At 61.1% G+C, this 57,671-nt stretch carries 46 protein-coding genes and 1 pseudogene (2 of these 47 only partly in view); 14 read left to right on the plus strand and 33 right to left on the minus strand.

The features are described from left to right. A protein-coding gene (locus ACNFBR_RS10085; protein ID WP_416734792.1) for a peroxidase family protein crosses the window boundary here: on the minus strand, positions 1–6,893 show its 5' portion. Its footprint begins 3,934 nt before the window's first position; 6,893 of the gene's 10,827 nt are visible here — the first part of the coding sequence; it begins with the start codon at positions 6,891–6,893; its stop codon lies beyond the left edge, outside the window. A 546-nt stretch (positions 6,894–7,439) separates the two neighbouring features. On the opposite strand from ACNFBR_RS10085, the gene ACNFBR_RS10090 reads away from it, so the two are divergent. The 5 genes and pseudogenes from ACNFBR_RS10090 to ACNFBR_RS10110 all read left to right on the plus strand — a co-directional run. Next, positions 7,440–9,176 carry a type I secretion system permease/ATPase gene (locus ACNFBR_RS10090; protein WP_416734793.1) on the plus strand — a complete coding sequence of 579 codons (1,737 nt, stop codon included), beginning with the start codon at positions 7,440–7,442 and terminating at the stop codon, positions 9,174–9,176. Positions 9,177–9,182: 6 nt separating this feature from the next. After that, positions 9,183–10,523 (plus strand): HlyD family type I secretion periplasmic adaptor subunit, encoded by a 1,341-nt coding sequence (locus tag ACNFBR_RS10095; protein WP_416734794.1) that lies wholly within the window; start codon positions 9,183–9,185, stop codon positions 10,521–10,523. 1 nt (position 10,524) lies between these two features. Next, the gene (locus tag ACNFBR_RS10100) at positions 10,525–11,853 is read left to right on the plus strand and encodes a TolC family outer membrane protein (protein WP_416734795.1); all 1,329 of its coding nucleotides are present in this window, start codon (positions 10,525–10,527) and stop codon (positions 11,851–11,853) included. A 72-nt stretch (positions 11,854–11,925) separates the two neighbouring features. Next, a complete protein-coding gene (locus tag ACNFBR_RS10105) occupies positions 11,926–12,789 on the plus strand; it encodes a diguanylate cyclase domain-containing protein (protein WP_416734796.1) in 864 nt (287 codons plus the stop codon). 19 nt (positions 12,790–12,808) lie between these two features. Then, a pseudogene (locus ACNFBR_RS10110) lies at positions 12,809–13,465 on the plus strand (class I SAM-dependent methyltransferase); the annotation flags it as partial. Between the two features lie 23 nt (positions 13,466–13,488). Here the strand turns inward: ACNFBR_RS10110 and quiC are convergent. Then, entirely contained in the window at positions 13,489–15,396 is a 1,908-nt protein-coding gene (gene quiC / locus ACNFBR_RS10115) for a 3-dehydroshikimate dehydratase QuiC (RefSeq protein ID WP_416734797.1), read from the minus strand. A gap of 287 nt (positions 15,397–15,683) precedes the next feature. Here quiC and ACNFBR_RS10120 point away from each other — a divergent pair, with 287 nt between their 5' ends. Next, complete coding sequence (locus ACNFBR_RS10120; protein WP_416734798.1) at positions 15,684–17,057, plus strand: MFS transporter; 1,374 nt, start codon at positions 15,684–15,686, stop codon at positions 17,055–17,057. Between the two features lie 135 nt (positions 17,058–17,192). Here ACNFBR_RS10120 and ACNFBR_RS10125 read toward each other — a convergent pair whose 3' ends face one another. The 5 genes from ACNFBR_RS10125 to ACNFBR_RS10145 form a co-directional block, all read right to left on the minus strand. Further along, positions 17,193–18,605, minus strand: a complete 1,413-nt coding sequence (locus ACNFBR_RS10125; protein ID WP_416734799.1) for a DOPA decarboxylase — start codon at positions 18,603–18,605, stop codon at positions 17,193–17,195. A 101-nt stretch (positions 18,606–18,706) separates the two neighbouring features. Beyond that, the gene (locus ACNFBR_RS10130; protein WP_416734800.1) at positions 18,707–19,651 is read right to left on the minus strand and encodes a LysR family transcriptional regulator; all 945 of its coding nucleotides are present in this window, start codon (positions 19,649–19,651) and stop codon (positions 18,707–18,709) included. A gap of 133 nt (positions 19,652–19,784) precedes the next feature. Further along, entirely contained in the window at positions 19,785–20,498 is a 714-nt protein-coding gene (locus tag ACNFBR_RS10135; protein WP_416734801.1) for a YebC/PmpR family DNA-binding transcriptional regulator, read from the minus strand. Between the two features lie 97 nt (positions 20,499–20,595). Beyond that, on the minus strand, positions 20,596–21,987 hold the full coding sequence (locus ACNFBR_RS10140; RefSeq protein WP_416734802.1) for an FAD-dependent oxidoreductase: 1,392 nt from the start codon (positions 21,985–21,987) through the stop codon (positions 20,596–20,598). Positions 21,988–22,001: 14 nt separating this feature from the next. Then, complete coding sequence (locus ACNFBR_RS10145) at positions 22,002–23,318, minus strand: MFS transporter (RefSeq protein WP_416734803.1); 1,317 nt, start codon at positions 23,316–23,318, stop codon at positions 22,002–22,004. Between the two features lie 243 nt (positions 23,319–23,561). On the opposite strand from ACNFBR_RS10145, the gene ACNFBR_RS10150 reads away from it, so the two are divergent. Next, positions 23,562–24,431 (plus strand): LysR substrate-binding domain-containing protein, encoded by an 870-nt coding sequence (locus ACNFBR_RS10150; RefSeq protein WP_416734804.1) that lies wholly within the window; start codon positions 23,562–23,564, stop codon positions 24,429–24,431. Positions 24,432–24,571: 140 nt separating this feature from the next. Further along, positions 24,572–24,943, plus strand: a complete 372-nt coding sequence (locus ACNFBR_RS10155) for a DUF2784 domain-containing protein (RefSeq protein WP_416734805.1) — start codon at positions 24,572–24,574, stop codon at positions 24,941–24,943. Here ACNFBR_RS10155 and tam read toward each other — a convergent pair. The 3 genes from tam to ACNFBR_RS10170 all read right to left on the minus strand — a co-directional run bounded on the left by tam (position 24,933) and on the right by ACNFBR_RS10170 (position 28,143). Further along, positions 24,933–25,709: a trans-aconitate 2-methyltransferase gene (tam, locus tag ACNFBR_RS10160; protein WP_416734806.1), complete on the minus strand. Its 777-nt coding sequence runs from the start codon at positions 25,707–25,709 to the stop codon at positions 24,933–24,935. The genes ACNFBR_RS10155 and tam overlap by 11 nt on opposite strands. A gap of 137 nt (positions 25,710–25,846) precedes the next feature. Further along, positions 25,847–27,238 carry an amino acid permease gene (locus ACNFBR_RS10165; protein ID WP_416734807.1) on the minus strand — a complete coding sequence of 464 codons (1,392 nt, stop codon included), beginning with the start codon at positions 27,236–27,238 and terminating at the stop codon, positions 25,847–25,849. Between the two features lie 80 nt (positions 27,239–27,318). Next, positions 27,319–28,143 carry a phytanoyl-CoA dioxygenase family protein gene (locus ACNFBR_RS10170; RefSeq protein WP_416734808.1) on the minus strand — a complete coding sequence of 275 codons (825 nt, stop codon included), beginning with the start codon at positions 28,141–28,143 and terminating at the stop codon, positions 27,319–27,321. A 135-nt stretch (positions 28,144–28,278) separates the two neighbouring features. Between ACNFBR_RS10170 and ACNFBR_RS10175 the strand changes: the two genes are divergently transcribed. Beyond that, positions 28,279–29,196 (plus strand): LysR substrate-binding domain-containing protein, encoded by a 918-nt coding sequence (locus ACNFBR_RS10175; RefSeq protein WP_416734809.1) that lies wholly within the window; start codon positions 28,279–28,281, stop codon positions 29,194–29,196. Between the two features lie 620 nt (positions 29,197–29,816). Here ACNFBR_RS10175 and ACNFBR_RS10180 read toward each other — a convergent pair. The 3 genes from ACNFBR_RS10180 to ACNFBR_RS10190 all read right to left on the minus strand — a co-directional run bounded on the left by ACNFBR_RS10180 (position 29,817) and on the right by ACNFBR_RS10190 (position 31,406). Beyond that, entirely contained in the window at positions 29,817–30,377 is a 561-nt protein-coding gene (locus ACNFBR_RS10180) for a TetR/AcrR family transcriptional regulator (protein ID WP_416734810.1), read from the minus strand. Further along, positions 30,374–30,910: a dihydrofolate reductase family protein gene (locus tag ACNFBR_RS10185; RefSeq protein ID WP_416734811.1), complete on the minus strand. Its 537-nt coding sequence runs from the start codon at positions 30,908–30,910 to the stop codon at positions 30,374–30,376. The genes ACNFBR_RS10180 and ACNFBR_RS10185 overlap by 4 nt, the downstream gene beginning before the upstream one ends. A gap of 202 nt (positions 30,911–31,112) precedes the next feature. Beyond that, the gene (locus tag ACNFBR_RS10190) at positions 31,113–31,406 is read right to left on the minus strand and encodes a hypothetical protein (RefSeq protein WP_416734812.1); all 294 of its coding nucleotides are present in this window, start codon (positions 31,404–31,406) and stop codon (positions 31,113–31,115) included. Positions 31,407–31,513: 107 nt separating this feature from the next. Here ACNFBR_RS10190 and ACNFBR_RS10195 point away from each other — a divergent pair, with 107 nt between their 5' ends. From ACNFBR_RS10195 to ACNFBR_RS10205, 3 genes are all read left to right on the plus strand, one after another. Then, positions 31,514–32,179, plus strand: a complete 666-nt coding sequence (locus tag ACNFBR_RS10195; protein WP_416734813.1) for an SOS response-associated peptidase — start codon at positions 31,514–31,516, stop codon at positions 32,177–32,179. Positions 32,180–33,670: 1,491 nt separating this feature from the next. Next, positions 33,671–34,288 carry a hypothetical protein gene (locus ACNFBR_RS10200; RefSeq protein WP_416734814.1) on the plus strand — a complete coding sequence of 206 codons (618 nt, stop codon included), beginning with the start codon at positions 33,671–33,673 and terminating at the stop codon, positions 34,286–34,288. 357 nt (positions 34,289–34,645) lie between these two features. Next, on the plus strand, positions 34,646–34,945 hold the full coding sequence (locus ACNFBR_RS10205; protein WP_416734815.1) for a hypothetical protein: 300 nt from the start codon (positions 34,646–34,648) through the stop codon (positions 34,943–34,945). 313 nt (positions 34,946–35,258) lie between these two features. On the opposite strand, the gene ACNFBR_RS10210 is transcribed toward ACNFBR_RS10205, so the two are convergent. The 5 genes from ACNFBR_RS10210 to ACNFBR_RS10230 form a co-directional block, all read right to left on the minus strand. Next, positions 35,259–36,113 (minus strand): class I SAM-dependent methyltransferase, encoded by an 855-nt coding sequence (locus ACNFBR_RS10210; RefSeq protein WP_416734816.1) that lies wholly within the window; start codon positions 36,111–36,113, stop codon positions 35,259–35,261. A gap of 58 nt (positions 36,114–36,171) precedes the next feature. Further along, complete coding sequence (locus ACNFBR_RS10215; protein WP_416734817.1) at positions 36,172–37,185, minus strand: MerR family transcriptional regulator; 1,014 nt, start codon at positions 37,183–37,185, stop codon at positions 36,172–36,174. Positions 37,186–37,558: 373 nt separating this feature from the next. Continuing rightward, positions 37,559–37,768 carry a hypothetical protein gene (locus tag ACNFBR_RS10220; protein ID WP_416734818.1) on the minus strand — a complete coding sequence of 70 codons (210 nt, stop codon included), beginning with the start codon at positions 37,766–37,768 and terminating at the stop codon, positions 37,559–37,561. Next, positions 37,762–39,036, minus strand: coding sequence for a Y-family DNA polymerase (locus tag ACNFBR_RS10225; protein ID WP_416734819.1), 1,275 nt, complete (start codon positions 39,034–39,036; stop codon positions 37,762–37,764). Before ACNFBR_RS10225 ends, ACNFBR_RS10220 begins: the two co-directional genes overlap by 7 nt. After that, positions 39,026–39,454, minus strand: a complete 429-nt coding sequence (locus tag ACNFBR_RS10230; RefSeq protein WP_416734820.1) for a LexA family protein — start codon at positions 39,452–39,454, stop codon at positions 39,026–39,028. Before ACNFBR_RS10230 ends, ACNFBR_RS10225 begins: the two co-directional genes overlap by 11 nt. A 102-nt stretch (positions 39,455–39,556) precedes the next feature. Here ACNFBR_RS10230 and ACNFBR_RS10235 point away from each other — a divergent pair, with 102 nt between their 5' ends. Next, on the plus strand, positions 39,557–40,276 hold the full coding sequence (locus ACNFBR_RS10235) for an SOS response-associated peptidase family protein (RefSeq protein WP_416734927.1): 720 nt from the start codon (positions 39,557–39,559) through the stop codon (positions 40,274–40,276). A gap of 28 nt (positions 40,277–40,304) precedes the next feature. Beyond that, positions 40,305–40,625, plus strand: coding sequence for a hypothetical protein (locus ACNFBR_RS10240; protein WP_069942556.1), 321 nt, complete (start codon positions 40,305–40,307; stop codon positions 40,623–40,625). Between the two features lie 62 nt (positions 40,626–40,687). Here the strand turns inward: ACNFBR_RS10240 and ACNFBR_RS10245 are convergent, their stop codons facing one another. The 15 genes from ACNFBR_RS10245 to ACNFBR_RS10315 form a co-directional block, all read right to left on the minus strand. Then, complete coding sequence (locus tag ACNFBR_RS10245) at positions 40,688–40,912, minus strand: hypothetical protein (RefSeq protein ID WP_069942555.1); 225 nt, start codon at positions 40,910–40,912, stop codon at positions 40,688–40,690. A gap of 729 nt (positions 40,913–41,641) precedes the next feature. After that, positions 41,642–42,025 (minus strand): hypothetical protein, encoded by a 384-nt coding sequence (locus ACNFBR_RS10250; RefSeq protein WP_416734821.1) that lies wholly within the window; start codon positions 42,023–42,025, stop codon positions 41,642–41,644. Next, complete coding sequence (locus ACNFBR_RS10255; RefSeq protein ID WP_416734822.1) at positions 42,022–42,468, minus strand: structural protein P5; 447 nt, start codon at positions 42,466–42,468, stop codon at positions 42,022–42,024. The genes ACNFBR_RS10250 and ACNFBR_RS10255 overlap by 4 nt, the downstream gene beginning before the upstream one ends. A 59-nt stretch (positions 42,469–42,527) precedes the next feature. Next, entirely contained in the window at positions 42,528–42,758 is a 231-nt protein-coding gene (locus ACNFBR_RS10260; protein ID WP_416734823.1) for a hypothetical protein, read from the minus strand. A gap of 60 nt (positions 42,759–42,818) precedes the next feature. Next, positions 42,819–43,424: a tail fiber assembly protein gene (locus tag ACNFBR_RS10265; RefSeq protein WP_416734824.1), complete on the minus strand. Its 606-nt coding sequence runs from the start codon at positions 43,422–43,424 to the stop codon at positions 42,819–42,821. Then, positions 43,424–43,948: a hypothetical protein gene (locus ACNFBR_RS10270; protein WP_416734825.1), complete on the minus strand. Its 525-nt coding sequence runs from the start codon at positions 43,946–43,948 to the stop codon at positions 43,424–43,426. The genes ACNFBR_RS10265 and ACNFBR_RS10270 overlap by 1 nt, the downstream gene beginning before the upstream one ends. A 9-nt stretch (positions 43,949–43,957) precedes the next feature. Continuing rightward, positions 43,958–45,019, minus strand: a complete 1,062-nt coding sequence (locus ACNFBR_RS10275; RefSeq protein WP_416734826.1) for a hypothetical protein — start codon at positions 45,017–45,019, stop codon at positions 43,958–43,960. Beyond that, on the minus strand, positions 45,019–51,102 hold the full coding sequence (locus ACNFBR_RS10280) for a phage tail tip fiber protein (protein ID WP_416734827.1): 6,084 nt from the start codon (positions 51,100–51,102) through the stop codon (positions 45,019–45,021). The genes ACNFBR_RS10275 and ACNFBR_RS10280 overlap by 1 nt, the downstream gene beginning before the upstream one ends. Continuing rightward, entirely contained in the window at positions 51,099–51,497 is a 399-nt protein-coding gene (locus tag ACNFBR_RS10285) for a DUF6950 family protein (RefSeq protein WP_416734828.1), read from the minus strand. Before ACNFBR_RS10285 ends, ACNFBR_RS10280 begins: the two co-directional genes overlap by 4 nt. 2 nt (positions 51,498–51,499) lie before the next feature. After that, entirely contained in the window at positions 51,500–52,105 is a 606-nt protein-coding gene (locus ACNFBR_RS10290) for a hypothetical protein (protein ID WP_416734829.1), read from the minus strand. Beyond that, positions 52,105–52,689: a hypothetical protein gene (locus ACNFBR_RS10295; protein WP_416734830.1), complete on the minus strand. Its 585-nt coding sequence runs from the start codon at positions 52,687–52,689 to the stop codon at positions 52,105–52,107. The genes ACNFBR_RS10290 and ACNFBR_RS10295 overlap by 1 nt, the downstream gene beginning before the upstream one ends. A gap of 45 nt (positions 52,690–52,734) precedes the next feature. After that, positions 52,735–55,983: a phage tail tape measure protein gene (locus tag ACNFBR_RS10300; RefSeq protein WP_416734831.1), complete on the minus strand. Its 3,249-nt coding sequence runs from the start codon at positions 55,981–55,983 to the stop codon at positions 52,735–52,737. 620 nt (positions 55,984–56,603) lie between these two features. Beyond that, positions 56,604–56,933: a hypothetical protein gene (locus ACNFBR_RS10305; RefSeq protein WP_416734832.1), complete on the minus strand. Its 330-nt coding sequence runs from the start codon at positions 56,931–56,933 to the stop codon at positions 56,604–56,606. A 40-nt stretch (positions 56,934–56,973) separates the two neighbouring features. Continuing rightward, positions 56,974–57,474: a hypothetical protein gene (locus ACNFBR_RS10310; protein ID WP_416734833.1), complete on the minus strand. Its 501-nt coding sequence runs from the start codon at positions 57,472–57,474 to the stop codon at positions 56,974–56,976. Between the two features lie 56 nt (positions 57,475–57,530). After that, on the minus strand, positions 57,531–57,671 hold the final stretch of the coding sequence (locus ACNFBR_RS10315) for a DUF3168 domain-containing protein (RefSeq protein WP_416734834.1). 246 nt of this gene lie beyond the right edge of the window; 141 of the gene's 387 nt are visible here — the last part of the coding sequence; its start codon lies beyond the right edge, outside the window; its stop codon occupies positions 57,531–57,533.

Genomic DNA, 57,671 nt, shown 5'->3' on the forward strand with positions numbered 1-57,671 from the left:
TCGACGCCGGTGATGGTGACGGCCTTCAGGTCGTCGGCGGTCCCCAGCAGGCCGTCCTCGCCGGGCAGGGTCACATTGGCCCAGGCGCCACTGCTGTTGAGGAAGTCCAGGCGGTCGGCCGGCGCACCCTCGCCGCCGAACACCAGGGCCATGGCCGCGGCGCGTTTTTCCAGCAGCGTGGTGGCCCCGGTGATGCTGCTATGGGTGCCATAGGCCGCGATGAAGTTGATCAACGACTCGGGATGCTTCAGGTGCTGCACCAGGTCGACCCAACTGGTGTACGGCTTGAGTTGGGTATCACCGGTTTGCCCGTAGATGTCGCGGCGCACGGCGTTCAGCGAAGGAATGCCCACGTCACGGCCACGGGCGATGTTGATCGCCGGCAGGTCCAACGGCAGGCCGAGCAGGTTGTTGCGCAGCGCCTCGGTGACGAACTCGTCAATCTCGTTGCCGCCCTGGCGGGTGACGCCGCGCACGATGGCGCTGGTGGCATCCTCGGGGGTAACGCCACTGGCGGCATAAGCCAGCGGGTTGAGGAACGCTGCGATCAGGCCCAGTTGCTGATCAGGGTTGGCGCTGGCCGGGTCCTTGATGACGTTGAAGTCGATGTCGAAGCGGTCGACGGTCTCGGTCAGCATCGAGTGGCCGAAGCGGTACACGGTGTGGGCGAACTCGGCCACGATCGAGGCATCGAGGTCCACGTCGTACACCTGGGTCGGGGCAAAGAACAGGTCGACCCGAGGTTGCACGGTACGGGCGAATTCCTCGAACACCAGGTGCTGGTACTGCATCTCGGTACCGAACTTGGCCGCCTGGAACAGCCGCTCGCCATTCCACACCAGTGCGTCGATCTCGGCCGGTGTGACCGGCAATGCACTCACCGGGTTGAGCAGCCATTCGTTGAGGAAGGCCAGGTCGTGCGAGTCGAGCACGGTGTCCATGGTCTGCGCCACCAGCCGGTTGTGCTCGGAGTGGAAGATCGCATGCACGGCGGTGAGGCCGATGTTTTCGTTGACCCGGCCGTCGCCAGCGATGTAGTGCGCATCCAGCAGTTCGTTGTCGTAGGCCAGGTTGGCACCGGTCTGCGGGTTGACCGGCACGGCGTTGCCGGCAACGCTGTCGGCATCCGGCGCCAGCACCCCGCCGCTGAACACCGGCACGGCATTGTGGGCAATGTCGGCGAGGAACTGGTGCCCGGTGCGCACGGCGTTGGTCAGGTCGAGCGGTGCCAGCGGGTTGCCTTCGACCTGCTGGTCATCGGCAGTGCCGGCAATGCCGTCGAGGCCCTTCATCACCACCATCGGGTAGCCGTTGGGCCCCTTGATGAAGTTGCCGTAGGCGTCGGTGGCCAGCAGCGGCACATTGTCGACGTCGGCATCGGTCAGGTTGATGCCCAGCAGGTCACGGGCTTGGGCCTTGACCACCTTCCAGGTCGCCATGCCGCCGATTTCGCTGTCGTCGGCGGTGCCGAACTTGCCATCGGCGCCCAGGTCGCGGTTGGTGATCAGCCGGCCAGTGGCAATGGGGCCGTCGTCGGTCATCACATAGGCACGCAGGAACACCTGGTGCGAAGGGTGCGAGCTGTAGGTCTGGTTCTGGTCCACGAACGGCGTGGTGGTGTTGGTGTGCTCATGGATGTCGTCGGCGTTGCCGAGGATGCCATCCGGCCCTGGCAGGTTGGTGGCCCGGGTCACCACCATGAAGTTGGTGAAACCGCCTTCCACGTACAGCGGATCATCCGGTTGCAGCGGGATGTAGATGGTACCCGAACCGCCCTTGGTGACCAGGTCCAGGCCATGGTCGAAGAACTGCCCGAAGAACGTCATCCAGGCGTTGAACGGCGCGGACAAGCCGGCATCGGCAGCGGTGTTTTCGAACAGGTACACATCGTGGTCGTCCGTGGTGCCGAACTGGCCATCCAGCCCTGGGCTGGCGACGATGCGCACGCCATCCTTGAGCACGTCGTCGTTGCCAGGGGCGCCGAAGTTGAGCACGCCATCGGCACCAGGGTCATAGGCGGTGGCATAGGCCGCCGGGTTGTTGGAGGTTTGATCGACGATCAGGTTACTGATGGTGCGCGGCTGCGAGTCGAATACCGGGCCGCTGGTCTGCTGGTACGACGAACCGGGAATGGCGGGCGAGCCTGGGCCGAAGAAGCCGGCCGGGGCACCTTCCGCAGGGTTGAACACCGGGTCGGTCAAGCGCGGGAAGACATTGTCGGCGGCACCGAACTGGGTGTTGTTATTGCCGTTGAGGTTCATCAGGTTGTTGTTCGAACCGTCGACCGCCCGCAGGCCCAGGGGCGCGCGGATGTTGGGGATCAGCGAGAGGATGTCCTGCCCGGCGGCATCGGCCTCGGCGATCTTGATCTGGGCCAGGATGAAGTTGAGGTCGGAGCGCACCATGTGCAGCCCCTCGCCCCCGGCTGTGGCATCCACGACCGGGGTGGCCGGCGTCGGCACCACGGGCGCGCCCGGCTCGACAACGGCCGTTGGCGCGGAGAACAGCACTTCGGTAGTGCCATGGGCGTCCTGGTAGATCGCCTTGACCCGCAGGCTCAGCCCGGCCAGGTCTGGCGACACCTTGAACGAGGTGCCATCGGCGCTCTGGAATGCCAGGTCGCCGGCCGGCAGCAGGATGATGTCCTGGAACACACCGCTGCCTGGGTCGGCCTCGAATTGCCAGTAGTACGACACCGAGCGGTCGGCAAGCGTACCCAGCGGGTTGCCCGCGCTGATGTTGTCGGCGTCACGCACGCCGGCCACGCTCACCGTAAGCAGGTCACCCACCGTAATTGCGCCGCCGTTGCCATCGGTGATGGTTGGGCTGCCAGTGGGCTGCGCGTTCACGCCGGTCACCAGCACGCGCTGGCTGTCGGCGAACTGCAGGCGCTCGATGTGCAGCAGGGTGTCGACGCCGTCGCGGCCGGCCACGGTATCGGTCACCGTCCACACATCATCGGCAACATCGGCCGTGCCTTTGGTGTTCTGGGTTACCACATATTCGCTCTGCACCCCCGAGAACACGGCCGTGTCGAAGGCCGCGCCGCCCGTCGAGGTGCCGGGCAAAATTTCCCGCACGGCCTTGAGCTGGCCTGGGTTGTAGGTGCGATCGAGCATGAACGGGATCATGTCGACCATGCTGTCGAAGCTGGCGATCTCGGGGCCTGTGTGGTTGACGTCACCCGGTGCGTACACGGCGATGCGCACATTGAGCCACTTGTCACCGTCGATCAGGTCATCGCCGCCACGGCCTTCGATCAGGTCGCTGCCATTGCCGCCGAGCATGATGTTGCCAGTGGCGAAGCCTGTGGTCGGCAAGCCTGCATCGGCCAGGAACTGCTGCAGGCCACGAATCAGCGCCACGTTGGTCAGCGCACTGCCGGTGGCGCCGCCATGGTTGAGGATGGTCACGGCATCGACGTCATCGCCCTTGAGCACGTCGGCGTAGTTCGAACCGGACACCCCTTCGACCTCGGCGAAGCGGTCGAGGATACTGGCCGGCGAGGCGCCGACCGGGTTGAACACGCCAGCGTTCTGGTTCGGTGCATTGCCATGGGGCTGGGCCAATGCGGCCAGACTCAGGTCCACGGTGACACCAACCTTGTCATTCTTGTTGGTGATCCAGTCGAAACCGGACATGCCATCCATTTTGTCCTGGGCATCGCTGCCGACGAAGATATCGTCGCCGCCCTCGCCGATCATTTCGTCGAAGCCACCGCCACCGACGAAGATGTCGTTGCCGACCACTTCGTCACCCAGCAGCGGTGCGAAGTTGTCGCCTGGCGCACCGTCCTGGGTGCCCTTCTCGATCCAGTCGTCACCCTCGTTGCCGGTGGGTGGCAGGTTGGTCTTGGCACCGAGGATGAAGTCGTCGCCCTGGCCGCCGAAGGTGGTGGAAATGTCCTCGGTGGTGATGATGAAGTCCTGGCCGTCGCCGCCCAAGATCAGGTTGCCGGCTGCCAACATGCTGCCAGCGACGATCACGTCGTTACCGGCGTTGCCCTCAAGACGGTTGTCGCCGAACGAGTCGGTGATGATGTCGTCGCCAGCGCCGCCCAACACGGCATCGTTGCCCGCGCCGCCCTCAAGGACATCGTCACCGGCATCGCCGTAAACGGTATCGTCGCCGTCGCCAGAGATGATGATGTCATTGCCAGAGGTGCCGCCCAGCACCACATGATCTTCACCGGTGTAGTGCAGGAAGTTGCTGTCTGGCCCGACCGTGTCGGGGTTGTCGCGAATCACCAGCGGTACGATTTCCACACCGTTGATCTCGATGCCGCCGGTGGGGTCAGCCTTGCCGTCGGCGCCAAGCCCAGTGAACTGGTTGGCCTGGTTGACTTCGAGGGTGAAGGTTGGCGTGAGGAACACGGTATTGGACAGGTGGGTCACGTCGGAGTTGAGCATGATCAGCTTGGCAAAGGAGTTGTTCTCCAGTTCCGTCCCGAAGTTCATGCCCGCCGTGCGCGACAGGTAGTAGAAGCGGTCGCCGTTCTGCAGCGCTTCGAGCTGGGTCTCGAAGACGAAGTTGAAGCTGGAGCCGAGCATGCCGCCAAAGGGCATTTTCTTCTCCGCCAGGCCGCCGACCCAGAAGTCGATGGCATCGACCCCGCTGACCGTCACCCCGGCAATATCGTCCGCCGTGCCAGCGATGCCGTCTTTGCCGGCCAGCGTCACGTTGGCCCAGGCACCGGTGCTGTTGAGGAAGTCCAGGCGGTCGGCCGGCGCACCCTCGCCGCCAAGCACCAGCGCCACGGCGGCAGCCCGCTTGGCCGCTTCGGTGGTGGCCCCGGTGATGGTGGCGTGGGTGCCATAGGCGGCGATGAAGTTGATCAGCGACGCCGGGTGCTTGAGGTGGTCGGCAAAGTCGGCCCAGCTGATGTAGGCCTTGAGCTGGCTGTCGCCAGTTGCGGCATAGAACTCGCGGCGCGCCTCGTTCAGGCTGGGGATACCGGTGTCGCGGCCACGGGCGATGTTGAGCGCCGGCAGGTCCAGCGGCAGGCCGAGCAAGTTGTTGCGCAGGGCTTCGGTGACGAACTCGTCGATTTCGTTGCCCAACTGGCGGGTAACGCCGCGGATGATCGCGCCGGCTGCTTCGTCGGCGGTGGCACCGCTGCCGGCGAACGCCAGCGGGTTGAGGAACGCGGCGATCAGGCCCAGTTGCTGGTCAGGATTGTCCGGGTCGCCGGACACCGGGTTGAACGCCGGGTCGAAGCGGTCGACGGTTTCGGTGAGCATCGAGTGGCCAAAACGGTACACCACATGCGCGAACTCGGCGAGGATGGCCGGGTTGATCGAGGTGTCGTAGCCATTGGGGGCGAGGAACTCGTCGATCTGTGGCTGGATGGTGCGGGCGAACTCTTCGAACACCAGGTGCTGGTACTGCATTTCGGTGCCGAACTTGGCGGCCTGGAACAGCCGCTCGCCGTCCCATACCAGTGCGGCGATGCCGGCGGGCGTGGTGGGGATGGCGGTGACGTCATCGATCAGCCATTCGTTGAGGAACGCCAGGTCGCCTGCGGCCAGCAGGGTGTCCTTGGTCTGCTGCACCAGGCGGTTGTGCTCGGAGTGGAAGACGTGGTGCACAGCAGTCAGGCCGATGTTTTCGTTAACCCGGCCATCACCGGCGATGTAGTGGGCGTCGAGCAGTTCGTTGTCGTAGGTCAGGTTGTTGCCGCCTGGGCCCACGGGCTGCGCGTTGCCGACGGCGCTGTCGGCGTCGGCTTGCAGCACCCCGCCAACCTTCACCGGCTCGGCGTTGTGGGCGATGTCGTCGAGGAAACCATGCCCGGTACTCACGGCATTGGCCAGGCTGATGGGCGCTGCGCGGTTGCCTTCGACCAGCGTGGTCACGTCGTCGGCGGTACCGGCGATGCCGTCGGCACCGTTGTTCACGCGCATGACCACCTGCGGCATGCCGTTGGGCCCGCGCAGGAAGTTGCCGTACGCGTCGGTGGCCAGCAGCGGCACGCTGTGCACATCGGCGTCGGTAAGGTTGATGCCCAACAGGTCGCGCGCCTGGGCCTTGACCACCGCCCAGGTGGCCATGCCGCCATTTTCGCCGTTGCCATCGTCTGCCGTGCCGAACTTGCCGTCCGCGCCAAGGTCGCGATTGGTGATCAGCCGGCCGGTTGCCACCGGGTCGCCTGCGGCGTTGAGCGTGTACTCACGCAGGAACACCTGGTGCGAGGGGTGCGAGCTGTAGGTCTGGCTCTGGTCGACGAACGGCGAGGTGGTGTTGGTCTGGCTGTCGTCGGCCGTGCCCACCACGCCATCGGCGCCGGCGGTGCGTACGGCGCGTGACAGCACCATGAAGTTGGTCGGGCTGTTGGCGTTGTACAGCGGGTCGTCCGGGCGCAGCGGGATGAACACGATGTCGGTGCTGCTCTTGGTGACCAGGTCCAGGCCATGGTCGAAGAACTGGCCGAAGAAGGTCATCCAGGCGTTGAAACCAGCGGTGAGGCCGACGTCCGGCGACACGTTGGGGATGAAGAACACCGGCTTGTCGTCGGCAGTGCCGAACACCCCATCGATGCCGGGGCTCATTACCGGGGCGGCGCCACCGTTGGCCTCGACTGCAGCCGGGTTGTTCGCCGTCTGGTCGACGATCAAGTTGCTGATGGTACGGGGTTGCGAATCGACGACATTGCCGGTGCCTACGTAGTTGGCACGGTACGAGGCATCGAGCAGACGCAGGAATGAGTTGTCGGAGGCGCCGAACTCGCTTTGCCCGGCCACCAGGTTGTTGTAGCTGCCGTCCACGGTACGCAGGCCGAATGGCACCTGGCTGTTGGGCAACAGGTCGATCAGGCTGGCGCCATCTGCATGGGCTTCGGCGATAAAGATCTGTTTGAGAATGAATTCCAGGTCGGACTTGCTGAAATTGGCCATTGCAATTGCCCTCGATCTTTCGGGAGAAATCACAGGGCAACAGGGTCCTTCCCGCGCCCAGTCAGTGTTGACGTGCGCAGTATCTGGTCATGGGTTCTGGGGACCGGTGGGCGGTGCAGTACTGGCACCACTGGCCTCATCGCCGACAAGCCGGCCGCCGCTGACACAGCGGAGGCCTTGTTAATTGTGCGAAACAGCGGTGTAACGCACATGTATCGACCCCAGCTCGCACAGGGCCCGAATACATCAGACTAAAGTCGTAGGCGAAAAGCTTGTCAATATCCCGTCAAAAATATCGTCTGCCGATGATAATGCGATGCAACTAACTGTTTTCATGGCACTTATGAAAAGTTCAAAGTATTTATAGAGCAAAAAGATATTACCGAATGTTTCGTTGCAACCTACGCTCCAGCATGTGGGAGCAACGCAGCGTTTTGGACTATTCGCCCTGAGAGCGACCCGCCTGCGCGCCGACCAAGAAGCCACAACTACCGTTGTACGGGGCGCCGCAAGGGCTTCCCGCTTTGTGATAAAGGGAGGCCCCCGATGCCTAAGCCACCGCGCACCCGCTCCGAGCTGGCCGACGTGTTGTTTCGCTTGCGCCGCAGCTTCTACGCCTTGGCCGCCTTCAGCGGCGTGATCAACGTCATGATGTTGACGCCAGCCATTTATATGCTGCAGGTGTATGACCGTGCCCTGGTCAGCCGTAACGTCACGACCTTGACCATGCTCACCCTGCTGGTGGTCGGGCTGTTCCTGCTGATGTCGGCGCTGGAGATGGTTCGCACCCGGGTGCTGATCCGGGTCGGCAACTGCCTGGATATGAACCTCAACCGGCGCCTGTTCAGCGCCGCCTTCGAGCGCAACCTCAGCCGCGCCGGCGGCAACCCGGCCCAGGCCCTGCAGGACCTGGCACAGGTGCGCCAGTTTGTGACCGGCAACGGCCTGTTCGCCTTCTTCGATGCGCCCTGGACGCCGATCTACCTGTTGGTCTGCTACCTGATCCACCCGTGGCTCGGGCTGGTCACGACACTCGGTTCGCTGATCCTGGTGGGCCTGGCCTACCTCACGGAAAAGGCCACGCAAAAGCCCTTGGCCGAAGCCAACCAGGCGGCCATGTCGTCGGCCAGCTACGCCAACAACAACTTGCGCAACGCCGAAGTGATCGAGGCCATGGGCATGCTGCCGTCAATCGGCAAGCGCTGGTACCAGGGGCACTTGCGCATCCTGCAAATGCAGACCTTGGCCTCCGACCGCGCCGCGCTGATCAGCAGCACCGGGCGCTTCGTGCGTATCACCTTGCAGTCGCTGATTCTTGGGACCGGGGCACTGCTGGCGATCGAGGGCAAGATCACCCCCGGCATGATGATCGCCTGCTCGATCCTGACCGGCCGCGCATTGGGCCCGGTGGAACAGGTGATCGCTGCCTGGAAGCAGTTGCTCGGCTGCCGCTTGGCCTGGGGCCGGCTCAACGACCTGCTGCAGGACTATCCGCAGCGGCCACCGAGCATGTCCCTGCAGCGTCCGATGGGCATGCTGGCCGTGGAAAACGTGATCGCTGGCGCCCCCGGCAGCAACACCAGCATCGTGCGCGGAGTGAGCTTCAGCCTGGCCCCGGGCGACAGCCTTGGCATCATCGGCCCGTCCGCTTCGGGCAAGTCCACCCTTGCCCGCCTGCTGGTGGGGGTGTGGCCGGCCCAGGCCGGCAAGGTGCGCCTGGACGGCGCCGATATCTTCACCTGGAACAAGGCCGAACTGGGCCCTTGGCTGGGCTACTTGCCACAAGACGTGGAGCTGTTCGAAGGCACCATCGCCGAAAACATCGCACGCTTTGCCGAGGTGGACAGCGACGCGGTGATCCGCGCCGCTCGCAGCAGTGGCGTACACGACATGATCCTGCGCTTCGCGCAGGGCTACGACACCCGCCTGGCCGCCGATGGCAGCCCGTTGTCCGGCGGCCAGAAGCAACGCATCGCCCTGGCCCGTGCGTTGTATGGCGAGCCCAACCTGGTGGTGCTGGACGAGCCTAACGCCAACCTCGATGACGTCGGCGAAAAGGCCCTGGTCGATGCCCTGGCCGAGCTCAAGGCACGCGGGGCCACGGTAATCCTGATTTCCCACCGGCCCAATGTGCTGTGCGCGGTCGACCAGATACTGATGCTGCGCGACGGTGCCGTGCACATGCTCGGCAGCCGTGACGAAGTCTTCGCTGCGTTGCGCAAGGCTGCGGTGATTCCGGCGGCCGCTGCCGCCCCACTGGCTTCGGTAAAAGTACGGGAGTAGCCGATCATGCAGATGACGCAACACGCCGAACTGATCCCTGCCGAAGCCAATCACCTGATCGACCTGGATGCAGGCCGCCCGGCACGCTGGGGCGTATGGATGGTCATTGCCGGCTTTGGCGGTTTCCTGCTGTGGTCGTGCCTGGCGCCACTGGACGCCGGGGTGGTCGCCACCGGCACGGTCAAGGTCACCAGCAACCGCAAGGCGGTACAACACCTGAGCGGTGGCACGGTCGAGGCGATCCTGGTGCGCGAAGGCGATGTGGTGAAAAAAGGCCAGGAAGTGGTGCGCCTCGATGCCCTGCGCGCGGTGGCCGAACAAGGCGCGCTCAGCGCCCAGTACATTGTCAGCAAAACCGTGGAAAACCGCCTGGAAGCCGAACGTGACGGCCGCGACAGCGTCACGTTCGACCCTGCCCTGCTCGAACACTATGGCAACGACCCACGCCTGCTGGCAGCCATGGACCTGCAGCAACGGCTGCTCGACACCCGTCGCGCGGGGCTTGCCGGTGAGCTGAGCATCCTCGAAGAAAACCTCACGGCCTCGGCGGTGCAACTCAAGGGCCTGCAGCAGGTATATGGCGCCCGCGCCTCGCAGATCGGCTTCCTCAACCAGGAGCTGCAAGGCACCCGGGTGCTCGCCGCCGAAGGCTATGTACCGCGCAACCGCCTGCTGGAACTGGAGCGCAGCAATGCCGACCTGGCCGCAGGCCAGGCCGAAAACCTCAACAACATTGCCCGGGCGCGCAGCCAGGCTACCGAAATCAAGCTGCGCATATTGCAGCGCCAGCACGACTACCTGAAGGAAGTGGAGTCGCAGCTGACCGACACCGCCAAGGAAAACACCACCCTGGCCGACCGCTTGCGCGCGCTGGACTACGAAGTGACCCACACGGTGATCCGCTCGCCGATCGACGGCATGGTCCAGGGCCTGAGCATCGCCACGGTCGGCGGCATCATCCAGCCGGGCGCCAAGATCATGGAAGTGGTGCCGCTGGACCAGCCGCTGCAGGTCGATGCCATGATCCCGGTACAGGCCATCGACAAGATGGTGCCAGGCCTGGCCGTGGACATCGCCTTCCCGGCGTTCAACCACGCGCAGACGCCGAACATTCCCGGGCGGGTGAAGACCATTTCCGCCGACCGCCTGCTCGACGAAGAAAGCAAGCAGCCGTTCTACCTGGCCCAGGTGGAAGTGACGCCGGCCGGTATGGGGCTGCTGGGCAGCAACCATATCCGTCCTGGCATGCCAGCCACCGTCACCATCAAGACCGGCGAACGCAACCTGCTCAGCTACCTGCTCAAACCCATGCTCGAACGCGTGGACGCCGCGTTCAAGGAGCAATGAGATGAAACGCCCATGCCTGCTGTTGTGCCTGCTGGGGGTGGCCGTTCCGGCCAGTGCCATGGACCTGAAGGAAGCCTGGGACCTGCTGCAGTACCAAGGCCCGATCTACCGCGCCGCGGTGCATGAAAAACAAGCCGGCGGCGAAAACCGCGCCATCGGCGAAGCGGGCCTGCTGCCGCAGATCAACGCGGCGGCCTACTTCAACAAGGTCAATGGCAGCCAGCGCCAGAATGGCCAGGACAACGACCTGGACTATGACTCAAAGGGTGCCAATGTGCGCCTGCGCCAACCGCTGTTCAACAAGCAGAAGATGGCCGAGTACCGCCAGGGCCAGCAACGGGCCGACTACAGCGTGGCGGTGTTCGATGCCAAGAGCCAGGACGCCGCCGTGCGCCTGGCCGACGCCTACTTCGATGTGCTGCTGGCCAGCGAAACCATCACCCTGGCCAAGGCCAAGCTGAACGCCTTCGAAGAGCAACTGGCGTCGGCGAAGCGGCGCAAGGAGCTGGGGGCCGGCACCATCACCGATGTCGACGAATCGGTGGCCCGCCGCGACCTGGCCGAAGCCGACCTGATCGAGGCCCAGGACAACCTGGTCAACGCCCGACGCAAACTGGAGGAATACATAGGCGAAACCCCGCAGTCGCTGACCACCTTGCAGCCTGGCTTCGCCACGCCGCCGCTGATGCCGGGCAACTTGCAGGACTGGCTGGTGAAAGCCCAGGCCGACAGCCCGCTGATTCATGCGCGCCGGCACAACTACGAGCTGGCCGAAGAAGAAGTCAACCGCGCCCGCGCCGGGCACTACCCTACCCTGGATTTCGTGGCGGGCTATACCGCTGGCAGCAGCCAGTCGATTTCCGAGTTGAACCAGCGCAACCACTACAGCTCGATCGGGCTGGAGCTGAACATTCCGCTGTACAGTGGCGGCAGCACCAGCGCCCTGACTCGCCAGGCCAGCGCCAACAGCTCCAAGGCCCTGGACGAACTCGATGCCACCCGCCAGGAAGTGATTTCCGATACCACCCGCGAGTACCGTGGCGTGCAGAGTGGCGCCCTGCGCGTTCATGCGCTGGAAAAGGCCGTGGCCTCCAACGAACGCTCGCTGACCTCGACCCGCAAGGGCTTCAAGGAGGGCGGCACCAGCACCAACTCGGATGTGCTCAACGCCGAGGAGCTGCTGTATGACGCCCGCCATGATCTGTTCGAGGCCAAGTTGAACTACCTGATGTCACGGCTGCGTCTGGCCTCCTCGGTGGGGAGCCTTGGGGATGACGATATCGAGCAGGTCAACAACTACCTGGGGCCAGAACTGATGGTGAGCAACTGACGCCGACTTTCCATAGCTGCGACGTATTCCTTCGCGCTATGATCGGTCACCCTGCCGCGGACGTCCTGAACCATGCCCGTAGACTTGCAAGCCTTGTACCCCAGGCTGATCCACCTGATGCTGGACACGGTGTTCGTGGTCGACAGGGACAACCAGATCGTCTTCGTCAGTGATGCCTGCGAAGTGCTGTTAGGTTACAAAGCCTGCGAACTGGTCGGCACACTGATCACCGACTACATGCACCCTGACGACCTCGCAGCCACGCGCGCCTCGATTGTGCGGGTGATGAACGGCCAGTCGCACTACGACTTCCGCAACCGCTATGTGCGCAAGGATGGCAGCGTCGTGCACATCCTGTGGGCGGCCAGCTGGTCCGAAGAGGCTCAAGCACGAATCGGTGTGGCGCGGGATGTGACCGCTTTACACGAGGCCGAAGAGGAACTGCGCTTCCTCGCCCACCACGACCCGCTGACCCGGCTGGCCAACCGGGCCATGTTCAATGAGCGCCTGGACACTGCCCTTGCCCTGGCCCGCCGCCACAACCGCCCGCTGGCGTTGCTGTTCCTCGATATCAATGACTTCAAGAAGATCAACGACAATCACGGGCACAGCGTGGGTGACCGGCTGCTCTGTGCGCTGGCTCGGCGCCTGGAGGATTGCGTGGGGGCAGCCGGCACGGTGGCGCGGATGGGCGGTGACGAATTCACCGTATTGCTGCCCGATTGCACATCACCGCAGGCCATTGCCGAACAATTGACACAGATTCTGACGGCCATGACCGAGCCACTCGGTGCCGAATTTACCGGTATCGACACGCCGTCCTGCAGCATCGGTGTGGCCTGTTTCCCCGAAGATGGCAATGATGCCGACATGCTGCTGCGCCATGCTGACGGGCACATGTACCACGTCAAAAGGCAGCGCACCGCGGCCGGCTGAACCGCAACGGGAGATCGCCATGCACACCCCTGAAGACGCACTCCTCGACAGCTGGCAGCACAACGCCCAGGCCTGGATCGATGCCGTGCGCAGCGGCGCCATCGAGAGCCGTCGTCAAGTCACCGACCAGGCCATCCTGCTGGCGATCCTCGGCCGCCAGCCGGAACGGGTACTCGACCTGGGCTGTGGTGAGGGCTGGCTGCTGCGCGCGCTGGACGACCGTGGGATCGAGGCGGTGGGCGTCGATGGTGACCGGGCGCTGGTGGAGGCCGCGCGGGCTGCTGGCGCTGCCGAGGTGCACTTGGCCAGTTACGCGCAACTGGCCGAGGGGCAGGCCTGTGTTGGCACCGGCTACGACCTGATCTGCGCCAACTTCGCGCTGTTGCATCAGGACATTATTCCGCTGTTGGCGGCGATGAATACATTGCTGGAGCCAAGCGGTGCGCTGGTGATCCAGACCTTGCACCCATGGAGCGTGGCCGGCGGGGATTATCAGGATGGCTGGCGGGAAGAATCATTTGCCGGTTTTACTGGGCACTGGCAACCGATGCCGTGGTATTTCCGTACCCTGGCCAGCTGGCTGAACGCGCTGGACATGGCGGGGTTGCGGCTGGTCAGTCTGCAGGAGCCACAGCACCCGCAGAGCGCGGTGCCGCAGTCGTTGCTGATGGTGGCTGCTCCTACAGGAATGTGGCCGGTTTACAGCACCGGCTTGCGCGCCGCGCCGCTGCGGGCCTTGGCCATGGCGGCCAGGCGCACCGCGACGTTGGCCGCGCCGTAGCCGGCATAGCCACCTTTGCGCTGGATGATTTCGAAGAAGAAACGCTCCTCGAACGGCTCGGTGTACACGTGGAACAGCTCGCCACCCTGGGCGTCGCGGTCGTACAGCACGTTGTAGTAGGCCAACTCGCTGAGGAACTCGTCGTCGAAATCGAAACGCGCCGCCAGGTCGTCGTAGTAATTCAGCGGGATTTCCAGCAGCGGCACCCCGGCCAGCTTGGCCCGTGCCACTTCACGGAAGATGTCGTCACAATCGAAGGCGATGTGGTGCACACCCGAACCCCGGTAGCTGGACAGCGCATGGGCGATGGCGGTGTTGCGGTTTTCCGAGATGTTCAACGGCAGGCGCAAGGTGCCGCATTGGCTGCGCAGGGCGCGGCTCTTGACCAGCCCATATGGGTCGGGCAGCACCACTTCGTCGTCGGCGGCGAAGTCGAACAAGCTCTTGTAGAACAGCACCCAGCTGTCCAGCGATTCTGCCGGCAGGGCCAGGGCCATGTGGTCGATACGGCGCAGGCCGCCGGTAGCGACTGCGTGCTTGTCCAGGCTGAAATCGGTGTCGTACAGGGTGTGGCCGGCTGTGCCCTGCTCTACCAGGTACAGCAGGCTGCCATCCGGTGCACGCACCGCCGGCACTTCGCATTCGTTAGGGCCGACCAGGCCGCGGAACGGCTGGCCACGGAAGGCGGTGGCGCGCTTCAGGGCGGCCTGCTGGTCCTTGACCCGCAGCGCAGTGGCGCACAGCGACGGGCCATGGGCCTCGAAGAAGTTGTGGCCGAAGGAGTACGGCTCGGCGTTCAGCACAATGTTGATATCGCCCTGGCGCAGCAACTGCACTGCTTTGCTGCGGTGCTTGCCGGCTTCGGCGAAGCCCAGGCGCTTCAGCCAACCGCCCAGGCGCGCGCCGACGGCTTCGTCCACCGCAAATTCCAGGAACTCCACGCCGTCATAGGCGCTGGCCGCTGGCGGGGTGAACAGGACGCCAGGTTCGATCGGCGTGTTTTCCTGCTCCAGGCGCAAGCGGGTTTGCTCTTCGAGATACAGCAGCGAACGCAAGCCGTCGGCGGCATTCTGCCGGGTCGGCGCGGCGCGGAAGCCGTCGTTGAAAATTTCCAGCGACAGCGGCCCACGGTAGCCCGTGGCGAGGATTGGCGCGAGGAAGCCGGCCATGTCCATTTCACCCTGCCCCGGGAAGCAGCGGAAGTGGCGGCTCCACTCCAGCACATCCATGGCCAGGATCGGCGCATCGGCCATTTGCACGAAGAAGATCTTGTCGCCGGGGATGTCGCGGATCGCGCTTGGGTCGCCCTTCAACGACAGGGTGTGGAAGCTGTCGAGGATCATCCCGAGGGCCGGGTGGTCAGCCTGGCGCACCAGGTTCCACACTTGCTGGTAGGTGTTGACGTGGCGGCCCCAAGCCAGGGCTTCGTAACCAATGCGCAGGCCACGCTTGCCGGCATGCTCGCCCAACAGGCGCAGGTCGTCGACCAGCAGTTGCTCGTCGCCCAGGGCATCGGCCTGGACGTTGCTGCACACCAGCACCAGGTCGGTACCCAGCTCTTGCATCAAGTCGAACTTGCGTTCGGCGCGGTCGAGGTTTTTCTGCAGGCGGTCGCGACGGCAGCCTTCGAAGTCGCGAAACGGCTGGAACAAGGTGATGGCAATCCCCAAGTCGGCGCACATCTGGCGCACCTGGCGTGGGCTGCCGGCGTAATAGAGCAGGTCGTTTTCGAAGATCTCGACGCCGTCGAAACCGGCGGCGGCGATGGCTTCGAGCTTTTCCGGCAGGGTGCCGCTCAAGGACACGGTAGCGATCGAACGCTGCATGGCGGGAGTTCCTTGTTGTTAGAAGAATACGGTGCCAGTCGGGAAAATCCCCTGCCACCGTTTATGGCACGATCGATTATTCGCAGGTAAAGTCGTCGCTTCAATATCTTTGTACGGAATGGTTAGTTTTTCGTTCGATTATCGCACAAAACCCGTTTTAGCGAATTGCTAGACCGCTGGCCCGTGGTCAACATGAACCACAGACGCAGGCACACCGACCGTTGCCTCCTGCCTTGGCATAACCTCTGGCGGAACCTGCGCAAACAACAATAACAACGGAGACAACGATGGCTCACTCCAGCTCGCAAGCAAAGAAAGCGACCGCCAGTGGATGGATAGGCTCGGCACTCGAGTACTACGACTTCTTCATCTATGCCCAGGCCGCCGCACTGATTTTCCCGCAGATTTTCTTCCCCAACACCGACCCGAAAATGGCCATCATCGCCTCGTTGGCCACCTACGGCGTGGGCTACCTGGCGCGCCCGGTCGGCGCCTTCGTGCTGGGCCACTGGGGTGATACCCGCGGCCGCAAGAACGTACTGCTGCTGTGCATGTTCCTGATGGGCCTGTCGACCATGGCCGTAGGCCTGCTGCCCACCTATCACGACATCGGTTACCTGGCCCCGGCCTTGCTGGTGGTGCTGCGCTTGATCCAGGGCTTTGCGGTGGCCGGGGAAATCTCCGGGGCGAGCTCCATGATCATGGAACACGCGCCGTTTGGTCGAAGAGGCTATTACGCCAGCTTCACCTTGCAAGGTGTGCAAGCGGGCCAGGTGCTGGCGGCAGCGGTGTTCCTGCCACTGGCTTACTTCATGCCCAGCGAAGCCTTCACCGAATGGGGCTGGCGGATTCCGTTCCTGATGAGCGCCATCGTGCTGATTGCCGGCTTCATCATCCGTAAGGAAGTGCACGAAACCCCGGCGTTCGTGAAGGAAGAGAAGCAGGACAAGGTGGCCAAGTCGCCAATCAGCGAAGCCTTCCGCCACAGCTGGAAGCACATGGTGCTGGTGATGTTCATGGCACTGATGAACGTGATCCCGGTCGTGGCCACCATTTTCGGTGCCGCCTACGCGGTACAACCGGCCTATGGCATCGGCTTCGACAAGAGCGTGTACTTGTGGATCCCGGTGGTCGGCAACATCGTCGCGGTGCTGGTGATCCCGTTCGTGGGTAACCTGTCGGACAAGATCGGCCGTCGCCCGACCATGATCGCGGGTTGCCTGGGCTCTGGCCTGCTGGCCTTCGTCTACCTGTATGCGATCAGCATCCAGAACGTGCCCATGGCGTTCGCCGCCTCGATCATCATGTGGGGCATGGTTTACCAAGGCTACAACGCGGTGTTCCCAAGCTTCTACCCAGAGCTGTTCCACACCCGCTACCGTGTTTCGGCCATGGCCATCGCGCAGAACATCGGCACCATGCTGACCGCCATGCTGCCGGCGCTGTTCGCCCTGGTTGCCCCGCCAGGTTCGGAAAACATCCCGCTGGTCGTCGGTGGGCTGGCGTTCTTCATCACCTGCGTGTGCGCCCTGGCGGCCTACATCGCCCCGGAAACCCACCGCCTGGCGATGGAAGACCTGGGTAACCCAGAGGCCAAGCCGATGGCGAAGGAAGCGTATGAGGCTAGCCGTAAAGGCAGCATTCAGGCGGTGAGTCACTGATAGACCGCAGGGGCTGCTTTGCAGCCCATTCGCGGGCTTGCCCGCTCCCACAAGCACCGCATCAGCTTCAGCCTCGATGCGATCCTGTGGGAGCGGGCAAGCCCGCGAATGGGCCGCAAGGCGGCCCCTGCAATCTCAGCCTTTGACCACTTCTTGCAGTGTTTCCCACAGTTTCTCGACATGCTCGCGCTCGGTCGGCAGCGCCCCAATCGAAACCCGTACCATCCATCGCCCATCCAACGTCGCAGGCGTCACATACGCGTCCCCAGACGCATTCAGCCGCTGCGCCCAGCGCTTGGTGTGCGCATCCAGCGCTTCCCCTTCCAGCCCCGCCGGCCGATGGCGAATGCACAAGGTTTGCAACTGCACCGGCGCCAACACGTCCCATTGCGCCGTTGCCTCAACCTGCTTCGCCAACCACTGGGCATTGTCCAGGTCTCGCCGCAGCCGCGCCTGTAACGCGTCGACGCCCTCGCTGCGCAGCATGAACCACAGCTTCAATGCGCGGAACCGACGGCCCAGCGGGATGCCCCAGTCACGCAGGTTCTTCACCTCGCCATCCACCGCCGATTGCAGGTAGCTAGGGTTGGTGCTCATCACCCGGATCAGGTGCTGGGGATCGCGCACGTAGTAGATCGAACAATCGAAGGCCACACCCAGCCACTTGTGCGCATTGACCACCACCGAGTCGGCCAATTCGATACCGTCCCACATCCAGCGGCACTCGGGCAGAATCATCGCCGAGCCGGCCATGGCCGAATCCACATGCAGCCACAGGCCGTGGGCCTGGGCGATCTCGCCGATCGGGCGCAACGGGTCGAGGGCGGTGGTCGTCGTGGTGCCGGTGGTGGCCACGACGGCGCATGGCTGGTTGCCGGCAGCCAGGTCCAGTTCGATCGCCGCCTGCAATGCCTCAGGGCGCAGGGCATAACGCTCGTCCGTGGGGATAAGGCGAATATTGTCGCGGCCAAAACCGGCCAGCAGCGCAGCCTTGTCCACTGAACTGTGGGCGTGCGCGCTGACATACACGATCAAAGGCTTGGCTTCGGCCTGCAGGCCACCGCGTACCAAGGCATAGTCGGTGGCGCGCTCGCGGGCGCTGATAAGCGCTACCAGTGTGCTGGTCGAGGCAGTGTCCTGGATTACCCCACTCCATTGGCCAGACAGGCCGAGCAGTTGGCGCAGCCAGTCGAGGGTGGTTTCTTCCAGTTCACTCAGGGCCGGGCTGGATTGCCACGACAGGCCCAGCACGCCCAGGCCGGTGCTGAGGAAGTCACCCAGCACCGAGGACAGGGTGCCGTTGGAGGGGAAATAGCCGTAGAAGTCTGGGTGCTGCCAATGAGACAGACCGGGCATGACCAGTTGATTGACGTCGTCGAGGATGGCCTCGAAGGGTTCGCCTTGCTGGGGCGCGGCTCCGGGCAACGCGGCCTTCAGGTAGCCAGGCTCGACCTGGGCCATGACCGGGCGTTCGCCGACAGATTGGCGATAGTCGGCGATCAGGTCGATCAGTTGGTGGCCGTACTGACGGAATTGTTCGGGGGTCACGTGGGCTCTCCTGTGGTTTTTCCACTGCCGGTTTCGGCAACACAATGCCCCCAGTCTAGGCACCTATGCCAAACCGAATAACCCCGCCTTGCGCATACCTGCTATGGCAAACCCGCATGCCCGCCCTGCACGCCGAACTGCGACTGGCGCCACAGCTCGAACACCCGGTTGCGCAACCAGCGGTGCTCGGCCGAAGCCTGCAGCCGCTGGTGCCACACCACCCAGTAGCGCTGGCTGTGGTCGATGAAGCCCAGCGGCCGCCAGGCCAGGTCATGCAAGCGGCACAACTGCCGGGCAATGTGCTCGGGAACCGTAGCCACCGCCTGGCTATTGGCAATGACTTTGACCGTAGCGGAAAAAAACGGCACTTCCAGGCTGATACGCCGCTGCAGGCCCTGCGCACGCAGGTGGCGGTCGATGAAACTGTCCTTGTCGCCACCGCCGGAAATGCGCACATGCTTGTACGCCAGGTAATCGGCCTGGCTGAGCGCGGCATGCGCGGCCAGCAGGTGATCGTGGCGCATCAGGCACACGGCGCGGTCTTCGCCCAGCAAGCGGCCGTGCAGGTTGGGTGGCGACTCGTCGAACAAGGTGGTAGCCAGGTCGATTTCGCCACTGGCCAACAAAGCATATTGGCCAGCCTGCCAGGTGCGGTACTCCAGCGATACGCCCGGCGCTTCACGCTCCAGCGCCGCCACCAGCAGCGGCAGCATGTGTTCAGCCACATAGTCCGAGGCCGCCAGGCAGAAGCGCCGCTCGCAGCGCGCCGGGTCGAAGGCGGCAGGCTGGCGCAGGGCGTGCAGCTCTTCGAGCACTTGGCGCAAGGGTTCGACCAGGGCTTCGGCGTACTCGCTGAGCACGTAGCCACGGCCCTGGCGCACCAGCAGCGGGTCGTCGAAGGCTTCGCGAAGGTTGGCCAGCTGGCGGCTCAGGGCCGACTGGCTGACGCCCAGGCGCTCGGCGGCGTGGCTGAGGTTTTTCAGCTGCAGCAGGTGGTCGAGGGTACGCAGGTGGGCGAGGCTGAGGGAGGCGAAGGTGGGGTTCATCGGGGCTCGGTCCAGATCGCAAGCGAGGACTTTGCCCTCGTTTCGCGGCGCAAGGCCGCTCCTACATGGGTTTTGCATTCCCTTGTGGGAGCGGCCTTGTGCCGCGAATGGGCCGCAACGCGGCCCCGGCTTTTTAAGCGGTCAGACCAACGTAGACGTTCTGCACGTCATCGTTCTCGTCGATCGCTTCGAGGAACGCTTCAACCTCAGCCAGCGCTTCAGCACTCAGGCTGGCGGCGCTTACCGGGTTTTTCGGCGTGTAGCCGATCTTCGCCGAGGTGACGGTGAAGCCATGCTCGGGCAACGCCTTCTGCACCGCGTCCAGGTCGGTGGTGTCGGTGATGAACAGGGTCGAGCCCTCTTCCTCACCGTCCTCGAAGTCCTGGGCGCCGGCTTCGATGGCGGCCATTTCCGGGTCGGCGTCAGTGCTTGCAGGCGTGGCTTCGATCAAGCCCACATGGTTGAAGTCCCACGCCACCGAACCGCTGGCACCCAGCTGGCCCTTGCGGAACAGCACACGGATTTGCGCGACGGTACGGTTGATGTTGTCGGTCAGGCACTCGACGATCAGCGGTACCTGGTGCGGTGCGAAGCCTTCATAGCTCACCGCGTGGTACTGCACGGCGTCACCGTCCAGGCCGGCACCCTTGCGAATCGCCCGGTCCAGGGTCTCGCGGGTCATCGAAGCCTTCTTGGCTTGCACGATGGCCAGGCGCAGGCGCGGGTTCATGTCGGGGTCGGCGCCCGACTTGGCAGCGATCTGGATTTCCTTGGACAGCTTGCCCATGATCTTGCCTTTGGCATTGGCCGCTGTTTCTCTATGTTTGGCTTTCCACTGTGCGCCCATGTCGACTCTCTTGTTTCAGCGGCCGGTTCAGGAAGCGACCGGCCAAAAGTGGGTGCATTTTATACGCCCTCAAGCATGGGATCGACAAGAAATCTCGTCAGCCTTTATCGGCCTTGCCCGCCGCCGCGGCAAACCGCGCCAAGCGCACGTCCAACCGGCGCGGGCGCACACCACGGTCTTCGGCATGCTCCTTGCGGCGGATGGCATTGCGCACCATCAGCGAACCCAGGTAGCGAATCGGCTCGGGCGGGAACAGGCCGAGCGGCCCCTTGACCAGTGGCGAGCGGGTCCATGGGTTGTCCAGCCCCAGCGCCAGCGACGAAAGAATCTGCCCGCCCATGTGGCACGGGCCAACGCCGCTGCCGGAGTAGCCAAAGCCGTAGAACACATTGCCCTGCCCGTCCAAGCGCCCGAAGAACGGCAAGCCGGTCACCGAGCGGTCCGACGGCCCGTTCCAGCTGGCCGCCAGTGGCACTTCGGCCAAGGCTGGGAAAAACTCGCCAAGGCTTTCGCGCAGCAAGGGTCGGTACGGCGACGGCTGGTCGAAAACCGGCAACATGCGCCCGCCATAGGCGAAGGTGTTGCCGCCCTTGCCGAGCATCAGCCGGCCATCGGAGGTGTTGTGGTAGTAGTGCACGAAAATGCGCGAGTCGAGCACGCTGATGCCGCTGTCCAGGCCGATCTGGCGCAGCAGCTCGGGGCACGGTTCGGTTATCACCATGTCGCTGGAGACAATCGCCACGCTGCGCTCGAACTGAGGGAAGGCCCGCGCCATCCAGGCGTTGAGGCCCAGCACCACGCGATCGGCGCGCAGCGTGCCATGGGCCGTGCGCACCTGCACCGGGGCGCCATGCTCCAGGCCGGTCATGGCGGTACCCTCAAAGATGCGCACCCCGCGCTGCAAGGCCACCCGGCGCAAACCGCGCACCAGCTTGCCCGGCTGCACCGTGGCGGCGGCCGGCGAGAACCAGCCTTCCAGGTGCCGCGCAGAACCTGCCAGACGCTGCACCTGCTCCAGCGGCAAGCGGCGGAACGAGTTGATACCCTTGTGCTCCAGCGCGGCGATCACCGCATCGGTGGCACCGACCTGGGCTGCATTGGTAGCCGTGTACAGCGTACCGTCCAGGCGGTAGTCGCAGTCGATGCCATTGGCGGCGCAGAACGCGCCGATGTCGCCGATGCTGCGCTCCGACTCGCGCACCAGGCGCACCGCCTCGGCCACCCCGAACAGGCGTTCGAGGGTGAAGTACTTGGCCGACCAGGACAAGGCACAACCGCCATTGCGACCACTGGCTCCGGCACCACAAATGTCGGCCTCGATCAGCACCACATCCAAGGCCGGCACCGCCTCTTTGAGCATCAGCGCCGTCCACAGGCCGGTGTAGCCACCACCCACGATGCACACATCGCAACGGGCATCGCCTTGCAGCGGTGGGCACACCGCCTCCTGGGTCGATTCCAGGGCCTGTTGCAGCCAGAAGGGTCTCATTCGCTCGCTTTCCTTTAGGTACGCAGTGGCTTGATTGCCATGCTGGTGTTCGGTGCCACGTCAGCGCTTTGCGCATGGCTGGCCGGGCGGCTGTTCCAGTGCGGCAGCAGTACCAGGGCCGAGAACAGCGCGCAGCCGGCGAACACGATGAACACCGTGACGCCATCGAAGTAACCCGGCAGCAGCCCGCCCAGCACCGCCCCCACCGAACCGCAGCCATTGACGAAGCCGGCCGCGGTGGCGCCAGCCTTGGCGGTGCCGAAGTCGATGGCCGCCGCGCCGCTGATCATCGAATCTGGCCCGTACAGGGTCAGGCCCATGACGAACAGCAAGGCCACCACCAGCATCACACTGCCGGTGTGCATGGCCGCCATGAACGCCGCCAGGGTCACGGTCAGCAGCACCAGGCTGATCACGCAGGCCGGCATGCGCCGGGCGCCGAACAGTTTGTCGGAGGCCAGGCCGATCATGATCGGGCCAAGCAGCCCGGCCAGTTCGAAGGCGGTGGGGATGATTGCCGCACCGACCTTGCCCACCGAGGGCATCTGCTCGAAAACGATCACCGGGCCCCACAGCAGAATGGCGTAGCGCGCCGGCTTCAGCAGGAAGTACGCCAGGCCCAGGGTCATCACCGTGCGGTTGCGCAGAATTTCCTTCAGCGGCGCCCACAGGCTGCACAGGTTGTCGGCCGGGGCCATGCTCTGCGGCTCGGGTTCCACTGCCGGCAGGCCGACGTCCTCTGGCTTGTTGCGCTGCAGGAAGAAGAACAGCACCGCCACCAGCGCCACCACGGCAGCACTGGAGAAGAACGCCGCATGCCAGGTGCCGACCAGGGTATACGCCCACCAGCCGGCGAACGGCGAGGCCACCAGGCCGCCGAAGGCATAGCAGGAGCTCCAAAGGCCCAACACCCGCCCCCGCTGCGAGGCCGGGAAGAAGCTGCCGATGTTCTTGCACAACCCGGCCCAACCGGTGGATTGCGCCAGGCCCTGCACCAGCATGCAGGTAGCGAAGATCGGGAAGGTGGCGTAACTGCCCATCACCACCGCCGCCACCGCGGAAATCAGCAACCCGCCGAGCACCACCACACGCGGGCCGAAGCGGTCGGCAAGCATACCCCAGGTGAACTGGCCCACGGCATAGGCGGCCAGGTAGATGGCGTCGAGGTTGGCCATGGCGGCCTTGTCGAGCATGAAACTTGGGTCTTCGGCGATGCCCAGCTTGGCCACCGAGAAGGCTTTGCGGGTGAAGTAGAAGGCGGCGTAGGCCAGCCAGGTGATGGCGAAAATCTGGATGCGCCAGCGTTTGAACGCGGCTAGGGATTGATTCATGTGAGTCTGACCTCTTGCTCAAGTGTGCCGGCAGAATGTGAAGAAACGCCTGTCTTGTTCTTGTGTTACGCACAGCGATGACAACGCTGTCATCGGGTCAGATGGCACCGTGTGGGCACCATGGCCCTGGCGGCATTCGTGGTGCCAGCGTCGGGCTGACATGCATGGAAACAGTTGCGCTAAAATAAATAAAATCGATTTATCGTATTACACACATAAGCTCAGCTTGTTACTGAGGTGGTCATGTCGGTTTCCCACGCACAACTCAAGGCTTTCCACGCGGTGGCCGTGCACGGCAGCTTTACCCGCGCGGCGGAAAAGCTGTTTCTTACCCAGCCTGCGGTGTCGGACCAAGTGCGCAAGCTGGAGGAGCGCTTTGGCGTATTGCTGTTCCACCGCAACAAGCGCTCGGTACAGCTCACCGACCTGGGCGAGCGTCTGCTGGGCATCAGCCAGCGCCTGTTCGCCTGCGAAGCCGAGGCCCATGAACTGCTGCAGGACTCGCGCGCGCTGCACACCGGCAGCCTGGTGCTGGCGGTGGATGCGCCGGTGCACGTGCTGCCGCAGATCGCCCGCTTCTGCCAGCGCTACCCAGGGATTCAGGTGAAGATCGAGACCGGCAACACCGACGAATCCTTGGCCCGACTGTTCAGCTATCAGGCTGACCTGGCGCTGCTGGGCCGGGATGTCGACGATGAGCGCCTGCATTGCCTGCCGCTGCGCCGCGACCCGATGGTGGCGTTCGTTTCGCACCACCACCCATGGGCCAGCCGTGGGTCGATCAGCCTGGCCGACCTCGATGACATGCCACTGGTGTTGCGCGAGCCCGGCTCGGTGACGCGGCAGACGCTGGAAGAAGAGATGCAACGAGCGGGGCTGCGGATTCGCCCGGCGATCCAGGTGGAAGGCCGGGAGGCGGCGCGCGAGGCAGTGGTGGTGGGGATTGGCGTGGGCGTGGTGTCGGCGGCGGAGTTTGGTGCCGATGCGCGGGTGTGTGCGTTGCCGATTGTGGATTGTCAGCGGCACCTGACCGAGACGTTGGTGTGCTTGAGCGAGCAGCGCACGCGGCGGGTGGTGGCGACCTTTTTGCAGATGGTTGAGGAAGGGGTTTAAGACTGTGCCGGCGCTTTCGCAGCACAAGGCTGCTCCTACACGGGAATGCGATCGCCTGTAGGAGCAGCCTTGTGCTGCGAAAGGGCCGGCACAGGCAACCCAACTATGCTGGGATAACCTCATCCTCCGGCATACTCTTCATGCTCTACCGCCTGGCCGCCGACACCCTGGTGCTGCTGCACCTGGCCTTCATCCTGCTGGTGCTGTTCGGCGGCTTGCTGGTGCTCAGGTGGCGCCCCGCCCTGCTCATCCACCTGCCGGCCCTGGCCTGGGGCCTGGCAGTGGAATGCCTGCACCTGGGCTGCCCGCTCACCACCTGGGAAAACCGCATGCGCAGCGCCGCCGGTGACGCGGGCTACCAGGGCGGTTTCGTCGAGCATTACATCTGGCCGCTGATCTACCCCGCCGGGCTGACCCCGCACGTGCAGTTACTGTTGGGCAGCATCGTGCTGCTGCTCAACCTTGGCATCTACGGCTACGTGATCTGGCGCTGGCGCCGCACTAGCGGGTAGCGATCACGAACAACCGCGGAAACGGCAACAGCACCTTGCCATCGGTGGCCGGCGGATAATCGCGCTGCATGGCCTGCAGGTACATCTGCAGGAAATCGGCCTGTTCCTGCTCATCAAGCTTGGCCAGGTAAGGCCGCAACGCCGAACCCTTGAACCATTCCACCACCGCTTCGGCGCCGCCGGCCAACGGGTGATGATAGGTGGTACGCCACACGTCCACCCGCGCGCATAGCGGGCTGAGCAGGTCGTAATAGAACGCCGCGCTGTGCCGTGGCGGCAGCTGGAAGTCGGCGAACTTGGCCGCCCAGGGGCCTTGGCTGGCGATTTCGCGCAATTGGCGATGGGCCGGCTCATCGAGGTTATCTGGCGTCTGCACGGCCAGGCTGGCACCTTCGCTGAGCTGGCGCACCAGGTGCGGGTACAGCAAGGCATGGTCGGGCACCCATTGTAGCGAGGCATTGGCCAGGATCAGGTCCTGCGGCTCGGGGGCCTTCCAGCTGGCAATGTCGGCGATGACCGTGCGTACCCGCGGGATGCACAGCCGCTTGCGCTCGCGGGCCTTGTCGATCATGTCGGGATCGCTGTCCAGGGCCGTCACCTGGGCATCGGGGTAACGCTGCAGCAGCACCTCGGTGGAGTTGCCAGGGCCGCAGCCCAGGTCGGTGGCGTGACGCACCGGGCGTGATGGAATGGCGGCAAGCAGGTCGCGTACAGCGCGGGTGCGCTCGTCTTCGAACAGGGAATACTGGGTGGCGGACCAGGCCATGTGAAGCTCCTTGGGGCGGACAATGTGTTCAGCATATGCCATCTGTCGACTGTGGCCACCCTCTATCGGTCCAGGGTCCGCACCGTCGATTGCGGCATCTCGGCAGTCCGTTGCCGGGATGCTGACGGTTCAGTGCCTCAAGCGCTGGCGGAAACCGGGCGTGGTGCACGCACACCCCAAAGCCAATAGCCCAGGGAAAGCAGGACCAACCAGCCTACCCCGACATACATGGCCGTGCGGCTGGCTGGGAACCAACCGAGAACGCCAAAAATGAACACCATGAAAGCAATCGCGCACGCTGGCCCTACCGGCCACAGTGGCACTCGGTAATCCAGCGCAGCAGCCTCCTCCTTGCTCATACCGCGCCGCATGGCCACTTGGGACAGCAGAATCATCAACCAGACCCAGACAATGGAGAACGTGACGACCGAGGCCAGCACCAGGAACAAGTCTTCTGGCACCAGGTAGTTCAGTACCACGCCCAATAGCAATGCGACACCCATGACAGCAACCGTCATCCACGGCACACCGAAACGCGACAGTGATGCGAAGCCGGCAGGCGCCTGGCCGTTTTGTGCCATGCCGTACATCATGCGCCCGGCGCTGAAGATGTCGCTATTGATCGCTGAAACAGCAGCGGAAATGACCACGATGTTCAACACGGTTGCCGCTGAACTAATGCCAAGGCCACTGAAGATCTGTACGAACGGGCTGCCGTGGCTGCCGATGCTGGTCCAAGGGTAAATGGACATGAGCACCAACAGCGTAAGGATATAAAACAGCAGGATGCGCAGTGGGACTGAGTTGATCGCTTTTGGCAACACGCGCTTTGGGTCCCTTGCCTCGCCTGCCGTGATGCCAATCATTTCAACCCCGCCAAAGGCGAACATGACAACGGTGAAGGAAGCGATCATCCCGCTGATGCCATTGGGGAAGAACCCGCCGTGGCTCCACAGGTTCGAAATGCCGGCAACCGTACCTGCACCGTCATTCAACTGGATACCCAGTAGCAGTACAGCCCCGCCTGCGACAATCATGGCAACGATAGCCGTCACCTTCAGCAGCGACAGCCAGAACTCCATTTCCCCGAACACTTTCACGCTACACAGGTTCAGCGCCCCGATGAAGAACACGATCCCGAGCACCCAGATCCAGGCCGGTGTTTCAGGGAACCACAGCCCCATGTAGACACCGAACGCCGTCACGTCCGCCAGGCACACCACCAACATCGAGAACGCGTAGCTCCAGCCCGTCAGAAAACCGAAGTAGCGACCGAGGTACTGGCTGGCATAGTGGCCGAACGAGCCTGACACCGGGTTATGAACCGCCATTTCGCCGAGGGCGCGCATCATCATGTAAATGGCTGCACCGCCTATGAGGTAGGCAAGTAATACAGAAGGCCCTGCCAGTTTTATTGCCGATGCCGAGCCATAAAAAAGCCCTGTGCCGATAGCAGAACCTAATGCCATGAAACGAATATGCCGGGTAGACAGACCCCGCTTCAGCTGGTGTGAAGATTGAGCGTTCATAGATACCTTCTTGATTTTATTATCAGGTCCGCACAACGCACAGGTTGCGCGGTTTTATCAGGCACGCATTATTCCAATCATCAAGCCCGTGGCCACAGCACCGGGAACAGTTCATGGTTCATCTTGGCCCCGCTGGCCAGCTGCGTTTCGAGCCCGGGGAACTGTGGCGACGTTTTCCACTGGCGCGGTGCGTGAGTAATGTCGTCACCCAGGAAACGCACCGAGAAGGCACGACGCCGACGATTACCCCCGACACCTCCAGAGGCATGCAAGGTCAGCATGTGAAAGAACACCGCATCGCCTGGGGAGAGTTCCCAGCCGAGAATGTTCCAGGCGCTGCGATCGGCTTCGATATCCGGCAAGTCTGCCAGGCTGCCTTCCGGGAACCATTGCGCCTGGCTGTCGAGAAAGCTGCGCGGCATCAGCCACGGCCCCAGGTGCGAGCCCCCGACGAATTCAAGGGTGGACTCCCTCGCAACGGGGTCGATTGGCATCCACATGCTGCAGTTCTGGCGCCCATCGATGTTGTAGTAGGGCTGGTCCTGATGCCAGGGCGTTCGCTGGCGCGTGTTAGGTTCCTTGACCAGCAGGTGATCGTGATAAAGCCGGGCTGTCTCGCTGTTCATGAGTTGCGCTGCAACGCCACCCACCCGGCTCTCGAAGATGAACTGGCGATAGGCGGCGATATCGCCCCAATTACAGAAGTCTTCGAAGAACCAACCTGGGTCGTCAGGGCGACTCGCCACTTTGGCGCGCTCGCTGGGTGTTTTCAAGTTTTGTTCGATACCGGATTCGAGCAGTGCAACTTCTTCCGGGGTAAACAAGTTACGTACGCAAACAGCACCATCACGCTGAAAAGCCTCGATGGTTTCATGGCTCAATTGAAATTCTGCGGACTGATTCATAAAGCACCCTTTAGTCTTTTTATTGGGGCAGGCGCACACAAGTTTTCAGGAGGAATAAGCAAGGTGCGCAACGAGTATTGCTTTTCGGCACCAATAGGAAAAGAATATATTTCCTAATTTTGAGTATAGGAAAAAATGATAGGGTTCTCCTTCAGGCAGCTCGAGTACTTCGTGGCGGTGGCCGAACATGGCAGCATCAGCGCGGCTGCGAGAGCCCGCCACGTTTCCCAGCCCTCGGTATCGGTCGCGATCGCTCAGCTTGAAGAGGCGTTGAATGAGCGGCTGTTTCGGCGCCAGGTCAGCCGTGGGCTGGAGCTGACGTCAGCGGGTACCCGTTTGCTCGCCCAGGCACGCGAAATCATTGGCATGGCCATCGCCATGAATCAGAACGCCGATACGGCGCAAGGCTCGCTGCGCGGCAACTTGTCGCTCATTTGCTTTCAAGACTTGGGGCCTTATTACGCGCCACGGCTGCTATCGAGCTTTCGCAAGCAGTTTCCCGATGTCGAGGTCACGCTGTTCGAGACCGACCTGGCCGGTGTGCACCGCCACCTGAGCGCCGGTAAAGCCGAGCTTGCGCTGACCTATGACATCGGCCTCGATCCCTCGCTGCCGCGCCAGGTGTTGGCCGAATTGAAACCCTATGCGCTCATCGCCACTGACCATCGGCTCGCCCACCTGGCAGCGATACCCTTGCATGAACTGGCGCAGGAATGCTTGATTCTTGAAGACATTGCGCAGACACGCGAATACTTTCTTTCATTGTTTTGGGCGCATAACTTGCAACCGCGCACGCAGCAATATACCCAGACTTTCGAGATGCAACGGGGCCTGGTCGCGCATGGCTATGGGGTTGCCTTGTCGTGCACCCGGCCCGCCGGGGACCACTGCTATGACGGTACCCCGCTGTTGTGCCGGCCATTAGTGGAAGAGGTATCACCGCAAAAAGTGGTGCTGGCCCAGTCAGGCGCGATGCACCCTTCCCCGGTAGCGGAGGCGTTCAAGGGTTGGGTTGCCCGGGAGCAGCCCCGTTCAGGGGATTGGAACCGCTGAGGACTGCTCGACCCTAATACGGGATGACAACGTACCGACCGACTGCTCGGTATTCATCTGACTCGAGTCAGACGCAGGCTACCATCGGACGGGAGCAGTATGCGGTAGGCCTCTTCTGTCCCCGCTTTGAGCTCAGTATTCTGAGAGGTGGCAATGTTGGGGCACATACCTCCTGTTTCGAGCCTGAAGAAGTACGGGCCTGGCGCCAGCGTAACCCGGATATACTCGCCTTGACGGATCGAGAACACTTTCACATTGTTCACGTACATGTCGTGACTGCAACCTGAGCCGAAGATGCCCGAGTCCCGAAGGAAGACAACCGTCGACGTGCCAGGGTCACGAGCCTGCTGAGCCGCTATCATTGAAGGTTGATAGATCCGACTGGAAGGCACTTGTTTTGCTGTTTGTTCCGTTACAGGTGACGTGGAACAACCCGCCAGCAACGCGAGCCCCACGGCACAGATCAAGTTTCGCATAAGACCCCTCCTTGTTGATGGCGGGAATCTAGCACAGCCAAACTCACCGCTGCCGAAGAAGCATGAAATGCGCGCCATCCCTCTTCACCTGCACAACCCATATATCGCCTCAAAAGCTGCAGGCTACCAGGAAGAGACAAGGCTTTAAGCGCGACCAATGGACTCAAGGAGTAACTCAAGTGCTTGCTGGTAATGCAACCTCAGCGCCTGCGTGTGTGATTGCTCCCCCGGTGACGAAACAAGCGCGAGGGCACTGCCATGCGCATGGTCGACCAGAACATCACGCCAAAGCAACGGATGGGTGGCGACCTGTTCCAAACATGTACCCAGCTGCTCGGTGAGCTGAGCCGTCACGCCAGCAAATGCTTCCGGGTTCGCAAAAATTGCCAACGTTAGTTGAGGGTGCTTGCAGACTGCGTCGTGGTACCGGGATAACATCGTGCGGATCATCAAGACCGCGTTTGCTTGACGCGGAACATCCTGCAGTACACCTGCATAGACATGGTCCGAAAGCGCGCGGATAAGCCCGGCCTTGTCCTCCACATGACGATAGAGTGCCATTGGGCTGACCCCGAGCCGGGCGGAGAGTGCGCGCATAGTCAAGCCCACTTCTCCGCACTCGTGCATCAACTGTAGTGCAGCAGTGATGATGTCGGCCCTTGTAAGCTCATGCCCTTGAACAGGCCTGCCACGTGTTCGGCTCATCCGATCACCTTGTAGTTGGACTGTACCAATCCGGAAGGAAAACTTCGGCTGCTAACAAGCTTCAAGTCGACATCAGCCTCCATTTCACCAAATAGCGGTCTCCCCTGGCCCAGCAAGACTGGGACCACGGTAATAACAAGGTCGCGGATCAGTCCTTCGCGCAAGAAGGCTTGCACTACCCTCCCTCCGTCTACATAGACGCGGTGTACACCTTTCGATGCCAACTCCGACATAAGCTCCATAGGCTGTTTGCTAGTGAAGTTGACCTTGCCCACTAGCGCGGCGGGCACAGGCTCCTCGCTGAGTTTGGCAGACATCACCAGTACGGGGCGATCATAGGGCCAAGGCCCCAGCTCCAACACCTTTTCGTAAGTTCCGCGGCCCATCACGATCAGGTCTATATCGGCGATGAAATCTCCGTAACCATGATCTTCGGAAGGGTCGTCACGTTCCATCAACCAGTTCACATCGCCGTCGAGCCGGGCGATGAAGCCATCCAGGCTGGTTGCGATGAAGGCATGGCCGGTCGTCATAGGCTGGTTCCTTACCTTAAATATACGCCGTATACTTTATCTGCGAGAAGCGGATGGCGCAATTAGGTGATGGACAATCAGCTGATTTTTACCCCACATCCCGCAGCCTTCGTCGCTTTCCAGTACTGCAGCAATAGCGGAAGAAATCGACCTCAGGGCTCGCCATCCAGCGCCCACAGCCTGGCCTGTGGCATACCGGCCATCATTCAGCCCTGCACCACCACGACTGCGCGTACAGCACGCCGTCGACCTCTTCCACCCCGTTGATGTTGATGCCGAGCTGGGCCATGCCGTTGACCTTGGCGTCATGCAGCCGAGGGATAATGTCGGGCCCAGGCGTAGGATTGAACACCCACGCCTGAGTCGACACCCGCCCCAGCGGCTCGCTGTGATGATCACCGATGTGCACATCCGCACGCAGGGGCTGGATCTTCCGCAGATGTCCGGAGGGTATGGCGACACCATGCTCGCGGCGTCGAACAAGGAGGAAGTACATAGCGCACCAATACTGTATATGAATACAGTATTTGACCATTAAAGCGAACACACCGACCAGTACCGCCCGGCTGGCTATCCTTAGGGTTCCAGTGGAAGGAATGGGAAATGTGCGGAAGGCTGAGCCAGTACCGCGGGATCCATGACTTCGTTGAGACCCTGAGCATGCCAGAGGCCTGGCGCAACAACGTCGGCGACCAGGCGCTCGGACGGTACAACGTCGCGCCGACCACGCCGGTGGCTGTGATACGGGTCGATGACGCAGGCCCGCGCGCTGACCTGGTGAGGTGGGGATGGCGGCCGCACTGGGCGACTGACCGTGCGGCGCCAATCAACGCCCGAGTCGAAAAGGTGGCGCATGGCGCGTTCTTCCGTGCGATTTGGCCACACCGAGCAATCACGCCAGTTGACGGTTGGTTTGAGTGGGTGGATGAAGGCGGACCGAAGAAGCAGCCGTACTACATCCATCGACATGACGGGCGCCCTGCCCTTTGCGCGTCCATCGGCCAGTTTGCTGGCAACGAGGACGACGGCTTCGTGATCATCACCGCCGACGCCCAGGGAGGAATGGTAGACGTGCACGACCGCCGGCCTGTCGTGTTTTCACCGAAATTGGCATACGAGTGGATGGCAGCAGGAATGCCGAGTGCGCATGCAGAGCAACTCGCGCTGAACCTGGGAGAGCCGGCCGAAGCTTTTGAGTGGTATCGGGTTAGCACTTCAGTCGGTAATGTACGCAACCAGGGGGCCGAGTTGATTAGGCCGATTCAGTGAAGTAGCGGCAGCCACTGCCACGCGCCTTGGCGCAAAGCTGATAATCGGAAACAGCCTGGAAGAGAGACTCAGCGAAGAGGGACAATTCCTAATCATCTACGTACACTACCCGCCCCTAGGGGGACGAGCCTCCGAGTCATCTGGGAAGCCAGCAAGGAAGGAATTTAAATAATGACAACACAGGAGCAGTCATGGTCTGGGCAGTATTGGTGATCGGTATTCTAATTTTCACCGTCATAGGTGTCTGCTGCGTAGCAGCTATCTTTTTTAAAGATGAAGATCTGGCAAAGAGAATCTCCATGTGCCTACTTGGGCTTTGTATTATTGGTGTTACCTGGAGTGGGGCTAGTTGGTTGATCACTAATTTAAAGTAGACGAACTTTGCTCCTTGCTCAGACATGTGTAGAACGCTTCGCAAAGCGGCCCAGCTATCCGAGGGCACGGGTGGCTGCCGGGTCGAGCTCGCCACCGTGTACTCAGCGCGTGCAAAGCCGGCTGACCATCAGCCGCCAGCCAGTGCCTTATCACTTGTGACGAAGACCGGACGGCCAGGCAGTGAAGAACCAATAGATTCCGGTCCCAAAGACCAAACTCCATCGGCTTTCCGGGTTGCTAACCATCCCCACCAGGCCAAGGACGATTAATGCAACTCCTGCGCGCCTCCTGCGCTTCGGATTGAACCACGCCTGGAAGGCCCGAAGTCTCTCGCTAACTCGCACTACCGCTCTCCCTGTTTGGCAAGCGGCGAAGCATATCACCCCTACTCAACGATAACGCCTCACAGGCGAGGAACGCCCATGCCAGCGTTTCGGAAAACGCCCCTCCTCGACCTCAAAACTCAATACGGCTCGGCTGCGACCCACAAGACGACGAAATCGTGATGGACTTCTTCTGCGGTGGCGGCGCGGCACCTCACCCCCGATGTATTCGGCGGTGGCCTCGCGTGGGCCGGTGCTCACGATGCTGACCAGGAGGAAGGCATGAAAAAGAGAGAAGTCACGCAAAAGTCACGCAAATGAAAAAGGCCAATGTTCTGAACATTGGCCTTTCCCATTGGGATTATTTGGTCGGGACGGAGTGATTCGAACACTCGACCCCTTGCACCCCATGCAGTGTCTCAAGGGAATGTAAGACTATGATTTAATTGAAAATACACCATCTTTTCGGCCGCCAAAAAAGAAGGTATTCGAGCATTTTGCAAACGAAAATACGCGGGCTGCAGCCGGGGTTTTGCGCAGCCAGTTCCATTTCGTTTTGGCGGTGACAACGGGTTGAATCAATGGGTCAAACACCCTCGTCCCTCGATCCCACATCACTGGGGAACAGGTCTGTTATCGCTGGAGTAGCTGCCATTGACCGTCCGCTTACGACACAAAACGGCCACTCTCCATCCCTGTGAAATGGTAGTTGAGCGCTAACACAGATGTGGGATTCGCAAGGATGCAGGCTGTGTGCCATTATCTTCAGATCAACGGCATGGATTGGCTATAAATGAGCGAAGCGAAGTCAAAGTCAGAAAAGGCAAAGCGAAATAAAAAATCAGCGCCTAAAACAGCTGTTATTGACACAATTGTGAGACTGGATCTGAAAAACCCGCTACCACGGAGCGCAGAGTTTTTCATTCGCAGCCTTCGATACACCGCATATCGTGACTGGCCAAAAATAAAATGGCCAAAAATAAATGAGATATATTCAAATATTTTGCTATCGGAGCAAGCCGGGTACCAACAGCACAAGGAAATCGCGTCACTCCTCTACCATTTGGATTGTATCGACGCCGCAACGCAGTACACATTGGGTAAAATAACTAGCACAGAGGCAACACGTATTTATGATTCCTCAGAGCAAATGAAACTCGTGTTAGAATTATACCCGGACGTTGCGTCTCCCCTGCTGAAAAAGCAGACAGGCAAAGCCAACGATAGAAGGCCTGCCAGCTTTGCGAATAAATCCGAAAGCAGTTTTAAACCTACTAAAATTCGCCGCGATGATGTCACGCTTGATGAGCACACGAAGCCTGTAGCAAAAAAAGATCGCGATATATTGTATACCGCTGGCTGGGCTGCAACAGGGGCTTTTTATGATTCCGATAAACCGGAGAGGAAATGACCAAGGGTATCGAAAAATCATAGATACCCTGACCGTTGCTGCCCCTACATACACTATCAATTCAGCATCGGACTAGGCTTAGATGCTAAATCGCCCACAGCCGAACAGCCTCGAGAAATCCAGCATGCTTAAAGCTCGCCATTACCCGCCTAATGAAAGCGGTTGCGGAGAGGGCCACCTCACAGTCCAAGGTGGCGTACTGCTTGATTATCAGGCCACTCTGAACGCGTAGTTCGACCAGCTAGGCCGGTGGGAGACTAGTTGTCAAGCGAATCCTTAATTTGAAAAAATAGAGCAAACGCATTGACTTAGACAAACTTCACTCCGAGCTTTGAAAACCACCAAGAGGACCATGATATGACATCGGAAAAAGACAAGAAAGTCGCAACCCTTCGCAACGCTATCCCCACCATACCTGCGACAGGCTCGGAATTAAAGGCGCTATCCATTGCGCTCACCTGCGCCCTTGAGGGCACAGAGCTGAAAGTTCTAACCCAACAAATACTGCTTGACCATGTACCGAATAAAGCAAAAACCGGTCGAGAATTTAGCGAGCAAGATGCCAACTACCTTTACGTTTTGGTTGATTATCTAGACTCCCTTATATATTTAAGTGATGCGTGTCTAAAGACCTACAAAATGTTTGAGATTAAATGACCGGTGCGACTGGAGCTCAACTCAGCATTGCTGTCCATCCAGTAATGCAACAGTAGTGTGAGATTCGAGCGTCAGGCCGCGTCACAAGCGGCCTGTGCATCGTCCCTGTCTAATACAGTTCGGCCAGTTTCAGCGATTTCGGCCCAGTAAAGCCGAGGAGCTTTCGAGCAGTTTTAGACAACTTCAGCCCCACCCAGGTGCTCTGCCGACCACGGTCCGTCCACACTTGGCATAAAGAAAGTGAGGCAAAGCCGTTGTCTTAAGGCATCATTACCGAGAAGCGGTAATGCTTCAATGTTTGAGACCTGAGTAGTTAGCGCACCGCGTGAAGCAGACGGAAACCCGCCCCGGTCGCCTGTAGACCGTCTTTACGGCGTGCGAAATATCGGTGATTGATTGCGCTAGAATCTATATTCTCCCTTAAGGTGAAACCGACTGAGCTTAGTAGAGAGCTCATTTCCCCTGGGTCAAAACTTGAGAGCCATGGTTCTCCCATTTGAGCAAACAGATTCGCAGCATGACTTTCAATTGCTCGTTCAATTGGAGGAAGTAGCTCTGGCGAGACCCGATAATCGAAAACTATTTGGCTTCCCTCAGGCATGGAGGCCAACGACTCTAGCGTTTCGACGATCCGTTCTCTACTGAGATATGGGGTCACGCCAAGCCATGCAACAAAGACGGGTTGTTGCGCTTCCAGCCCGTGTTCAATCAGGCATGGTAGCAATGAGTCTTTTCGCAGGTCACACGGAACATACCGTATCGAGTTGGCGCCCGAACTTAATGCGCCTATTGCTTTTCTTTTTTGCTCTTGGGTAGCGGGAAGGTCTACCTCGAACACGATCAGGCTCTCATGCTCGTTACGTAGCGCATAGGTGTCGAGTCCAGCCCCAAGAATCACATATTGCTGAAGGTCCACATTCTTGGAGTTCAATAGCAAGTCCTCGCTATAGCGGCTACGTGCAACAACGGCTGCCCGCAAAGAACGCATCACGGGCTCATTGAACTGAAACGGATCTTTTTGCAGCATGCTTTGGACGGGTAAAGGCAACACCTCGAGCGCATAAGGATCGTCAAAAACGACCGGGTCGTCCAGTAATTGATGGACGGCACGCGCCATTGCCACGCGTAGTGCTGAGGAGGGGCGGTTGGGGAGATCCTTCGAGGTCACAGTAGTGCTCCGGTGAGTGGTTTCGCGAGCACTGTAAAGCCTCCCCTTGGCGTGAGGGTCAAGCATATTTCTGAAGGAGCTTGCCAAGCCATTCACGAACGCGTGCAGGGACCGGATGCCCGATCTGCAAGATAGGCTCACAGCGGTAGGCCATCTGGAGCTTTCTGGCGAGTGCGTAATCGCCTCTAGTCATCTTGTTCACAAGGGAGTGGTATTGCGTTATGAGGCCGTCAATTTCCAGCGGACTTGCTGAATCCCCAGCCTTGCGCAACTGGTCGGCGCGGCGACCGAATTGACCCCACTCCTTGGCGAGTCTTTTATCCAGGCTAAGAATGTCTTCTTCGGTTAGATGGCGTCGCAATGCATACATGCGCAACTCTATGGCTGGAGTGATGTAGGCAAGCAGGTTAGTGTCCAGTCCGACGTGGTCAGGCTGACGATGTTCCTTTTCATGCAGATTGCTCCAGCGCCTTGCCACCTCAATGTCTCCATCCATCCATAGCATTGCTGCATCCATCCAGCGTGCGGCCAAACGCTGGACTTTCGGCTTGTGGTAGTCCAAACCCTGCGTCATTACCACCCGTAGCTCTTCTATCAGGCCTTCGAACAAGTTTCGAGCAAGGGCCCAGCGGCCAAGAATTTTCAGTAGCTCAGCTTCCGTGAACTCTTTGCGATAGTGTTCAAGTAGTGTTACGGCGTTCGGCCAGGGCAAGCGATCGTTAACGATGCCCGCAGTCAGCCCAGCGGCAAGAACAGACAGCTTCTCTCTACGTTGTTTCATCAACGCCATATCTTCATCAATCCGAGAGAGCTGGACTGAAATGGCTTCTATGCTCTGCTGGCTAGCAGTGCTCAGGAGACGTTTGATGCTCTCCAGCGATAGTCCTGTCTCTTGGAGTGTTTGGATTGCGTTGATTTGCTCAACTGCTGACACAGCGTAGAGACGATACCCGGCCTTCGTGCGTGCTACTGGCTTGATGAGACCTATTGCATCATAGTGATGGAGGGTTCTAATGGTTACATTGCAGCGGCGCGCTAGAGTCCCTACCTGATAGAGTGCTGGTATTTCCATCTACACTAATTTCCCGAATATGTGAGCGGCGTATTATACGAACCATGGAGCACCGTGCAGCCCATAGTCCAGCGTTCTTTATGGTCGTCGATGAACTGGCCACGCTTCTGGGCGATTCAGATCCTGTTGACCACCCTGATCTTTATGTACTGCGTCATTGCAGAGTTGGCACGAGTCATTGGTCGTGATCGGCGGAAGGTGATGTTCATCGGTCGACTGCCGCCAAAAACTGCTGATTCTACGAAGGGCGCCTGAAGGTCACATACTGGTTCAGGGAAGATTCTCAGGGGCATGCTCAGATGTCTGCTGCAGGTCGATAACAGCCATTCACCACCGACAGCTAACTTCTCAGAGCCGCCGGTTCATCAACGGCTCAAGCTGCCTCTTCGTCCTCAACCAGCGCCCACAGCCTGGCCGCCTCGGTAAACTCCAGCATGTCAGACAACTGATCGGTATCAACATCGCGCCGCCGGTGCGCAGATATCGCGAGCTCGGCAAGCACCGCTGCTCGGCCATCAGGATCCGCCACTAACGCCGACTGGTCATTTAGTTCGGCCAACCAAGCCGCTGGCAGGCTCAACATTTGACCGTCCACAGTTGATCGATCCGCGTCGTATAGGATTGGCTCATCATCTCCCTCCTCATTCCCCAGTCCAGTGTCCCCGGCACGCTGGCGGCTCGCATCGTCCCCCTACCCCAACGCTCGTTGATGTCATCCATCACCTGCATCAGTCGGTCACATGCCACCGATTGCTTGAGTGCAAACAAGTCCTCTGAAAATTCACCTGGTTGCCGCAGGTCCATCAGCAGCACCTCGGCCTTGCTGTAACGAAACCCGGGCCGGAAAATTCGCCCGACCGCATCGGTAGCCAACCGGGTCATCAGTAGTGTGTCGCAAGTTGGATATGGCAGCTCCACCAGCGCACCCTGTGCGTGGTGTGCCTCATCCGGGTTGAACATCCCGGTGCGGATGCTGACGCGCATGCGCTTGCAAACTGAGCCCTGGGCCCGAAGCTTTTCAGCAGCTCGGCCAACATACGTGGCCACCGCCTGCTTGATGGGCGCTAGCTCAGTGAGGCGCTTGCCGAACATCCGGCTGCAGCAGATCTCCTGTTTCGCCGGCTCGGCCTCGTCCAGCTCCAAGCACGGCGTGCCCGCCAGTTCTCGAGCAGTCTTCTCGACCACCACACTGAATTTCTGTCGCAGCGTCCAGGCATCAGCCTTGGCCAGGTCCATCGCAGTGTGAATGCCCATCGACTCGAGATGGGCAGTCATCCGCCGGCCAACGCCCCAGACCTCTTTCACTTCAGTATTGCGCAGCACCCAATCGCGCTTAAACGGATCGGTAATGTCGACCACCCCGCCGGTCTGCGCCTGTAGCCGCTTGGCAGTGTGGTTGGCTAGCTTGGCGAGCGTCTTCGTGCTGGCGATCCCAACACCCACGGGAACACCGGTGCACTGAAAGATCCTTGATCGCGCTTTTCGCCCGAACTGAGTCAGGTTTTCCTGAATGCCGGACAGATCTGCAAAGCACTCATCGATGCTGTACACCTCGACGGCAGGCACCATCGACTCGATAAGCGTCATGACGCGCTCGCTCATGTCTCCGTAGAGCGCATAGTTGCTGCTGAAAGCCTTGATGCCGTGTCTGCGCAGCTTGTCCTTCACCTGGAAGTACGGCTCGCCCATCTTCACAAAGCGTTTCGCATCGTATGACCTGGCGATCACGCAGCCATCGTTGTTACTCAACACGACGATCGGGGTCTTGGCCAGGTCGGGCCGGAACACGCGCTCGCAGCTCGCGTAGAACGAGTTGCAGTCGATCAGCGCGAAAACCTGGTCACTGCGCATGGTCGCGAACGCTGTAACGCACAACGCCCCAGACGACGAGCTCGTCGCCTTCCATGATGTACCGTGGCGGGTACGCTGGATTTTCCGATTTCAGGATTACCACGCCATCGCGACGATGCAGACGCTTGCAGACCGGCTCGCTATTGACCGCAGCGATGACAATGTCCCCATGCTCCGCCTCACGACCGCGGTCGACGATGACGATGTCACCCGAGTAGATACCTGCCCCTTGCATGCTCTCGCCCTCCACTTTCACCAGATACACATGGGGTGCGCGGAGGTCGAATAGCTCATCAAGGGAGATATGGCCTTCGAGATGGTCCGCTGCAGGCGAGGGAAATCCGGCCGGAACGTGAAACGAATAGAGTGGCAGCGGTTCGGTGCCGCCGGTTGGCGTACCCAAAAATGTGATGGTCATGACAGAAGGTCCAATGCAAACTGTATGCATATACAGTAGATCCGGCATCGGGTGCCCGGTCAATCCTGGTCGGTAAAAATTCTGACGGACGAGAGGTGGGAAATGTGCGGACGGTACTCGATCTACGATTCGATGGATCACTACCTGCGCCAGCTGTCGCTGGACATAGTGGTGATCAAAGGCTACGACCACGAGCCGATCAACCGATACAACGTAGCGCCGTCCACTCGCGTAGAAATCGTTCGCCAGGTAGAAGATGGGTTGAGCGTGGATCGGGTCAAGTGGGGATGGTCGCCGTTTTGGGCGAAGGGGAAGCGGCCTGACCCCATCAATGCTCGGGCCGAAACGGTGGTAGCGGGGAAATTCTTCAAAGACCTGTGGCCAGTTGGCAGAGCCCTGGCGCCGGCGAACGGATGGTTTGAATGGATACCCGACCCAGCGGATCCGAAGCGGAAGCAGCCGTACTACATCACAAGCGCCGACGGTGCCCCACTCTATTTCGCTGCACTTGCAGAAGTGCACCAGAACACCGAGCCAGACAAGCGCGATGGATTTGTGATCATCACCGCAGCAGCGGATCAGGGACTGATCGACATCCACGACAGGAAACCCTTGGTGCTGGCCCCTGTGCTCGCCCGGGAATGGATCGACCCAACTACATCACCGGAGCGAGCTGCGGTGATCGTGGAGCAAGGTAGCACGCCGGCTGCGAAATTCCGGTGGTATCCAGTCGGCAAGGCAGTGGGAAATGTCAGGAATGAGGGTGAGTCGTTGATTACGCCGATATGCGACGAAAATCATCAGGGTCAGCTAGAGTTTTGATGAGTACAAGCACCGCGAGATAACGATCATGCTAAAACAAGAAGCAGACGACGTGATTGAGCGCATTAGGGACGATCTGAAAAGGCACGGAGTGGTGATCGGCTACGACCCAGAGTTTACAACCCCTGAATTCGGGTGCGATCTGGACCACCACGTTGCTCAAGTCAGAGAGGATCCGAACAACCGAGTGCTGGGTATCGCGATACATGACGAAGGCTTATGGGCTCAACTCCAGCATGGGGCAGTGTACCGCTGTGTTGTCAGCGATTGTCGGGGGAAGCTCTTCGGCATTCCGATCACGATTGAACCAAGAGTGGACGAGTCCTACACCATTCAGTACAAGCTTTAAAGCATCAGGAGGGTAATCTGCCGTCCAGATTGCCCTCTCCGCGGATTGAAAACTGAATGAGCTCAGTGGAGCGGTGGCAGATCCTTACCGCGCGCCTTGGCAATCACCCGAAGCTGGTAGTCGGATACCACCTGAAACAACGACTCGGCCAGCAGACGTAGGCGCTCGACCTCTTCAGGCGGCGCGTCACGGTCCTGAGCTTGGTGGTATTCACGCAAAGCGTCGACGGCCTGCTGAATCAGCGGCTCGCCGGCCTCGACCATTCCGATAAAGGTGCGCTTGTCCACCTGACTGCTCCGGGCCGTTCATGAGCGAAATATACCCTAGCGAATGAACAACTATGCACCAGTGTCGCTTAGTCTGATGCCTCGATCTTCACGGGCCCAGCGCTAAAACTGAATTTCTTTTTCTTCAACGCAATCAGGGTCACGCCAGCAATCGCGGTGACCGCAACGACCGCTGTGACTGGATGGCGCAACGATTGTGCCACGGTGGACGCCGTTTTAGCTCCCGCTACCACTACTGGAGCCGCAGCCGAGACGATTGAAGGGAGACTCATCATGATTCCTCGCCGGTTTTTTGATTGCATTATGATAGTACAGGGAGTCACCATCGAGTCTATATTGATGCTACCCCGCATTATTTGACGCTGCGACGAAGGGCATCAGTACGGCAGCGTCATCGGCAGGAGCCAGCTGCTGACTCTAACTGCTTTTCGTAACCAATCCGCTGCCGTCGCTCAGCTAACAAAGCCCTCACCTTAACCTCCAAGCTGTCGGTCTGCCTCAGGCCAGCAGCTGCCCAAGGCGGCACCGAGACCTCCGGTGACCTACAAGGCACCTGCACTGGCACCTCAACGCGCACGTACTGCACCTGCGTTTCCGCAGGCCCGGCACACCCCTGCAGGGCCAGTGCCAGAACGACCCCGCTCCCACAGACAAAGCCGCAGGCTATGCGGCATGCGGCCCGCAAAGCACCCTTCCCGCTCCTACAGGTTTCCGAGTTAACCACCAACATCATAGCCCAAGCTCCTTGTCGATGATCGAGGTGGCAGCTGCGCACTGATCGCCGCCGGTTCGCTCCTGCTGCAGCCGGTTCGCCGCGTCATAGTCGAGATCCGCGCTGACCTTGGCTTCGCTCACTGCCTGCTCGGCGGCTGCCTGTCGGGCGCTCGCCGCCAAGGCAAGGTCACCAATGGCCCTGCCCTGCTCTGCCGCCAGCCCGCTCAAGTTGTCCCGGGCAGCCACACAGGTCGTCGCCTCTTTGTTGGCCTGATCCAACTGCGGTCGGTAATGGCCGGCTGACAGCCAGACACCGCCCACACCACCCACACCTATCAGCAGCGCTGAGCCCAGCAGTATGGCGCCCAGACGGCTGCCATCACCCAGAAAGGGCATCATGCCAAGGCCCGCCGGATACCCTCGTCGATCACCTCGGACTTATAGGGGTTGCCGCCGTTCTCGTGCACGATGATGCCCACCACCGTCTCACGCAGCACCTGCGGCTTGGAGATGTCGATAGAGTCGCGGACGCCTACACCGAGACGCTTCGCAATGGCCTGGGCGTAGGCCAAGGTGTTGTTCTCACTGGAGGGCGCCCAGCGGCTGATGAATTCCAGCGGGGTGTCAATGCCAGCCCGGCCGACACCGGGCATACCGTCCTTGCCCCGGTAGTTGAGCAACAGCTTGCCCAGGGCCCGGATGCCGTTCTCCGCCTGGTCGAACCGGGCGAAGCGCGGCTTGGCCACGCCCTCCTCTATGCCCAGCTGGCCCTGCCAGGCGTTCCGTGGATTGAAATCGATGTTGCCGGGGTTGTTGTTGCGTACACCGCGTGGGGTTGCCATAGCTTTTCTCCAGGCATAAAAAAGCCCGCAGTGGGCGGGCTTGGGGTGATTGCAGCGGATTAAGCGGCGGGCTCTTCAGGCGACGGCTCGGCCACGGGCTCCGCCGGCTCCTTTGCGGTAATCGAGACCTTGGCGCTGTACTCCTTCAGCACCTGGGCAGTGAACACCTGGGCTGCCGGGAACTGGTTCAGGATCGCGCGAGCGCGGGCGTCCGCTTCCTCCTGGGTGGCGAAGCGACTGTTGTTCTCAGCGTCGTAGGCGTTGCTGAGGTTGATAGCGACGTATGGCATGAGTTTTCTCCAGGCAAAAAAATACCGCCGGGTGGCGGTTGGTTGGGGTGTAGCAGCGAATCAGGCCGGCAGTTCCGGCCATTCAATCGTCTCGGGGAAACCGGGCTGTTCAGGTAAGCGGTTGAGCGCAACGCGGTAGCGCTTCCAGGCGTTCAGGGCCTCGGCCTCGGCCGGCGTGGCGTCGTTCAGCTCCACTGCATCCTGCAGCGGCGCGACAGCCAGGTCAGCCGACGCCCGAAGCTGTGCAATCTCTGCGAAGGCAGTCGCCCGCAATTGCTCGGCGGCGGCCAGGGCCTTGCCCTCGCGGGTCACCAACCGGCCCCAGTCAATAGCCGCAAAGCCTTGCGCCGGCGCCGGCTGCTCAGCAACAGGAATCGGCAGAACGACTAGGCCGTCAGCCGGCGACACAATGTCACGCGGAAAGCGCGCCTCCTGACTGGCATCAATCGGGACAGGCAGCTGCAGCACCACCACCAGCTGGCCGCCCACGCGCTCAACAGGTGCGATTACCCAAGGGCAGCGAGTCGCCTCGGCCGGCAGCGAAGCACCGTCAGGCAACGGGGAAAAGTCCAGGGTCAGACCGTTGATGGTCAGGCTGTCGCCCTGCTTGTAGAGCGTCAGCGAGACTGGGGTAATCGGCAGCGCTGGGCTTAACTTGATATGCATTAGAACCACCTTCCGATTGCAAGATACTGGTACTGAATGTCAGCGGTGGTCGCGGAACGATAAGACCAAGAGTCCACACCTGCTTGGTTTGTTGTGGCGCTCCACCACACGCCGTTATAGGCCTGCTGCCCGATCGCTGACTGGTCTCCGCTCGCGCCTACGGAACTCAGGGGGGTGGCAAAAATCTTGGGGGCGGCTGCAAACGCAGCCGGAAAATTAGAGCGCCCAGCGGATTGGCTACCCAACGCCTGCTTGGGCAGGGTGATCACCCCCAAACAGATTTGAGTGCCATCGGCCAACCGGACGAAATCGCCGTTGGCATTAGAGCCACGCTGCAGCAACGCGCCGGTGGGAACACCGCCAACCTGGCTGACCGCGCCGAGGATGTTGCCCCTTTGAAAACCGCTGGCAATCCAGCCGTATAGCTCGTCAAAGTTGGCGATGGCTTTCAACCAGGCGCTGCGGCGGTCATCCCCACCAACGCCATTTGGCGCTGCGCCGAGGTTGATTACTTGTTTAGTCATAGTTTGTCCTTAAAGCGGCTTCATCGGCCTGGAGGCGAACAGAGTTCGGCCGTTCGCAGTAACTGGATTAATTCCTGATCCGTTGTCACAGTACATTTGCAACACCGACCTATTACCAGGCAAAAAACCACCAAAATTAGCGCGAAGCGGCTGACTTGTTTGCCCAATATTCGTTACGGAAAACAGTGCATTTGCGAGGACATAGTCCTGGTAGCTTCCAGTCCAAGGCATCTGGTTGCTGGGCGCATACCACGCACCGCCAGTCAGCGGATCACCTGCCTGGATAAAGGAATTGGACGCTGGCTGACCGTTCAGCAATGCAAGGTTGGCTGTGGTGACAAAGGTTCGGACACCACTTGGATCACGAACTGAGGCCCCATATACATCGGGAGGAATGCCTGGCGCCATGTAACTCGCGCAATACCAGCTGATCTGCATGTAGTCATCAGCAGCACTACCGTGACCAGGCTTATTTGCGTAGGACTTAAGCCTGAAGCCGGTCCAATTGCCGGGCACCCCCTTCACATAGAAATTACCAACCATCATGTAGTTAGCAGCATTAAGAAATATGAGCGGACGCTCATACGTTGTAATGGGTGCAGGAAACGTAACATCACCCCACTCAATCAGTTGCGCTTGCATGCCAGGTCGCCAATAGACTCCGATTTGAAAACCACCGCTGTACCTAACCGCCAGCGCCCGATTGACGGAGTCAATCTGCATTCGCAAATCATTATTCAAAGCACGAATACCGTAGCTGCCAGGCGCAGCGAAGGGCTCGCCCCCCTGCGACAAGATCATCACTTGCCAGGTCAGGTTTCCTGGTTGACGTAAATGCAACTGACCGGGCGAGTACCAAGCCTGCGGCGAATGTGTGTACTCGCCTTGATCTCGTAGAGTGTCAACGACTACAAAGGATTGCGCTTGGATTTCGGGTATCGAAATGTACTGGTCGAACTCTCCATTTCCGGTGACCTGCATCATCTTCAGTGATCGCACTGACGTGATGTTGGTATCTAGCGTGATGGCCCCGGACGCATCTCGCGTCCGAAGCCCGTACCGATCAGCCATCAGGTAAGCCTCCCCACTGCTGTCCGTTCGATGCCATTGGCGTCGTAGACGTACAGGCCGCCATTGTTGAGCAGGGTCGATCCATTGGCATCCTGCCCACGCACGGTGAAAGAACCAGAGGCCAAGTTGATCTCGATCAGCGGCTGACCTTGGGCGTTAACGGCCTGAGATCGAAGCGTCATGCCCACGACCAGGCTCTGGATGAACGCTTGGTTGATCAATGCCGAGTTCAGGAACAGCTGGCCGTTCTGGAAGACGAACAGACTTGCCTCTGGCCCCTCCAACCCATTGATGATTGCCACACGGTCCGCCGACAGCAGAATCTCGCCAATAGTCCCATCACTTCCTTGGACGATGCCCGTGGCTACCTTCTTGCCTTTGCTGTTCGTCTCGGTCTTCCATGACGAGATCGCTGAAACCCGGCCATCCACGCCGGCCACCGTATCACTGACCATCTGCACTGAAGCACTGACAGCTTGCACCGAACCTTCTACACCGCCGATTTGAGACTGAACGGTGTCGATACGCTTACCCGAGGCGATCCCATCCTCGATCCGCGCCGACTGCTCGGTCCAGACACCCACCAAGCCACCCGTAGCGCCAGCCAGGCCAGTGCTGTCACCCTCCATTTCCGAGTTCACCTGGACATACAGCCCGTCCAAGCGGCTGGCCTGTGCAGTGATCGCGGTGCCCTGCTGCTTCACCGTGGTGTCCATCTGGCTGATGGCTGTTGCCTGGGCACTGTTCACGCCCTCGGCATCGGTCATGCGGCTGGTCAGGCTCAGCAGTGATTGCCCTTGGCTGGTGAGCGCCGTGCCTTGCTGGGAAACCGTAGTGCCCAGAGTGCTGATCGCTTCGCCGTTGGCCGCATCAGCAGCGGTTACCCGCCGCCCCACGATGTTGCACCACAGCGATCGCCCCGTGCCGTCTGCTGGCTGTATCCGCGTCACAAAGCGCGCCGACACTGCCGCCGCCGGCGCAGTCAGCCGCCCGGAGAACGTCTGAAAGCCCCCACCCGCCGAGAAGGTGAAGGCGTTGAAGTAGCCCAGGCTAGTGTCCGCCTTGTCGAAGAACTGCAGCTGGAAGTTGCCGGTTTGCCCTGCCGTCATGTACGCGCGATACACGTCCGCCGACAGGTCAAACTGCTCACCACCCGAGACAATGAACCGCCCCGGGCCGCAGAAGCTGTTGGCATAGAACGCAATCGCCTTGCCGGCAGATGGGTGCGCCGTCAGTCCGGCAATCCCTGGGTTACCCGTCCATGGGTCGACCAAGCCATCTTCAAACGTGCCCCGAAGCACCAGGTTGTCCGGCTGCTGGCTCAAGGACGCCTTCAACTGGGTCAACGAGTTGCCTTGGCTGGTGATCGTGTTGCCCTGCCCGGTGACTGTCGACTGCAGGGTCTGCAGCGCTAACGCATCCGCTTTGGAAGCCAGCTGTGTCAACGCCGACTGGGCAGCCGCGGCCGCGTCGGTGGCCACCTTGTCGGTCACCGCTACCCAAGCTGATCCGTTCCATCGTTTCGGGGTGTTGGCTGCGCCTGTGGTGTCGATCCACAGGTTTTCCGCTTGCCGATCAGTAGCGGCCGGCGTAGCGGTCTGGTACAGCACCTTGCCCTTGCTGCCCGCCAAGTCAGCTGCCGCCTGCGCCGCCTGCTGGGCGGTGGTGACGTTGCCGTTGGTGGTTTGCAGGCTGTTGCCCAGGCTCGTTACGGCTGCACTGGTCGAGGACAACCCGGCCTCGGTCTGCGTCACCCGGATGTCTAGCGCCTGGTTAGCCACCGCCAGAGCGCCAGTTGCACGCGCCGACGGCCCGGCCACAAACGGCGACGGGGTGTTGCTCTCCCCGATCCGCTTCTCAATCATCACCGAGTCGATCACCAAGCTCAGGTCGGCGACGACGGTCTGGTTCAGGTAGAGCGTGATGGCGGCGCGTGTACTGCCTGTGACCGTGATCGGCAGGGTGATCCTTGTCCTGGTCGTGGTGTACGGTACGTTGGCCGAGCTCGGACCGGTGCCATCAAAGAGCCGTGCTCGCATACTGCCCGCTGCACTACCGCGGACATACAGGGAAACCAGGTAAACCCCCGGCTCGATCCGAACGTTGTACCCGGCCGCGTTGTTGGTCGGGCTGAGCATCAGGTAATGCCCTGCCGTCGTAAAGCCACCCACCTGCAAGCCGAAGCCCGAATCAGCCTCTGGAACCGCAACGCCCACCCGCGTCACGCTCACGGACGAGTTCAGCGCAGGCAGCGTGGTCGAGGTCAGCCAGCTGTATTCATCGCTCAGCAGGTTGGCCCCGTTGCCGGCCAGGGCGCCGACCGAGGCCTGCAGCCCGGTGAGCGCATTACCCTGGCTGGTCAGCATATTGCCCTGACTGGTTACGGTCGAGTTCAGCGCCTGAAGCGCCGAGGCATCGGCCTTGTTCGCCACCTGCGCCAGCGCGCTGGCCGCCGCCGCAGCAGCATCGGTCGCCACCTTGTCGGTGACGGCCACCCAGGCAGTACCGTTCCAGCGCTTCGGCGTATTCGCCGCACCGGTAGTGTCGATCCACAGGTTCTCGGCCTGCCGGTCACCCACCGCCGGCGCCGAAGACTGATACAGCACCTTACCCTTGCTCCCGGCCAAGCTGGCCGCAGCCTGGGCGGCCTGCTGAGCCGTGGCAACGTTGCCGTTGGTGGTCTGCAAGCCGTTGTTGAGCTCGGTGATGCTGCTGCCCTGGCTCGACAGCGTGTTGCCCTGGTTCGTCACCGTGGTGCTGAGCGCCTGCAGCGCGGATGCATCGGCCTTGCCGGCCAGCTGCGACAGTGCCGACTGCGCAGCTGCGGCGGCATCCGTGGCCACCTTGTCTGTCACAGCCAGCCAGGCAGTGCCATTCCACCGTTTCGGGGTGTTCGCGTTGCCGGTGGTGTCGATCCACAGGTTTTGCGCCAGGCGGTCAGCCACGGCCGGCGCCGTCGCCTGCACCAGCACCTTGCCTTTGCCGCCCGCCAGCGTGGCCGCGTCCTGGGCGGCCTGTTGGGCAGCAGTGACATTCTGGTTGGTGGTGGTCAGGCTGCTGCCCAGCGCGGTGACGGCCGAGGCGTTCGCCTCATCACCACTGATCCGGGCGGCGCGCTCGTCCACGACCGAGGCCACCGACGCCGACGGCGCGATCTGGCCGACGGCGATCCAGTCGATTTCGAACACATCACCGGCCGCCGAGCTGAGCCACAGGTAGAACCTGGTGATCGTGCTGTCGGACCAGTCGCTACCGCCATTGGTCAGCTGCGACATGTCCCACTCGAGGACCATGGTCTGCCCGACCGCCAACCCCGGGTCGGCTATCAGCTTGCGGTACGACGAAGACGAAGCGTGGTTGGCGGTGACGTAGGTGACCTGGCCATTCCAGCCCGAACCCGCACGCCGCGTGATGCGGCAACGGATGCGGTCATGGTCACGGCCTTTGAGCGAAACAACCGGCGAGTTGAGGTATGCAGCACCAGTACCGTCGGTGGTCACGATCAGCCTGCCGTTCTCGACAGCCAGCGTACAGCGCGTGCCACTCCAGCCCTCGACTGTCGTAGCGAAACCGTAGTTCAGTGCCGGATCGTACCCGCCCGACTCGGCGCGCAGGCTTGCAATCTGCGAAGCCATAGCCGCATCGGCAGTGGTTCGCGCCGTGGTCTCATTGCTGATCGCCGCGGCGTTCGAGGCGGTGCCCGCCGCCACGGTATCAATGCGCTGACCCAGCGCCGAATCGGCATTGGCCCTGGTGGTGGCCTCCGCCTGGATCGCAGCCGCGTTGTTGCCTGCCGAAGCCGTGACGGTTTCTATCTTCTGGCTCAGCGACTCGTCTGCTGACTGGCGGGCCTGCGCCTCGCTGGTGATCGCCGCCCCGCGCGTCTGGGCTTCGGACAGCAAGCCTTGCGCTCTGGCAGCGGCTTCGTCACTGATGGCCTTGGTGCGCGCCTGGGTTTCGGCGGCAATGGCTTGGTTTCGAGCCGTCGCCTCACCTGTAATCGCCTGGGCGCGTGCAGCCGCCTCAGCCGCAACTTTCTGGGCAACCGAGCCGGCCTGAGTCGGAGGACCGGAGATCAGCGAAATCTCCTGGCGCAGTACGGGTGCCAGCTGTCCTGCTTCGATCTTGTCCTTCAGCGCGCCAAGCATGTTGGTCATGTCGGACGACGTAGAAGCCACCACCTTCAAGAAGGCACTCACACCATAGGCATTCTTCGAGCGCACGAAGTAGGCGTAATTCGTGGCGAACGCAAGACCTGTGTGGGTGAATGTCAGCCCTTGCCCCAAAAGCTCGCCCTGCGTGGCCTGCGGGTTGGTCGAGAAGAAGAACTCGTAGATGCCACCATTCAGGCCGTGCAGTGTGTTGCCCGGGATCAGCGTGATGGTGTCGATAGTTGCCTGGACTACGCACGACTCCGGGATCGGCGGCCCGTCGATGCTCACGTTGATGCTGGCCTCGCCGGAGCGAGTCAGCGGCCCAAGCGCAGCCACGCTCATGGTGTAGTTGCCGGACGGCAGGCCAGACAGCGGCAGTTTGAGCGTGGTGGCCGGCACCTGCTGCGCCTGCACGGCGGCCGTGCCCTGACGCACCGTGATGGCATAACCGGTAACAACACCGTTGGGAGCGACCCACGCCAGTGTGCCCTGGACCACCTCAGCATTGTCTTCAGTCGACCAGGTGAGCCCGGTAGGACTGCCCAGGCCACCGGTTGGCATGCTGATGAACCCAATCGGGTTGTACGGCTGGCCGACGGCGTCATCAAAGATCGCCGGCTCGTTCTGCGCCACCGACACGTTGCAGCCACTGTCGGGACTCATCGACCAGTCGGTGACGACAAATTCGCCGACGATGTTCAGCGACGGCAGGTTGACCTTCACCGAGCGGCCCGGCCGGCAGTTGTAGCCCATGAAGTTCATGGGGATCGACAAGGTGCCGCCTGCACGGCGCCGGCGCAGTTCGATGTTGGCCAGGCGCTGGGCCTGGTAGGGGTTGCTGACGTAGGAGAAGGACAGGGTCTCTGCCGCCTCGCCGCCATCGGCCACCACCCACTGATTGACCGACACCTCGGGGTAGTCGGTCTCGGCCCAGGCCTGCGACGGGTCCACGAAGGTACCGCGCACGGTGTTGATCGCTGAGTCATTGGTCGGCTCGGTGCTACCGGTGACGGTGCCGACGACCATGTCCTCGGTGATTTCGAAGTCGTATGGGCCATAGTAGGCGCCCACCTGCAGCATCCAGCGGCCGCCGACACGGATCAGCTTGCCGCCACACGCGGCCTCGAGCTTCTGCATCACCTGGGTGCGCGACTCGTCGGCGCCGATGACACAGCCCGAACGATACCGCGCCGAAGTGCTGCCGTCGGCGTTGGCCAGCATTTCGTCGCACACGCTCGCGCTGTTGGCGAAGCTGGAAAACACGATTTCATCATCTGGCACACCGCAACGATTGCGCAGGAACCAGAGGATGTGCAGCGCGGTGTTTTCGCTGTAGCCGGTAGTGCCGGTCCGTGGATCGTAGATGTCCCGGCGCCCGCGCAGCACGAAGCGCACATCCGGAATGCCGGAAGGGTACTTCTCGGCGCTGTACCTGAACGACAGCCGCACGAAGGACAGGCCACGGCCGATCTGGGTGTCGCGCCAGTCCGGGCTGTTGGCCTTGAGGAAGGCATTCACCTGGGTCGGATTGGTGACCAGCTCGTAGCTGGCGTGCTCGCCGTAGGTTTGGACAACTTCCTCGCCCAGGAAGATCTGCTCCAGGGCATCGATCTCTCCCTCCGACAGCACATAGACCATGTGCAGCCATTCGCCGTCGGCCTGGTCGCCAGCCTGCTCCTGCCCCCAGGCCAGAACACCGCCGGTGCTGACACGGCCCAGTACGTAACGGGCAGCGGCCTTGGACGAGCGCAGGGTCTGGCTGGAGGGTTCACTCGAGCGCAGCGACCCGGTGTCGAGCTTGTCCTGCTGCGACGAGACATAGAATGCCAGTGCTGCCCCGGCAAGCGCGCCCCATGGACTACCGGTTTGGGCAAAACCCACAACCGCACCGACCGCGATCCGGGCTACCTTACTGACTGCTGAACTCATTCAACTCTCCACACCGTCAACGGCTCACACTCGATACGGCACACCCCGTCGGGTGACACCGACCAGAACTCATCCGCCCAGAACACCGCCACACCACGCCCATTGGGGCCGTCGTACAGCGCAATGTCGCCCCGCTGGATCAGGCCCGGCTGAATTCGGGCAAAGCAGGCATCCCAAGCCCCCTCAAGCGAGCCGTGCAGCTTCTTCAGCAGGCGTTTTGCGCCAGCTTCGGATGAGTACCGCCCTCGGTAGGTCTCGGCAGGATCGACATCGCACACCGCCAGGGCGCAGTCAGCGGCGAACAGGCAGCAGTCAAATTCGCCCCATGAAAAAGGCCGCTCGGTGGCGGCCTTGATCGTGTTGGCAAGCTGTGTCGTCCAATCGCGCTTTCGCATGGCTATGTCTCGTAGGTGAACTTCGGAGCATCCTTGGAGGCACCCCAGTAGATGGGCCAGTCGGCGATCTGCGCGATGGCGAAGAAAAAGCGATCGTCCTGTCGGCGCGCCCGGTGGTTCTCGTCGGTCCAGCGCTCGGTACCGGTCCTGTTCCACTCGGCCATGCGATCGATGAGCGGGACTGTGATGCTGTTGCCCTCTTCGCCGTTGCCCGCATAGGAGAACTTGGCAGCATCCATGCGTCCGCTGAACAGGATGTCGGCGGCATAGGTACCGTCCCGATCGAACACCACGAACATGAGCTTGCCGTTGCGCCCCCGGCACCCCTTGAGCGAAGTCTCGGTGATGATCTGAGCGTCCAGGCCGTTGAGGGTCAGCTCCACGGACATGGGCGAGCCTGAGTTGCTGCTCTCCTGCGACTGGCCAACCGACCCGAAACTGCCAACTCCCTGGTAGGTGATGCCGTCGATCACCAGGTCACCGGTGCCGGTGTGCGCGAAGACCATGCCATCGGGGAAGTCCAACTGGCAGGCATAAACCGCCATGAAATTGCCTTTGGCAATGATGTCGACGACGGTTTGACTGAACGGGAATACGCCATTGGCCATCAGAATGCCTCGCGGAATTGCAGGGTCGAGTTCGAGACCACTGGCTGGGTGGTCCATTCGTTGGTGTCGTCCATGCGGCGCATCTCGCAATAGGGGTTTCTGTACTCGACTACAGTGCCGGCCGGGATCACCTTGCGGATACGCTTGTTCACCGAGACCAGGACTTTGCCAGTGGCGTCGGACGTGGCCCGCTCGACGACTTCGAACATTTCGCCATTGATCGTGATGAGATCTCCCCGACTGAACACCGGACGGCTGGCCAGCAAGCCCTGCAGTTGCATGACGCTGGCCTGGGCATTGGCCACGGCAACCGTCGGCGCACCGATGTTGTCCGTGCGCGTCCGGGTGAGATACGGGATGTGGACCGTGCCGAACATGCCCTGCAGGCGGCCCAGCAACGATGTCAGTTCGCGCTCGTCTTCGTCGTACAGGACGCCGAAGGTCATTGAGCACTTCCAGTAAGCGCCGGGCTGAGCCACAACCTGCTGGGCATTCGACAGCGAGGAGGTGAACCCTCGGTTATTGTAGACGACGCCCCAGGTGACCTCAGTGGGCTCCAGGTCCTCGGGCCATACCTCCGCCATTGGGTCACTCCCAAAAGAAAGCCCGCCGAAGCGGGCCGGATATAGTTACCGCCGCTGCAGCATCTGCCGCCCGGCACCGTTGGTCTTGAAGTCTCGCAGCATCAGCTCGTAGCCACCCTTGGCGCCGTCTTGGGCCACCTGCCGGATCTCTTCCTTGGTCAGCGATCCAGCTCCCCCGCTGAAGTGGAAGTGCTGCGTGATGCCGCCGAAAGAGAAGGAAGACTCCCCGCCGCCTCCCCACCCGCCAGCAGCCATGACCCCAAGCGAACCATCCGGCCCCCGATGAAGCGGCAGAATTGCCTCAGGGCCGGCCTCGGCGAAAATCCCCGCCCCCTTGGCGAAAGCGAACATTTGCGGGCTGTCGTAAACACCGCCGGAGAAGGCAGACAGGCTAGGCGAGTCGTAAACGCCGCCCTTGGCATTGCGAATGACCTCGCTGAACCCCGTCATGGTTCCCTGCCCCAGCGCCGAGCTGCCTCCCCCGAGGAAGTTGAAGGCGGAACCGAGGAAGCCGGCGGCGGCCTGGCGCACCTGAATGCGGATCAGGTCCTCGATGATTGAATCCGCGAAATCCTTGAACGATGCCTTGCCCGTCTTGATGAACTGGACGATCCCGTCCTCCAGATTGCTGAAGGCGTTGGTAAACAGGTCTTGGGTCTGGCCGGCCACATCTGCTGCACTGTCGAGGTAGTTCTCCAGGGCAGAAGTAGCCCCATTCGACCAGTTCGACTGCGCTTCATCGACCCGCTGGAAGTAGTTCTGCTGAGCAGCGAGGCGCTTGTTGAGCTCGTCGGTGAGAACCTGCGTTTCCTGCTGGTACAGCTCCGGGCTGATCTGCCCCGTATTGCGCTGCTCGTTCAGGGCGTTTAGGTCTTCTACATGCTTCTGGCGCATCGCCAGTTCTGCGCGCATGCGATCGCGGGCTTTGTCGCCGCGACCAATGCCGGCCAGGTCTTGGTCGTAGCCATTGATTGCTGTCTGAGTTCCCGTGGCCTGGGCGGCCTTGAACGCACTGAGTTTCAGGTCGTCCTCATTGGCCTTCTTGATCTTGTTCAGCGCATCTAGCTCGGCGGCAAGCTCCAGCAAGCGATTCTGTTGGGCCTTCGACAGGTTTCCAAGCTTGCCCTCCTGCAACTCAAATGACAGCTTCGCAACCTCGGTCGCATCCTTCTGCTTATCGCCGGTGGTGTTGATGAGCTGAATTTGCCGCTTGTAGCCCTCCTCGGTTGACTCAAAGTCCTTAAGCTGCTTTTTGGCGGCCTGCTCAGTCTCGGATGCCCCTTGGCGCTTAGACTTCGCGGCCTCGTCGTCTGCTTTCTTTTGTGCGTCACGTGCCGCTGCAACGGAAAGGATGGCGGCCTTCTCTCCTTCCGTAAGGTCGGTTCTCTCTGCAATGTAACGCTTGGCGGCATCAGTGTTGGTTTTGTCCTGTGCCGAGGCGAGCTGTTTCAACTGTTGATCGAGATACTTCTGGGTCTCCTGAGCAGCCGTTGCCCTGGCCGCCGCGTTCTGTCGCTCGGCCTTCGTATTTGCATCGGTCTCGCCCGTCAGCTCGGCCATGGCTTGCTTGAGACGATTGATTACCTCCGCCTTCTCGCTCGCCGCTCCGCCGCTTTCCTCAAGCGCATTTGCCATTTCAGCGGTGACACCTGGAACTTCCCTGATGCGATCTGCAACGTCCTTCCAGTCAACAGCCATTCCGGCAGCCTGGTCGGCTGAGGCTTTCTTCACGATGTCCATCGCCGCCTGGAACTCGGCAGGGAGCGGCGCAATTCCGCCCATAAACCCTGAAGCGCCAGCCAACCCCGCATTCGTGAGGCTGCTTTGGAATTCGAATGCGATCGACCCGGCGGCAGTTGTCAGCTCGCTTTCTGCATCCTCAATCGAGGCTTTCAGCTCCCGAAGGGTAACGGATTGAGTGGCACGGTTCAGCTTATTGAAGCGCTCAACCAGTTGGTCAATCGGGTCACTGAGGTCGCCCAGCTTTTGCTCGAGAACACTGGTGTTGTCACGCAGAGTGAGGAAGGCAGTTGCGGCGCCGATTGCCAGGGCAGCTATACCTGCGGGCCCTCCAAGCACGCCCATGACTCCTATGGACGCGCGACTAACAGTTGCTTGGGCAGCAGCGACTGCGTTCGTGGCTCGCGCTTCAAGCATCCTCGCCTCAGCGAGCTGCAGCGACATCTGGGTTTGAACGGCGGTACCGCGCGCAGCAACAGCCTCTTTTTCGGCCAAGAACACTGCTGTTTGAGCCTTCTGCTGCTCAGCCTGTGCGACCAGCAACACAGCGCTCGCCTGGGCCTTCCGAGCGATGGCGTCCGAGATAGCGCTCTTGGTCGCCATAAGCGAGGCTGCGGCACTGCCAGCAAGACTCCGGGCGTACCCAGCAAGAGCACCAACAGCTACGACGCCAGCGATATTCGCCAGCGTTTCGAAGTTGTCTCCGATGACGCTGATACCCTGGGCCAGAACCCCAGTTCCATCAGTAGTCTCGTTCAGACGACCGATGTAGACAGAGAAAGCGTTGCTGAGATTTTGCAACGCATCACGTACAGCTACACCCATGCTGTCAGCCAGTTCACCATTTGCCTGTGCCGATTTCTGCAAACCTTCGGTGAGGATATCGAGGCTGAGCTTCCCGTCTGCCCCGAGAGAACGGATCTCCTCGGCGCTCTTGCCAGTCGCTTTTGCAAGGGTGTCTACGATAGTTGGCATTGCTGCTAGGATCGACTGCCAACCATCGGCCTCGACTTTGCCAGTCTGCAGCGCTTTGGAGTATGCATCGATTGCAGATGCTGCTTTGTCAGTGGTGGCCGAGTTGGTCACAAGCAGGAAGCTGAAACTGTCCATCACATCCAGCGCTTCGCTGGTGTTGTACCCCATGGACTTGAGGCTGTCTGCCGTGCGGATGTACAGCTCTTGGGCTTCACTCAGGGGGCGATAAGTGCGTTTTGCAGTATCAAGCAACCTGTCCTGAACCAGGTTGTATTCGTTGACGCTGGAAGTCGCAAGCCCCATTCGATCAGACATCTGTGAGTAGGAGTCGGCGACATCAATAATGGAGCGGACCGAGGCAGCGCCCACCGCAACGGCTAGAGCATTCTTGATCAGCGCGCCTGCACTTTGAGCGCTTTCCCCTGCCCGATCAAAGCTCTCGTCAATTCGAGCAAGGCCGCGGTCTATTGCCGTGGCACCTTGGGCAACAGTGGACTCCGCTCTCGCGATTTCAGAGCGAAGCTGAGCAGTGGTCGCTTCAATACGGACCAGCATCCCCTGGATGTCTGAATCTGCCATGCCGATCTCCAGGCAATAAAAAGCCCGGCATCGCCGGGCTCAAGAACAGTGAATGCAACTTTTAATCGGGGCTTCTATTGGCTCGGTTCGCGGCATCGGCAACCCTCTTGGCTCTCTTTTCGAGACGCTCTTGCTGTTTCACCGGATCTCCCAGGTGTCGTAGCACAAGCGCTGCGATACCTAGAAGGAGAGCGGAGCCGAGAAAGAATACGAAAAAAGCCGCCCCTCCGGCGACAACGACAGTCGCGATTAACCCCAGCATCCAGGGAGCAATCAGGACGATTATGACTAAAAGCGCCAGTAGGATAAGTAGCTGCATGAATCCATTCCCAAAATAAATCGGGGTATAGGATAACTCCCGACACCAACTCAAGCAGCCTTTCTGCCCGTCAGAGCCTGCCGAAGCTTCTCGGCCACCGTAGTTGGTTTCTGCTTCTCCTGCTGACCGCCCGGCTTTCCGCCTCCAAACGGGCTGGTCATCTGCACCCACTCAAGCCTAGCGTCCATCGCCATGAATAGCTCAGGCAATGGGGTACCCCACGCGGTATCGGGCGACCATCCCAGCCAGCCTGTAGCGATCGAAAACAGCCGGTCGACGTAACTTCCGTCCTCAACGACGCTTACCCCGTCCCGGCTTGATCCTTTCCCTTGTCGACGCCGCGAGGGTTATAGAGCGCGACGACGTATGCGTTGAGCTGCGTCGATACTTCTAACACACCAGCCTGCCAAACCTTCTCGGCCACAGCTTCAGCTGCTTTCCCTTCCAGGCCGGCACCAGCGGCAAGGATAATTGCGCAGCCCTCCACGCTCAGGGCGTTGATCGTCTGCGATGCCCCGCGCAGGCCTCCAAATCGGCTCTCAATTGCGCGAACGGCTTTGAGGGTGGGCTGCAGGGTAAACTCCTCATCGCCTAGTTTCACGGTCACAGTGCCGTGCAAGGTGTTGTTCATAGATCAGGTCCTGTGGTGCCGGGGCTACAGCCCCGGGCTATCAAGGGGTGACTGGACCGGCAGCGATTTCCAGCACTTCAGAGTTAATACCCATGGTGATGTTCCGGCGGACCACGTTGTCAGCAGCGCCAGGTGCCACGGTGTTGTTCATCACCTTGACGCGCATGTAGAAGGTGGTTGGATTGATCACTGGAGTCGCGGTCGGATCGCCGTCGTTCAGCGTGACCTTGGCGTTGTAGTCACCCTTGCTGCGGTCCTTGTGGGCGGTCTTCACTGCGCGCTGGCCGGCATCACCGCTATCCAGGCCGACGGTGATAGTCAGATCACCTGCATCGGCAGTGCCCTTGTACTTACGCACACGGCCGTCTTTCAGCGAGGTGAAGTTAACGCTGCTGAAGGTGTCGCCGAACTCTCCCAGGTCCTCGATCTCGCCCACTTCGACGTAGGTGTCGGCCTTGTACTCGGTTTCGGTGTCTGCGCCGGTCTTGCCGCCGATGAAGAAGCGGCAGCCGGCGGCTGTATTGAGGTTGTCGTCGGCCATGGGGGTTCCTCCAAAGGCACATTGGATAAAAGCCGCGGCGCGGCCCGGTGGGTGATTCAGTGGGTAGTGATCACGCGAACGGTGATCGAGCCCTGGTAAGTGATGCCGTCGGCGTCGCGCTGAGCGTCCGCCTGCTCGACCCGGACGGACACCGCACGGCCCACCTCCAGCGGGAGGCGGCGCTCGTCCAGAGCAGC

Origin of the sequence: Pseudomonas sp. NY11955 (assembly GCF_048068035.1) — a bacterium.
Lineage (GTDB): Bacteria > Pseudomonadota > Gammaproteobacteria > Pseudomonadales > Pseudomonadaceae > Aquipseudomonas.

What these genes read in the sequence shown, in the direction of transcription:
- ACNFBR_RS10090 (WP_416734793.1), top strand. Translation starts at nt 7,440, where the DNA reads ATGCCTAAGCCACCGCGCACCCGCTCCGAGCTGGCCGACGTGTTGTTT.
- ACNFBR_RS10095 (WP_416734794.1), top strand. Translation starts at nt 9,183, where the DNA reads ATGCAGATGACGCAACACGCCGAACTGATCCCTGCCGAAGCCAATCAC.
- ACNFBR_RS10100 (WP_416734795.1), top strand. Translation starts at nt 10,525, where the DNA reads ATGAAACGCCCATGCCTGCTGTTGTGCCTGCTGGGGGTGGCCGTTCCG.
- ACNFBR_RS10105 (WP_416734796.1), top strand. Translation starts at nt 11,926, where the DNA reads ATGCCCGTAGACTTGCAAGCCTTGTACCCCAGGCTGATCCACCTGATG.
- quiC (WP_416734797.1), bottom strand. Translation starts at nt 15,396, where the DNA reads ATGCAGCGTTCGATCGCTACCGTGTCCTTGAGCGGCACCCTGCCGGAA.
- ACNFBR_RS10120 (WP_416734798.1), top strand. Translation starts at nt 15,684, where the DNA reads ATGGCTCACTCCAGCTCGCAAGCAAAGAAAGCGACCGCCAGTGGATGG.
- ACNFBR_RS10130 (WP_416734800.1), bottom strand. Translation starts at nt 19,651, where the DNA reads ATGAACCCCACCTTCGCCTCCCTCAGCCTCGCCCACCTGCGTACCCTC.
- ACNFBR_RS10135 (WP_416734801.1), bottom strand. Translation starts at nt 20,498, where the DNA reads ATGGGCGCACAGTGGAAAGCCAAACATAGAGAAACAGCGGCCAATGCC.
- ACNFBR_RS10140 (WP_416734802.1), bottom strand. Translation starts at nt 21,987, where the DNA reads ATGAGACCCTTCTGGCTGCAACAGGCCCTGGAATCGACCCAGGAGGCG.
- ACNFBR_RS10145 (WP_416734803.1), bottom strand. Translation starts at nt 23,318, where the DNA reads ATGAATCAATCCCTAGCCGCGTTCAAACGCTGGCGCATCCAGATTTTC.
- ACNFBR_RS10150 (WP_416734804.1), top strand. Translation starts at nt 23,562, where the DNA reads ATGTCGGTTTCCCACGCACAACTCAAGGCTTTCCACGCGGTGGCCGTG.
- ACNFBR_RS10155 (WP_416734805.1), top strand. Translation starts at nt 24,572, where the DNA reads ATGCTCTACCGCCTGGCCGCCGACACCCTGGTGCTGCTGCACCTGGCC.
- tam (WP_416734806.1), bottom strand. Translation starts at nt 25,709, where the DNA reads ATGGCCTGGTCCGCCACCCAGTATTCCCTGTTCGAAGACGAGCGCACC.
- ACNFBR_RS10165 (WP_416734807.1), bottom strand. Translation starts at nt 27,238, where the DNA reads ATGAACGCTCAATCTTCACACCAGCTGAAGCGGGGTCTGTCTACCCGG.
- ACNFBR_RS10170 (WP_416734808.1), bottom strand. Translation starts at nt 28,143, where the DNA reads ATGAATCAGTCCGCAGAATTTCAATTGAGCCATGAAACCATCGAGGCT.
- ACNFBR_RS10175 (WP_416734809.1), top strand. Translation starts at nt 28,279, where the DNA reads ATGATAGGGTTCTCCTTCAGGCAGCTCGAGTACTTCGTGGCGGTGGCC.
- ACNFBR_RS10180 (WP_416734810.1), bottom strand. Translation starts at nt 30,377, where the DNA reads ATGAGCCGAACACGTGGCAGGCCTGTTCAAGGGCATGAGCTTACAAGG.
- ACNFBR_RS10185 (WP_416734811.1), bottom strand. Translation starts at nt 30,910, where the DNA reads ATGACGACCGGCCATGCCTTCATCGCAACCAGCCTGGATGGCTTCATC.
- ACNFBR_RS10190 (WP_416734812.1), bottom strand. Translation starts at nt 31,406, where the DNA reads ATGTACTTCCTCCTTGTTCGACGCCGCGAGCATGGTGTCGCCATACCC.
- ACNFBR_RS10195 (WP_416734813.1), top strand. Translation starts at nt 31,514, where the DNA reads ATGTGCGGAAGGCTGAGCCAGTACCGCGGGATCCATGACTTCGTTGAG.
- ACNFBR_RS10200 (WP_416734814.1), top strand. Translation starts at nt 33,671, where the DNA reads ATGAGCGAAGCGAAGTCAAAGTCAGAAAAGGCAAAGCGAAATAAAAAA.
- ACNFBR_RS10205 (WP_416734815.1), top strand. Translation starts at nt 34,646, where the DNA reads ATGACATCGGAAAAAGACAAGAAAGTCGCAACCCTTCGCAACGCTATC.
- ACNFBR_RS10215 (WP_416734817.1), bottom strand. Translation starts at nt 37,185, where the DNA reads ATGGAAATACCAGCACTCTATCAGGTAGGGACTCTAGCGCGCCGCTGC.
- ACNFBR_RS10220 (WP_416734818.1), bottom strand. Translation starts at nt 37,768, where the DNA reads ATGTTGAGCCTGCCAGCGGCTTGGTTGGCCGAACTAAATGACCAGTCG.
- ACNFBR_RS10225 (WP_416734819.1), bottom strand. Translation starts at nt 39,036, where the DNA reads ATGCGCAGTGACCAGGTTTTCGCGCTGATCGACTGCAACTCGTTCTAC.
- ACNFBR_RS10230 (WP_416734820.1), bottom strand. Translation starts at nt 39,454, where the DNA reads ATGACCATCACATTTTTGGGTACGCCAACCGGCGGCACCGAACCGCTG.
- ACNFBR_RS10235 (WP_416734927.1), top strand. Translation starts at nt 39,557, where the DNA reads ATGTGCGGACGGTACTCGATCTACGATTCGATGGATCACTACCTGCGC.
- ACNFBR_RS10240 (WP_069942556.1), top strand. Translation starts at nt 40,305, where the DNA reads ATGCTAAAACAAGAAGCAGACGACGTGATTGAGCGCATTAGGGACGAT.
- ACNFBR_RS10250 (WP_416734821.1), bottom strand. Translation starts at nt 42,025, where the DNA reads ATGATGCCCTTTCTGGGTGATGGCAGCCGTCTGGGCGCCATACTGCTG.
- ACNFBR_RS10255 (WP_416734822.1), bottom strand. Translation starts at nt 42,468, where the DNA reads ATGGCAACCCCACGCGGTGTACGCAACAACAACCCCGGCAACATCGAT.
- ACNFBR_RS10260 (WP_416734823.1), bottom strand. Translation starts at nt 42,758, where the DNA reads ATGCCATACGTCGCTATCAACCTCAGCAACGCCTACGACGCTGAGAAC.
- ACNFBR_RS10265 (WP_416734824.1), bottom strand. Translation starts at nt 43,424, where the DNA reads ATGCATATCAAGTTAAGCCCAGCGCTGCCGATTACCCCAGTCTCGCTG.
- ACNFBR_RS10270 (WP_416734825.1), bottom strand. Translation starts at nt 43,948, where the DNA reads ATGACTAAACAAGTAATCAACCTCGGCGCAGCGCCAAATGGCGTTGGT.
- ACNFBR_RS10275 (WP_416734826.1), bottom strand. Translation starts at nt 45,019, where the DNA reads ATGGCTGATCGGTACGGGCTTCGGACGCGAGATGCGTCCGGGGCCATC.
- ACNFBR_RS10280 (WP_416734827.1), bottom strand. Translation starts at nt 51,102, where the DNA reads ATGAGTTCAGCAGTCAGTAAGGTAGCCCGGATCGCGGTCGGTGCGGTT.
- ACNFBR_RS10285 (WP_416734828.1), bottom strand. Translation starts at nt 51,497, where the DNA reads ATGCGAAAGCGCGATTGGACGACACAGCTTGCCAACACGATCAAGGCC.
- ACNFBR_RS10290 (WP_416734829.1), bottom strand. Translation starts at nt 52,105, where the DNA reads ATGGCCAATGGCGTATTCCCGTTCAGTCAAACCGTCGTCGACATCATT.
- ACNFBR_RS10295 (WP_416734830.1), bottom strand. Translation starts at nt 52,689, where the DNA reads ATGGCGGAGGTATGGCCCGAGGACCTGGAGCCCACTGAGGTCACCTGG.
- ACNFBR_RS10300 (WP_416734831.1), bottom strand. Translation starts at nt 55,983, where the DNA reads ATGGCAGATTCAGACATCCAGGGGATGCTGGTCCGTATTGAAGCGACC.
- ACNFBR_RS10305 (WP_416734832.1), bottom strand. Translation starts at nt 56,933, where the DNA reads ATGAACAACACCTTGCACGGCACTGTGACCGTGAAACTAGGCGATGAG.
- ACNFBR_RS10310 (WP_416734833.1), bottom strand. Translation starts at nt 57,474, where the DNA reads ATGGCCGACGACAACCTCAATACAGCCGCCGGCTGCCGCTTCTTCATC.